We start from the raw sequence: 56,985 nt of genomic DNA on the forward strand, positions 1-56,985 counted from the left end.
GCGGCACCACGGGTACGGGCAATGACCAGCACCCCGGACGTATCGCGGTCGAGACGATGGACGAGACGCGGCTTCTCACCCTTAGGGCTGATCCACGCTTCGAGCATCTGATCGATATGGCGTGTGACGCCGGAGCCGCCCTGCACGGCGAGACCCGCTGGCTTGTTCAGAACGATAACCTTGTCGTCCTCATGCAGGACCATGCGCTGCAGCAGCTCGTAATCGCCGGCATGCTTCAGATCCTTGCCGGCGATCGGGCCTTTCTTGGCATCCGTATCGATAGGCGGCACGCGTACGGTCTGGCCGGGCTCGACACGGCTGTCGGATTTCACCCGTCCGCCATCGACACGCACCTGTCCAGAACGCAGTAATTTCTGCAATGGGCCGAAGCCAAGTCCCGGATAGTGGATCTTGAACCAGCGGTCGAGGCGCATGCCTGCCTCGTCCGCCTCGACACGGATATGCTCGATGCCTGCCATCAACGCTCTTTCTTATATCTTCTTGAGGGCCGCTCTTTAGAGCATTGCCCGCCCGAGCGCCAGCCCGGCAAACACGGCGGCAAACGAGATGACAAGGCTGCCGATCACATAGGCTGCAGCAGCGGCCGTGGCACCGCGTTCGAACAGCACCATCGTATCGAGCGAAAACGACGACCAGGTGGTGAAGCCGCCGATGATGCCGGTAACGATGAAGACGCGCAGCTCGGTCGACGCATTGAAACGGCGCGCGATCATTTCCACGGACAAACCGATGATGAAGGAACCGACGACGTTCACGGTCAGCGTGCCCCAGGGGAAGGCTGGCCCGAACCAGCGAACCGTAAAGACGCCCACCAGATAACGGAGCACGGAGCCGATGGCGCCACCGAGTGCGGCGAGCAGAATGTTCGTCATGACTTCAACCCTTGACTGCGTAACCAAAAGCCCACATCGTTAAAAAGCAGTGGTTCCGTTTAAGCATCGAAAAACACCCATTCTCGTAAAGGTGGAAGATCGAAGGTGAGACAAATGACCCAGATCGTGACCATTTCTGCAAATACGGCCGCTTTGAACATCGAGGCGCTCCGCACGCCACGCCGGGTTTCCGTGAAGGACCAGGTGGCCGATGTCAAGGCAGATGCCGACAGGAATGCAAAAGCCCGCGAAAACGTCGGCGATCCCGAAGCCGTCGATGCCATGATCCCTGCAATCAAGGTCGCCATCGATGTGCTGACGACCGGCAAACAACCTCAGCAGCACTATACGTTGCGGCAGGTCGAGGCAGCTTACCGCGACTTCGAGGACTGACCACGGTCTCAAAGAAGAGCAGGCACGCGGCAAAGCATGCCCGCGTTTATTCCCTAAGAGCTATTCGTGCTGGCCGGCTGGCGCCATCGAATTGACGGGCAGGCGGATATCGACGTTTCCGGCCTTCTCGAAGGTGAGCGTGAGAGGAACGCTGTCTCCCTGTTTGAACGGCGTTTTCACCTTCGTGAACATAAGATGCAGGCCACCGGGCTTCAGTTCCACGGTTTCGCCCGCCGGAATGGCAATACCGTCGCCGAGCTTGCGCATCTTCATCGTCTCGCCCTGCATCGCCATCTCGTGAATTTCCACCGCACCGGCAGCAGGGGACGTTGCCAAAACCAGCCGATCGCCGGCAGCACCTGCGTTACTGATGACGAGATACCCGCCACCGACGGGCTGCCCCGGCAGCATGGCTTTGGCGTAAGCGCCCGTCACTGTCAGATCACCGACCTTGAATGCCTCCGTCTGGTCAGGCTTGGCCGCGCCGTTTTCACCTCCGCCCATATGCATCGCGGCATGATCGTGACCACCCTGCCCGCTCGACTCGCCGGCCGTCACCAGCAATGTCGGCGCCGGGTTTTTCAGCGAATGCGGCTCGACGCCGTCCCTGGCCACGTCCGTCCATGATGCGGTCTTGTCACCGCAGACCTGAACCGTCGCAAAAGCAAGCCGCTGGCCGGGCTCGACGCCCGAGACTTTGCCCTGAACATTGAACGTGCCGTAAAAGGCATCGGGAAGATCACCACCTTTCCAGCGGATTTCAACCGGACCGGAGGTTACCTTGGTACCATGGTCGTCATAGGCCTTGGCGTAATCGCCCTTGATGATCTCGAGCTGCCAGCCTGCCTTCGGCTGCGGTTTCGCAAAAACAAACCCTTCAGGCAGCGACACGCGCACTTCGTTGGTCGACTGCCCGTCGCATCCATGCGGCACCTGCAGTGAGATGATGGTCGTCGTTTCGGCGACGACATTCGAGGTCGCGAAGGATACATGCGCCTCGGCCTGCTGCCAGCCGACGGTGACACATACTGCTGCAACCGCGCCCAATTTCGTGATTCTCATTCTTGTCTCCACTCGGTGATGGCACCATGGCCATTCGCCCGCTAACGTCAGTCTCAGATTGTCGAAAATCCCGATGAGACTGCGAAGGGCGGCCCGCGTGACGTGGCGCGGTCGATGGACAGCATTTCGGCAAGCTGCGATCGAACGACCGGTTCCAAGCCGATGTGCCAGACGAGATCCGGAAGCACCATATCATCGACGGGCGAAGCAAGGGCGACGGGACCTGCGGTAACGCATTGATCGCAGTGGCGATCGCCGGTTTGCTTTTCATGCTGCCCGCTTTCCGAACAGATGACGGCAAACGTACCATCCGGGAGGCGGTAAGCCTCGGCAAAGGCGCCGGAAGATAGTCCGGCAGACGGCATTGCATAAGCGGTCGAGCCTGCCCAGTCGATCAGGGACAGGATCAGGATGCAGACGAACTGCGCCATGATGCCGGACTTCCGCCGCATGCCTCTCCCCGTCCATCTCCACCCGGTCGACATCAATAGCCGAAAACGTGGGCGCATACAAAGGCCCATCGCGAGTAGCCGGTCGATACCGGCTGTCATTGAACCAGATCAAATCCATGCCGGCGATGCGACAGAAATCGTGCTGGTTTCGACATGCAGCCCTTGCCAAACCGCATGCCGCAACGATAATGAGCGACACCCGTAGGGAGAAGCCGCTTCAGTGCGGTGCCGAAGGAGCAACCGCCCCGGAAACTCTCAGGCAAAAGGACCACGGGAAGACTGCAGGAACTCTGGAGAGAAGCAACCGTTATGGGGGCTCGCCGAAGGGATAACAATCTCAGGCGAAAAGGACAGAGGGGGCTCGAAACCGACGCGGACCCGCGTCCTAATCTGAGCCGGCGTGCGACCTGTTTTCAGGCGTGCCCAAACCTGGAGGCGTCTTTTTGGACGATCACGCAGTTCTGAAAACCACCCCGCTCAACGCATTGCACATTTCGCTCGGCGCGAAAATGGTGCCGTTTGCCGGTTACGACATGCCCGTCCAGTACCCGCTCGGCGTGATGAAGGAACACCTTCACACCCGCGCCGCCGCCGGCCTGTTCGATGTCTCCCACATGGGGCAGGTCATCGTGAAGGCGAAGTCGGGTGAATATACCGACGCGGCCCTCGCTCTGGAAAAGCTGGTGCCCGTCGATATTCTGGGCCTCAAGGAAGGCCGCCAGCGTTACGGCTTTTTCACCGATGAAAACGGCGGCATTCTCGATGACCTGATGATCACCAATCGCGGCGACCATCTCCTCGTCGTCGTCAACGCTGCCTGCAAGGAGCAGGATGTCGCCCATATGAAGGCGAATCTTGAAGGCTGCGACGTCACCCTTCTGGAAGACCGCGCGCTGATTGCTCTTCAGGGACCACGCGCGCAGGCGGTTTTGGCCGAACTCTGGGCCGGCGTCTCAGACATGAAGTTCATGGATGTGCGCGAAGTACCGCTGCATGACGTGCCCTGCATCATCTCCCGCTCCGGTTATTCCGGCGAGGACGGTTTTGAAATTTCCGTACCGGAAGCCCATGCTGTGGACGTCGCCAAGGCGCTGCTCGAACACCCGGACTGCGAAGCCATCGGGCTGGGCGCGCGCGATTCACTACGCCTCGAAGCCGGCTTGTGTCTTTACGGAAACGACATCGACACCACCACCTCGCCGATCGAAGCATCGCTCGAATGGGCGCTGCAGAAGGCCCGCAAGGCCGGCGGCGACCGCGAAGGCGGCTTTCCGGGTGCAGACCGCATCCTGAGTGAACTCGCCAACGGCACAACCCGCCGCCGCGTCGGCCTGAAGCCCGAAGGCAAGGCGCCGGTGCGCTCGCATGCCAAACTGTTCGCCGATGCGGATGGCGCGACCGAGCTTGGCGAAGTCACCTCCGGCACATTCGGCCCGACGGTCGAAGGCCCGGTAGCCATGGGTTACCTGCCGGTTTCGCATGCCACTGCCGGTACCCAGGTTTTCGCTGAAGTGCGCGGCAAATATCTGCCGATGACGGTTGCGGCCCTTCCTTTCATCACCCCCACCTACAAACGCTAAAAAATCCTCCGGAGAGAACAAAAATGCTGAAATTTACCGCCGAACACGAATGGCTGAAACTCGAAGATGGCGTTGCCACCGTCGGCATCACCGCCCATGCCGCTGAACAGCTCGGCGATCTCGTTTTCGTCGAACTCCCGGAAGTCGGTGCCGAACTGACCAAAGACGGCAATGCCGCCACCGTCGAAAGCGTCAAGGCCGCCTCCGACGTTTATTCCCCGCTCGATGGCGAAGTCACCGAAATCAACCAGGCGATCGTCGATGACCCGTCGCTGGTCAACTCCGACCCGCAGGCCGCCGGCTGGTTCTTCAAGCTCAAGCTCAAGAACGCGGCAGATGCTGACAGCCTGATGGACGAAGCTGCCTATAAGGAGCTGATTGCCTGATGACCGACAGCACCGATTTCCACTTTACGGATTATGATCCGTACGATTTCGCCAATCGCCGCCATATCGGTCCCTCGCCCTCCGAAATGGCCGACATGCTGAAGGTCATCGGCTACAAGTCGCTTGACGGCCTGATCGACGCCACGGTTCCGGCCTCCATCCGCCAGCAGATGCCGCTGGCCTGGGGTGCGGCGCTGACCGAGCGCGAAGCGCTCGACAAGCTGCGCGAGACCGCCAACAAGAACCAGGTCCTCACCTCGCTGATCGGCCAGGGCTATTACGGCACCGTCACGCCCCCGGTCATCCAGCGCAACATCCTGGAAAACCCCGCCTGGTACACCGCCTACACGCCCTACCAGCCGGAAATTTCGCAAGGCCGTCTCGAAGCGCTGTTGAACTTCCAGACGATGATCTCGGACCTGACCGGCCTCGACGTCGCCAATGCCTCGCTGCTCGATGAAGCAACCGCCGCCGCCGAAGCCATGGCGCTCTGCCAGCGTCAGGCCAAGACCAAGGTGACCGCCTTCTTCGTCGACAAGGCCTGCCATCCGCAGACCATCGCGCTGATCGAAACCCGCGCCGCCCCGCTCGGCTGGTCGATCGTCATCGGCGACCCGATGACCGATCTCGACCCGGTCGATGTGTTCGGCGCGATCTTCCAGTATCCGGGCACCAACGGCGAAGTGCGCGACTTCACCGGCCTCATCTCCCGCCTGCACCAGACGGGTGCGGTGGCAGCCGTCGCCGCCGACCTTCTGGCGCTGACGTTGCTCAAGTCTCCGGGCGAAATGGGTGCTGATATCGCCATCGGTTCGTCGCAGCGCTTCGGCGTTCCGGTCGGTTACGGTGGCCCACACGCCGCCTATATGGCCGTCAAGGATGCCCATAAGCGCGCCATGCCCGGCCGCCTCGTCGGCGTCTCGGTCGATTCCCGGGGCAACCGCGCCTATCGCCTGTCGCTGCAGACCCGCGAACAGCATATCCGCCGCGAAAAGGCGACGTCGAACATCTGCACCGCGCAGGTCCTGCTCGCCGTCATGGCCTCGATGTATGGCGTCTTCCACGGCCCGGACGGTCTCAAAGCCATTGCCCAGCAGGTCCACAAGAAGGCCGTGCTGATGGCGAAGGGCCTCGAAAAGCTCGGCTACATCATCGAACCGGAAACCTTCTTCGACACAATCACCGTAGACGTCGGCCACATGCAGGGCCTGATCCTGCGGGCCGCCGTTGCCGAAGGCGTCAACCTGCGCAAGATCGGCGAGACCAGGATCGGCATGTCGCTCGACGAGCGTACTCGCCCGGTCACGCTCGAAGCCGTCTGGCGCGCCTTTGGCGGTGATTTCAAGGTTTCCGACTTCCCGGTCGAATACCGCCTGCCATCCGCGCTTCTGCGGAAATCGGATTACATGACCCATCCGATCTTCCACATGAACCGCGCCGAAAGCGAGATGACCCGCTACATCCGCCGCCTGTCGGACCGCGACCTGGCACTCGACCGGGCGATGATTCCGCTCGGCTCCTGCACGATGAAGCTGAACGCCACGGCGGAAATGTTGCCGATCACCTGGCCGGAATTTTCCGATATCCATCCCTTCGTTCCGCAGGATCAGGCGCTGGGCTACAAGGAAATGATCGACGATCTGTCGCAGAAGCTCTGCCAGGTCACCGGTTATGACGCCTTCTCCATGCAGCCGAATTCCGGCGCGCAGGGCGAATATGCGGGCCTGCTCACCATCCGCAACTACCACATCGCCAATGGCAATGCCCATCGCGACGTCTGCCTCATCCCGACCTCCGCGCACGGTACCAACCCGGCCTCCGCCCAGATGGTCGGCATGAAGGTCGTGGTCGTCAAGGTGCGTGAAAACGGCGATATCGATCTGGAAGATTTCCACGCCAAGGCCGAGCAATATGCAGCCAATCTCTCGGCCTGCATGATCACCTATCCGTCCACGCATGGCGTGTTCGAGGAAACGGTGAAGGAAATCTGCGACATCACCCACAAGCATGGTGGTCAGGTCTATCTCGACGGTGCCAACATGAACGCCATGGTCGGCCTGTCCCGCCCCGGCGACATCGGCTCCGACGTGTCGCACTTGAACCTGCACAAGACCTTCTGCATCCCGCATGGCGGCGGCGGTCCAGGCATGGGCCCGATCGGCGTCAAGGCCCATCTGGCGGCCTATCTGCCGGGTCACCCTCAGTCGGATGGTCGTGACGGTGCGGTGTCTGCCGCTCCGTTCGGCTCGCCGTCGATCCTGCCGATCTCCTGGTCCTACTGCCTGATGATGGGCGGCGAAGGCCTGACGCAGGCGACCAAGGTGGCGATTCTCAACGCCAACTATATCGCGGCCCGCCTCAAGGGTGCCTTCGACGTGCTCTACAAGTCGGAAGCCGGCCGCGTGGCACATGAATGCATCATCGACACCCGCCCGCTCAACGCCTCTGCTGGCGTCACGGTGGACGACGTTGCAAAACGCCTGATCGACTGCGGTTTCCACGCCCCGACCATGAGCTGGCCGGTTGCCGGCACGCTGATGATCGAGCCGACCGAATCGGAAACCAAGGCCGAACTCGACCGTTTCTGCGATGCGATGCTGGCGATCCGCGAGGAAGCCCGCGACATCGAGGAAGGCCGCATGGACAAGCTCAACAACCCGCTGAAGAACGCACCGCACACGGTGGAAGACCTGGTCGGGGAATGGGATCGTCCCTATTCCCGCGAACAGGCCTGCTATCCGCCCGGCGCCTTCCGGGTGGACAAGTACTGGTCCTCGGTCAACCGCGTCGATAACGTCTATGGCGACCGCAACCTGCTCTGCACCTGCCCGCCGCTGGAAGATTACGCGGAAGCTGCCGAGTAATCGGGCGGCCTGACCATCTCGCAGGAGAGAAATCTCCAAAAAAACAGAAGGGCGGCACTGCCGCCCTTTTCCGTATCCACAGATTGCCGCCACACAACGCGATCCTTGCATTGTTTTAATTGCACAAAACCGTATACCGGAGCAGTCGATACCGGTTTTCAGATCATGTATCGGATATAATCTCGGCACTGCTCGAGGCCAAACGGGGCGTTTGAGCAAAGGCATTTAAGAATGCTGACCGTACCCTCCGTAGCCTTGCATTTTCGGTCGGTGTGCCGGCGTTTCGATTTTCAGAAATAAAAGGAATAGCAGAGTGAACGGTAGCATCTTCAATAACCGGCGCGCCCTTCTCGGCGGTGTGTTTGTCGCCATCGTTGTCGTTGGCGCGGTCCAACTCGTCTTGGCCGTTCGTGGTCCGCAATATGCCACGCAGTCCGATCCCGGCACGATCATCGTCCGTCCGATCGTCAAGGACGACGCGACCAAGAACCTGACCATGTCGGTCGTTGTCGGCCTCGCCGGTGGCGTCATCGCGGCCCGTGCGATCCATCGCCGCCGCCGCAAGAGCTGAGCGATACATGGCGTAGGTCGCTATCGCGGCCGTCCCACCCACCGGCTCTCGCTTATCCCGTTGAACTTTTTCGCCTCTTCCGCGTTATAGCCGCATGTTTGACTGACATCGCAAACGCGATGACGAACATGGGACGCATGTGAGGACGCAATGCTTCGGGAAAACAATTCAACCAATGTTGCACTGGGTTCGGACGATCTGGAACTGCTCGAGCGGTTCCTTGAGGCCTGGTGCGAAGAGAACGGCGTCGACAAGACGAGCCCGAAAGCCCAGAATATAGCATCCAGCCTTTTCGACTGGTATCAGTTCGATCTTGCCGATCGCACCAACCTGAAATCGGGGCCACCGACGCCGCTTCCCGAATCGAAGGAGTTGGACAGCCTTCTCAAGAGGTTAAAGGCAGCTTGAACTGAAGGTTCAGGCCTGTTCAGCCCTCGGCGTTGACCAAACCATCAGCATTTTAACGAAAGATGCGATCCTCGCCTGGAACCATTTAATCACTAAGGCCAGCGTTCCACCGCGTCGCACTTCCCGGTCGAACAGATAACTCAGCCCAGTAATGACAATGCTGATCAAAACGGCCTGAAGGACGGCAGATCCTAAGGCGGCTGGTGTCTCCGGCCAAGCGTAAAGGATCATGTTGCCGAAAGCGAAGGTGAACAGGCTGGTGCGTCCGAAGAAGACCGGTTTCTCCAGTCGCTGCTTGACCTCCGGAGACAAGCGTTGGGTGGCAAGGACGGCAAGGCTGGTGATGGCAATCGCGCCGCAAATACCAGCAGCGAAATAGAGCGGATCGCTATCCATCCGCAACGACATGTTGCCGAGTTCCGCCAGCGACTTTTCATCATAAAAAACAGCACCGAGCAACAATGCCAGTGCCGAGACGGCCAGCAGATATGACGCTCTCTTGACGATATTGCCCGCCGCTTCTTCAGAACGGACGATTTGGTCACCCGCGATGAGCCGTCCGAACACCATTCCGCCGATAATCAGGCTGGTACCGTGCAGGATCGATGGACCGCCGAGCTTGGCGTCACCGACGCCGAACAGGAAGGTGACCACCCTTTCGGCATACATGCTCATGTGGAAATCGAGAGGACCCGGCAGTCCCCGAAGGATCGGATGGGCAACATGGACCGCGATCGCTATGGCGACGAGCGGCAGCAGCCCGACCCTGTTGCGGATCCACAGCAGGATGGGCGCGAGGAAAAGAACGACGGCGTAGAATTTCAGGATATCGGTGAAGGGCGTGACCCCCAGAAGCATCATCGTGGCGATCGAGAACTTCAGCGAATATCCGTCAGCCACGAGATACAGCACGACGATCGACAGGCAGTATAGCAGCCAGCATTGGATCGCACGGGAAAACAGCCGCATGGCAACCCGCCCCTGTTCACCCGCAACGAATCTGGGCCGATAGACGATTTCCAGCATCGTACCGAAAAGCAGGATGAAGGTTGGTGTCGCCAGCGCCATCAGCGCGCGCAGAAAATCCGCGGACGGTCCGCTCCAGAAGTCATCCATATTGGTGACGACCCAGACATGACTGAGCATTGCGAAAAAGATAGCGACCGACCGGGTGAGGTCTATTCCGATAATTCTCGGAATCGCTGCGTTACCCGCCATGAATAGCTCCTTCAGCCGGCATCAGGAATATTGCACTGCAATATCGACATAGGCCCGGACGATATTAGGGCAATCCCTAAATCTGACACTCTTCCCGATTTCTCATCGATATGGGGACTCGATCGGATCGGCATGTTTTTGCTATCTGGAATAAGATTGCGTCCTTTATGCGGACCCCGATGCCAGTTCACCTCCACACCACGGATCGAACCACTGTTCCTGATTGGCACACGGAACTCGGTCATTGATACCGAGCCTTAAGCGCGTCCATTCACGCTTCCTTGGTTGCTGCCCGGTTATGTCGGTAGACAAATCACGAAGGGCGAAGCCATGACAATCTCGGCTGCAATGGGCATTTCGGTTGCCGGCATGCAGACACAATCCCAGCGACTGAACACGGCTGCCCATAACATCGCCAACAGCACCACGCCCGGATACGAGTCCGATACGGCACAAGAGATGATCGATGTGCTGACAGCCGAACAGGGTTTTGCGGCAAATGCCGCAGTATTCGAAACCGGCGCGGACATGTGGGACATGCTGATGACGATCAAGCGCGACTGAAACTCGTAGCCAGGTCTGCCTGAACCTTGCCGCGATCAAAATCGCGTCAGCCGGTTGAGTTTGACAGAGAACTCGCAGAAGAGAGGCTTCCGATCCCGAGCCTCAGAGCGCCCCTCCCTTGTTTCATCTCTTTAAAGCCCTCCTCTGCCTCTATGTCGTCGCCCGTTTCATCTATCCCTTGCCCTGGCCGAATTGGTTGAAAGGTTTTCTCGCCGTCATCCTGATGGTGGTTTTCCAGCACAGCCTGATCAGTCTTCTCGTCTTCGGCACGATGTTCTCGCCGGAAGTTCCACGGGTTGCGATGATCACGGCGAACTGGATTTCCGGTTTCGTGCTGCTGACCGCCGTATGCCAGCTGATCCTCGATATCGGAGCGCTGGTGGCCGCAACCCTGAAGCGCCGGCGCGTGGCAATCGCACCATGGCTGCGTTATGGCGTCGGCGTCGTCACCATGTCGCTGGCAGCCTTTGCCGTTTCCCAGGCAATCCGCGTTCCGTCGGTCAAGGAAGTCGAGATCAGGATCCGCAACCTGCCGGCGCAATTCGACGGCTACCGGATGATCCAGCTCACCGACCTGCATATCAGCCGCCTGTTCCAGGCGCCCTGGGTGGAGGAGACGGTCGCCAAAGCCAATGCCCAGAATGCCGATCTGATCGTCATCACCGGTGACCTGATAGACGGCGACCTGCAGGCCCGCGAGACTGACGTTGCGCCGCTTGCAAAGCTGAGGGCGACGGATGGCGTCTACACCATTCCGGGCAATCACGAATATTACTTCGGCCACGACGGCTGGATGGCGAAATACCAGGAACTGGGCCTCAAAACCATCTCCAACAGCCATGTTGTGCTGTCGCGCGGTGATGCCAGGCTGACGCTTGCCGGCGTCAACGATGTCAACGCAACGCGTTTTGGCCTCGAAGGACCGGATGTAACAAAGGCCTTGACCGGTGCGCCAGCGGAAGCGCCCGTGATCCTGCTGGACCACCAGCCTCGCAATGCACGTGTTTCAGCGGAGGCCGGTGCCGACCTGCAGCTTTCCGGCCATACCCATGGCGGCATGATCCTTGGCATGGATCGTCTCGTCGCCCGTTTCAACAACGGCTTCGTTTCGGGCCGCTACGACGTCGGCGACATGCAGCTCTACGTCAACAACGGCACGGCTTTGTGGATCGGTTTTGCACTGCGGCTCGGCGTTCCTTAGGAACTGACCGTCATCACACTGCGTCCAGCCTAAGCGCCGTAGAAATCCTCAAGCCCGATCCGTTCGATCGGGCTGAGAAAATCGCCGGTGACCAGTCGGCTGACGAGCTGCCGTACCAGCGGCATGCGCGTCGTGGGGCCGATTGCGATATCGCGCATGGCAGGCAGGATGCGGCTGTCGGACTGGTAGAACGGCGTCAGCACCAGGCTGAGCATCTGGTAGAGCCAGACATGCGGTGCCCGATGGCGAAGATGCAGTGCAAATGCCTCATCGATTGACGGCGCGCGGGCAAGAGCCGAGAGCAGCGAGGCGGCATCGATCATCGCCATGTTGGCGCCCTGCCCCAGCTGCGGGCTGGTCGCATGCCAGGCATCGCCGATACGGATGACCCCGCGCCCGGCAATCGGTTTTCGTGTGTGGTGGCGATAACGGGCATGCACCGGCTCGGCAATTTCGGCAAGCGGCGCGGCTTCCGGCCAGAGCGCGGCCACCTGTTCTATCCAGGCCGCTCGTCCATCGCGGTGCCATTGGTCGATATCGCGATTTCGCAGGCTCCAGAAGAACGTCGCCATAGGCGGTGCGCCATCCTTTGCGGTCCCGACCGGCAGGACGCCTGCCATGCGGCTTGCCCGCTCGTAACGCTGCTCCAGTTCGAACCGATGAAACGGCCCGTTCTCGGGCCAGGGAACCGTCGCCCAGAGCGCACCGTAACCCAGCTCCTTCGCCGGATCGTGCCCGATCGGTGAGCTGGCGCCCATGGCATCGACGACGATATCCGCCGATGGCGTCGCCCTGCTGCCGTCGAGTGCCAGAGCGGGCCGGCTGCCTTCGATGATCCCCGTCGTCCTCGCATTCGTCTTGAAACGGACGCCGGCAGAGATCGCTTCGGACAAGAGGAGGTCGAACAAGGCCACACGCTGCACCGCAATGCCGTGGCCGTTGCCCGGATAGCTGATCTCCAGAACCGTCTTGCCGGGCATGGACGAGCCACCCGTTGCCAGAGCCCCATGCATGCGGGTAATCACCTGCCCGCGCGCGGCGATCGCCTCCCGCAGTCCCATCCTCTCCAGGATCGCCAGACCTGTCGGCTGCAGCACGAAACCCGAACCGATCGGCTGCGGGGCCGCCATCTGGTCATAAACCACGACCTTCGCACCACGCCGCGCTAGCATCGTCGCGAGCGACAGCCCGCCGATACCCGCGCCGGCGATCGCGACTTCGAGACCCTCGATCTTCATGGCATGATCCTGCAGGCGTCGATCATGTGCTCAATCCAGCTGCCGTTCAATCGCCTTGGCCGCCTGCCAGAGATCTTCCATCCGCTCCAGCGTTGCAGCCTCCAAGGTCTCGCCTGACTTCTCAAGTTCCGTCTCGATATGGTTGAACCGCCTTCGGAATTTCGTATTCGTTCCGCGCAGCGCGTTTTCCGGATTCGTGTTGACGTGGCGGCCGATATTGACCATGGCGAAGATCAGGTCGCCAAGCTCGTCAGCCACCTTTTCGGGATGTCCGCTCTGCAGTGCCTCGCGCAATTCCCGCACCTCTTCCTCGATCTTGTCGAGGATCGGCTCGGCTTCGGACCAGTCGAAACCGACCTTGGCGGCACGCTCCTGAAGCTTCAGCGCTTCGGTCAATGCCGGCTGGCTGCGATGGACGGAGCCGAGGAAACCGGCTCTGAAATCCTCGGTTAGACCCCGCGCAGCGCGGCGTTCGGCCCGCTCGCGTTTCTCTTCCTGTTTGATCTCGTCCCACTGGATTTTGACCGCACCGGGCGTATCGGCATCGGAGCGTGCGAACACATGCGGATGCCGACGGATCATCTTGCGGGTCACGGCTTCGACCACGTCGCCGAAGGCAAAATCGCCTGCCTCTTCCGCCATGCGGGCATGGAAGACCACCTGCAGCAGAAGGTCGCCGAGTTCCTCGCAGAGATCGTCCATGTCGTTGCGCTCGATCGCATCGGCGACCTCATAGGCCTCCTCGATCGTATAAGGCTTGATCGATGCGAAATTCTGCTCGAGATCCCAGGGGCAACCGGTCACCGGTGTACGCAGCGCCGCCATGATTTCGATCAGGCGCGAAATATCCTTTGAAGATTCCATCGTGAAATGTTCCTGGCGCTCAGTTGAGCGGTATGTCGTTGTCGCCCTTGCCGGACTGGTAATTATCCGAAAGCCGTTGATAAGCCTGCTTGATCCGGGCCGTTTGCGCCCTCAGCGTGTCGCGCAACGGATTGTCTTCGGTCTCGACGAGATCGGCGATGAAGAAGGAATTCCAGAATGCATTCGACCGCCGATAGCCGCCGGGCTCCAGCCCGAACACCTCTTTCAGGATCTTCAGGTCATGCGGAATGGCAAAGGCATCGCGCGAATCCTCGTGGCTGAAGAAGGAATAGAAATTGTCGAATCCGGCCCAGGTGATCGCCGACATGCACATCGTGCACGGTTCGTGAGTTGACAGGAAAATCAGATCTTTGGTGGAAAGTCCTGAAGCTTTCTCATAAAATCGTTTCAGCGTATGGACCTCGCCATGCCAAAGCGGGTTTTCAAGCTCGTTATTGGTCTCGGCAATCACCAGAGACAGATCGGATTTCTTCAGGATTGCCGCCCCGAAAACCTTGTTGCCGGCAGCGACACCAGCTTCTGTGAGCGGCAGAATGTCGTGTTCGATGACGTCGAGAAGACGTGGGGTGAGAGTGGCGGCAATGGTCATGGAGGCTCTTTGTGGCTGGTTTGTCTAGGCAAGTTATAACGCGGATCGACCCGATCGGGGTAAAAACCCGATAATCTACAGAAAAACTGGAGAAATATCCTCCGCGGTGGCTTTTGCTCAAGAACAGGTTGATCGCGAAACAGAAATACCCGCGGTCAATTCACTTTGCATATCCATTTCTTCAAATCCCGCGCCAGATTGTGGATAGTCCTGTCATATGTTTCAGGATAACCGCATGTCTCTCAGCCATCAACGCCTGTCGGCCTTCCCGGCCTTTTTCCGTGTGCATGGAAAAACCGTGGCAATCTTCGGCAATGGCGACGAAGCTTATGCCAAGGCCCGTCTTCTGCGAAACACCGAGGCCGAGATCGTCGCTTATGCCGACAAGCCGGAAGTGGACTATGCCGCATGGCTCGTCGCCCAAGGCATTCAGGTTGTTCATGCTGAATTCTCGGTAGCACAGGTAAAGGGCGCAACGCTGGTTTTTGCGGCCACCGGTGAGGCGGAGCAGGATCAGGCGATCGTCACTGCAGCCCGTGCGGAAAAAATTCCGGCAAACGCCGTCGACCAGCCCGACTATTGCGACTTCTTCACGCCGGCCCTCGTCAACCGCGCGCCTGTCGCTATCGCGATCGGCACGGAAGGTGCCGGCCCGGTTCTGGCGCAGATGATCCGTGCCCGCATCGACCAGATGCTATCGCCGTCGCTCGGTCGTCTGGCAGGCCTTGCCGCCGATTACCGCGATGCAGCCGAACGGCTTGTGCCGCGTGGCGTATCGCGCCGCATCTTCTGGCGCCGCTTCTTCTCGGGCGATGTCGCCGACGCAATCGATGCCAATGACCCTGTTTCCGCCCGCCGTGCAGCCAATGCGCTTTTGTCGACCACCGGTCGTGCCGAAGGCAAGATTTGGCTGGTCGGTGCCGGCCCCGGCGCGGAAGACCTGCTGACGCTGCGCGCACAACGCGTGCTGATGGAAGCCGATGCGGTCGTTTATGACGCGCTCGTGCCGCAGGCGATCGTCGATATGGGCCGCCGCGACGCCGAGCGGCTGTCGGTCGGCAAGCGCAAGAACTGTCATTCCAAGAGCCAGGACGAGATCAACCGTCTTCTGGTGGACCTTGGCCGTCAGGGCAAGCGCGTGGTGCGGCTGAAATCCGGCGATCCGCTGGTTTATGGCCGCGCTGGCGAAGAGATGGCAGCGCTGCGCGAAGCAGACATCGCCTATGAGATCGTGCCAGGCATTACCTCCGCCTTTGCAGCCGCCGCCGATTTCGATCTGCCGTTGACACTCCGCGGTGTCGCCTCCTCGCTGATCTTCACCACCGGCCATGATCTGACCGGCGATGTGCTGCCGGACTGGGCGAGCCTTGCGATTTCCGGCGCGACGATTGCCGTCTATATGGGCCGCACGGTCGCAGCCTCGGTATCCGAGCGCCTGATGGATGCCGGTCTCAGCCGCGACACGACCGTTGCCGTGATCGAAAATGCCAGCCGCGCGGATCGCAAGCTATTTCATGGCGTGTTGAGCGAACTGCCGTCACTGGAAGCGCGAGACGATCTCGACGGTCCGGTCATGGTGATCATCGGCGAAGCTGTCGCCGGCGCCAACTTCAGCAAATCAGAACCGCTCTCCGCCTTTAGAAAATCTGTCCGCAATCAGGAAGACCTGGGTCCGCAACAAAGCCAGGAACAAGGGATGCAGCAATGACCGACAAGGTTCTCACCGCCAACCGCCTTTCCGATGGCATCGCCGTCTGGCTGGATGCCGCCGGCCACTGGACGGAAAACCTGCAGGATGCGCTGGTGGCGCGCCACGCGGAAGCCATCGCCTCGCTGGAAGCGATCGGCAACCAGGATTTCGCCGACAACAAGGTGGTGGACGTCAACGTGATCGATGTCGAGGAGACCAACGGCATCCTCTGGCCGACGCGTCTGCGCGAGCGCATCCGCGCCGCCGGCCCCACAATGGATTATGCGACCGGCTACAGCAAAGCCGACGCCGCCTTCATCGCAGTCTGACACCGAAAGTTCTGGGATCCCATGTATCGTTACGATGAATTCGACCACGCCTTTGTTTCGGGTCGCGTGGAGCAGTTTCGCGATCAGGTGGAGCGCCGCCTGTCCGGCGAGCTCGCCGAGGACGCGTTCAAGCCGCTGCGCCTGATGAACGGAGTCTATCTGCAGCTGCATGCCTATATGCTGCGTGTCGCGATCCCTTACGGCACGCTCAATTCGAAGCAGATGCGGATGCTGGCGCATATCGGCCGCAAATACGACCGCGGTTACGGGCATTTCACCACCCGCCAGAACATCCAGTACAACTGGCCGAAACTGTCGGACACACCGGACATTCTGGCCGAACTCGCCAGCGTCGAGATGCACGCGCTGCAGACCTCGGGCAACTGCATTCGCAACGTCACCGCCGACCATTTTGCCGGCGCTGCAGCGGACGAAGTGGCCGATCCCCGCCCCTATGCGGAAATCCTGCGCCAGTGGTCCTCGGTTCATCCCGAGTTTTCCTTCCTGCCACGCAAGTTCAAGATTGCGGTGACCGGCGCCGAGCGCGACCGCGCCGCGATCCAGGTCCACGATATCGGCCTGCATCTGAAGAAGAACGACAAGGGTGAGATCGGTTTTGCGGTTTATGTCGGTGGCGGCCAGGGCCGCACGCCGCTGATCGCCAAGAAGATCAAGGATTTCCTGCCCGAGCAGGATCTATTATCCTACATCACCGCGATCATGCGCGTGTATAATCTGCATGGCCGTCGCGACAACAAATACAAGGCGCGCATCAAGATCCTCGTCCACGAGACCGGCGTCGAGGAACTGACCCGTCAGGTAGACGAAGAATTCGCTCATCTGCAGGAAACCGAGCTAAAACTGCCGGAATCCGACGTTGCCGCCATTACCGCCTATTTCGCTCCGCCGGCCCTGCCCGCGCGGGCCGAAGGCTGGGCTGAGCTTGCCGGCTGGAAGAAACAGGACAAGGCCTTTGCCCGCTGGGTGAACCAGAACGTCCAGCCGCACAAGCACCCCGACTACGGCATGGTGACGATCTCGCTCAAACCCATCGGCGGCATTCCCGGCGACGCCTCGGATGTGCAGATGGACGTGATCGCCGATCTGGCGGAGGAATTCGGCAACGACGAAATCCGCATCAGCCACGAGCAGAACGTCATCTTCCCGCATGTGGCGCTGGCCGATCTCGAGCCGCTCTATCGTGCTTTGACGGCGCATGGGCTGGAAACGGCCAATTCCAACCTGATCACCGATATCATTGCCTGTCCCGGCCTGGACTACTGCGCGCTCGCGAACGCCCGTTCGATCCCGGTAGCCCAGGAGATTTCCACCCGTTTCGGCGCGCCGGAACGGCAGGCCGAGATCGGCGAACTGAAGATCAAGATTTCCGGCTGCATCAATGCCTGTGGCCATCACCATGTCGGCCATATCGGCCTGCTGGGTGTGGAGAAGAAGGGCGCCGAACTCTACCAGATCACGCTCGGCGGTTCCGGCGACGAACATACGTCGATCGGCGAAATCATCGGTCGCGGTTTCGAACCATCCAAGGTGACGGACGCAATCGAAACCATCGTCGATACCTATCTCGGCCTGCGCCAGAGCAAGGACGAAAAATTCCTCGATGCCTATCGCCGTGTCGGGCCGCAACCTTTCAAGGAAGCGCTCTATGGTGATGCCAAGGCGGAGGCTGCGTGATGGCGAAGATCTGGAGAGAGACCGGTTTTGTTGAGAACGATCCGTGGATCATCGAGACGGATGAGGTGAAGGCCGAGGGCGAGCAGAAACCGCTTCTGCCGCTTGCAGACTTCATCGAAAAGGCGGAAGCCAGCAACGATGTCGGCCTCGGCGTATTGATCAGGCCTGCCGACGATGTGCGTCAGCTGGAACCCTATCTCTACCGCATCGAAATCATCGCCGTGGATTTCCCGGCGTTCAGCGATGGCCGCGCCTTCAGTCACGCCTCGCTGCTGCGTGATCGTCTGGCCTACAAGAACGAATTGCGCGCCGTTGGCGATGTCCTGATCGACCAGGTGCCGCTGATGCTCCGTTGCGGTGTCGACAGTTTCGCGGTGAGCAATGCGACGGCGCTGAAACGGCTGGCCGAAGGACGTTTGCCCGGCATTGCCGTGCATTATCAGCCGACAGCCCGCCATGCCGAACCCGGCGAAGGTTACAGCTGGCGACGCCGGTCGGTGCCGGCTTGAACTTAGCTATCTCGCGGAAACAGGTGTCTTAAAGGTGACTTTCGGACACATATTTTCTATGCTTTCCGCGACAATGGGCGTGGATGCCTTCAAATGCGCGGCTTGATAGTATATCTCGCTGTCAAAACGTTGAGACCGAAAGACCGAACGCGATGAACGCTCCTGCGAAAAACGAAGAATTTGCGGTAAAAATCCCGGATGGCGTTTACGCCGAGACGGTGCTGGACGTGCAGCACTATACCGACCGGCTGTTCCGTTTCCGCATGACGCGCCCGGCAGGTTTCCGTTTCCGCTCGGGCGAGTTCGCCATGATCGGCCTGATGGTCGGCGAAAAGCCGGTCTACCGCGCCTATTCGATCGCAAGCCCCGCCTGGGACGAAGAGCTGGAATTCTTCTCTATCAAGGTGCCGGATGGTCCGCTGACCTCGCACCTGCAGAAGATCAAGCCGGGCGATACGGTACTGATGCGCAAGAAGCCGACCGGCACGCTCGTTCTCGATGCGCTCACCCCCGGCAAGCGTCTCTACATGTTTTCGACCGGCACCGGAATCGCTCCGTTCGCCAGCCTGATCCGCGATCCGGAAACCTACGAAAAGTTCGAGGAAGTCATCCTTACCCATACGTGCCGCGAAGTGTCGGAACTGAAATACGGCCAGGATCTGATCGAAGAGATTAGAAACCACGAGTTTCTGTCCGAATTGGTTGGCGATAAGCTGAAGCTCTATTCGACCGTCACCCGCGAAGATTACCCCTATCAGGGTCGCATCACCGATCTGATCGAGAACGGCAAGATGTTCACCGATCTCGGCGTACCGCCGCTGGATCCGGCAGTCGACCGCGGCATGATCTGCGGCTCGGCCGCCATGCTGAAGGACACCAAGGAGCTGCTGGAAAAGGCAGGCCTGACCGAAGGCGCCAACAACAAGCCGAGCGAGTTCGTGATCGAACGGGCGTTTGTGGGGTAAAGGCAGGATGGAGCAGTCTGTCCGATGATCGATTGGACGGACTGCCACTACCTGCTGTCAGCCTGAACTTCCCTTGCGCTTGGCGCAATCTCGTTCCGGTAGATCACGAAGACCACGAGCGCTATCACCGCGACGCCGCCGCCGACAAGATGCGAGAGCGTATAGCCGCCCTCGCTGACCAGCCATCCGGCAACGACATTGCTGAGCGATGCGCCGATCCCCTGGACCGTCATCAGGCTGGCGAAACCGACATTGAACCGGCCGCTGCCCTTGAGGATACGTTCCACCGCGACCGGCGTGACGATACCGAGCAGTCCGGCGCCGACGCCATCGAGGATCTGTACCGGCCAGACCACCCAGAACCCCTCGAAACTGCCGGCGATCAACCCGCGTATCGGCAGCGCCGCCAGACCGATCGCAAGCGTTGTCCCGAGCCCGATGCGACGGATGAGAAACGGCGTGGCAACCGCCACGGCGACCATGGAAAGCTGCGCGATACCGGTGATGATCGCCGTGGTGCGGAACGGCGTACCGAGTTCGATCGCGAATTGCTGGGCGATCAGCCGGCTCATCGGCGCATTGCCGAAATGGAAGATCAAAAGGATCAGCGCGAGAAGGATCAGGCCGCGGCTCTTGAGCAGCACGTCGAAGCCCGAGGGTGACGTCTTGTCCCCTGCCTCTGCCGCACTCGTCTTCGATTCAAGACCGCGCGCCACCTTGTGGTCGATCCTGGCAGGATCGATCATCGCAATGGCAGCCAATGCGCCGAAGGCTGTCGCGACCATCAGCCAGATCATGCCGGTCAGTCCGAACAGCGAGATAATCACGTAGACGGCAAACAGCGAAGCGACATTGCCTGTGTGGTTCCAGAACTCGTTGCGCGCGATCTGTTGGGAGAAGAGCTTTTCGCCGACCAGTCCGAGCGTCAGGCCCGCCAGTGCCGGACCGATGACGGCCCCGACCACGGCCGTGCCAATTTGCCCGATCCAGACGATCGACGTGTCGGGAGAAATGAGGGTGATCAGAGCCGCCGCAGTGACAAGCACGACCGGCCCGGCGATCAGCGCCCGCTTCCATCGCGTACCGTCCACCAGCGCTCCGCAGAGCGGCGTGGCGGCAAGCCCGATCAGGCCGCCGAGGGTGGCGATCAGGCCAAGCGATAAAGACGACCAGCCGCGCGTGGCAAGAAACGCATCGAGGAAAGGACCGAGCCCGTCCCGCGCATCGGCAAGAAAGAAGTTGAGGACACAGAGCGCGGCCAGCGAACGATCGGAAACGATCCGCGGCGGCATCTTGCCGACAGGTTGCCCCATCGGCGAAGGGCGAGAAGAAACATCGGTAATGGACATGGGGCGTGGGTCCGGCGCGAAAATGCGCTGCCACAATGCGCAAACCGGATTTTGGTTGCAGAAGCTTCGCCGCCAGTCACAGACTCTATAAACGAAGCTTTCGTGGAGAAGTGAAAGGCCGCTCTCGCATAAGCTCCCGACAACGGCGTCAAACGCGCGGCTATGTGAGGAATGATTGAGAGCGGCGCTTACCGCTCCCAGTCTTCCTTGTCGGCCTTGGGGCCGTTGCCGAGCTTGCGTTCGAGCTCGTTGGCCTCGGCTTCGGACATGCGCACTTCAAGTGTCACAGAACCGTCCTCGTTGTCCTCGCGACCATCGACGACCGTGTTGCCATAAACCCAGGAGACGACCGAGAGCTTGTCGGCGGGAATGGTCACGCTTGTCTCGGTGAGTACACCAGAAAGCCGCTTGGCGATCTCGTCCATCAGGGCATCGAGCCCCTCGCCGGTCACGGCCGAAAGCGCCATGATATTGTCGCGGCCCTTGGCACGCTCGAACAATGCATCATGCGTTTCCGGGTCGAGACGGTCGATCTTGTTCCAGACCTCGATGAGGCGCTCGGAGCTTTCCTTCTCGTCGATACCGAGATCGGAGAGGATGCGCAGCACATCGTGCGACTGGGCGGCATTGTCCGGGTCGGACATGTCGCGCACATGCAGGATCAGATCGGCTTCCAGCACCTCTTCCAGCGTCGCACGGAAGGCAGCGACGAGGTGGGTCGGAAGATCGGAGATGAAACCGACGGTGTCGGAAAGAATGACGGTGCGGCCATGCGGCAGCTTCATCCGACGCAGCGTCGGATCGAGCGTTGCAAACAGCATGTCTTCGGCCAGAACACCGGCACCGGTAATGCGGTTGAACAATGTCGATTTGCCGGCATTGGTATAACCGACGAGTGCCACGATCGGATGCGGCACCTTGCGGCGTTTGGCGCGATGTAGCTGGCGGGTCCGAACGACCTGCTCCAGCTCGCGCTCGAGCTTGATGATCTTGTCCTGCAGCTGCCGCCGGTCGGCTTCGATCTGGGTTTCACCCGGACCGCCCATAAAGCCTGCGCCACCGCGCTGGCGTTCAAGGTGGGTCCAGGACCGGACCAGTCGGCCCTTCTGGTAATTGAGATGCGCAAGATCGACCTGCAGCGTGCCTTCCTTGGTGGAGGCGCGGCGGCCGAAGATTTCCAGGATGAGGCCGGTACGGTCGATGACCTTGGCACCCCATTCCTTTTCCAGATTGCGCTGCTGCACGGGCGTCAGCGGGTGATCGACGATCACCAGGCCGGCGTCCTTCTCGTCGAGAAGCGCCTTGATTTCCTCGATCTTGCCGGTCCCCATCAGGGTCGCAGGCCGCGGCTGGTTGACCGTGACGATCAGTCCCTCGGCGATTTCGAGATCGATGGCGCGGGCAAGTCCCGCGGCTTCTTCCAGACGTGCTTCATTGGACCGCTGCGGAGCGGCAGTGATCTGGCTATCGCCCGGCGCTGTTCGTGGCCGGGACTGCTTGACCACCGGAACCACCACCACGGCACGCATATCGTCCCGGTGCTTTTCGGCTTCCGGGACGAGCGATTCGTTAGACGTATCTCGATTTGAAATCTGTCTGTGTCCTTAAGCTGCGTTTTCTTCGGTCTCGAACATCTGCATGGGCTGGCCCGGCATGATGGTGGAGATCGCGTGCTTATACACGAGCTGCGAGTGCCCGTCACGGCGAAGAAGAACGCAGAAATTATCGAACGAGGTTACGACTCCCGTGAGCTTTACCCCGTTGATGAGGAATATAGTCAGGGAAATCTTCTGCTTACGGACTGTATTGAGAAATAAATCCTGCAGGTTCTGAGAACGTTCCGCCATAGCGCCGCTTCTTTCTTTCTTGCCGGCAAAAGCCGGGAAAATGATCTCGTTGATATGAGATGATCAGGAAACGCCCCGTGTTTCCCTTCCCCCAAAACTCTGGTTATCAAATCGCCGTCTTTTCCGCAATCTCGAAAAAGGCGTCTCGGATATTCGGTGCGACACTGCCCGAATGCCCGCTGGCGATGGTCTTTGTATCGATTGAAACGATTGGTAGTGCAGATACCAGTCGCGGAGGTCGAGAGGACCTTAATCGATCGCGATATTCGGGACCGCACGGATGCGATCCCCGTATTCGTTTGGACGGATCAGACGCCGAGCGATTTCAGCTTCCGGTGCAACGCCGAGCGTTCCATGCCGACGAACTCGGCAGTGCGGGAAATATTGCCGCCAAAACGATTGATCTGGGCAATCAGGTAATCACGCTCGAACATTTCGCGCGCCTCTCTCAAAGGAAGCGTCATGATGTGGACGTCACCCTTGGAAGAGACCTTGGGCAGCATGTCGCCGAGATCCGTCGGCAGCATGTCGGCCGAGATTGCCGTGTCAGGACCATCCGTGCGGGCAAGGATCATCAGACGTTCGATATTGTTGCGCAGCTGGCGGATGTTGCCCGGCCAGTCATGCGCCTGCAGCACCGCCATCGCGTCATCGCCGATCTTGCGCGGGCGGATACCTGCCTGCTCAGACACCTGCCGCATGAACATGTCGACGAGGAAAGGAATGTCCTCCCGGCGTTCGGCCAGCGCGGGTACCTTGACCGGAACCACAGCCAGGCGATGGTAGAGATCCTCGCGGAAAGCTCCCTCGGAGATCAGGCTCTCGAGATTATAGGCGGTCGACGAAATGATTCGGACATCGACCTTCACCCGCTTTGATCCGCCGACCCGCTCGAACTGCTGGTCGACAAGCACACGAAGGATCTTGTTCTGAGTCTCGCGCGGCATTTCGCCGATCTCGTCGAGATAGAGAATGCCGCGATGTGCTTCTTCCAGCGCGCCGATCTTGCGGGCCTGGCCGGGCGTTCCCTCGGTACCAAAAAGTGCCACTTCCATCCGGTCGGGCGTGATCGTCGCCGCATTAAGAGCGACGAACGGGCCTGTTGCACGCGAGGACTTGCGGTGGATCATCCGGGCGACAAGTTCCTTGCCGGAGCCGGAAGGGCCAAGGATCATGATGCGGCTGTTGGTCGGCGCCACTTTTTCGATCGTCTGGCGAAGCTGGGATACAGCAACCGAGGTTCCGACCAATTCGGCCGCGTCACCGGTGCGTTTCTTCAGCTCGGTGACCTCGCGCTTGAGTTTGGAGTTTTCCAGCGCCCGTTCAGCGATCAAGATCAGCCGGTCCGCCTTGAATGGCTTTTCGATAAAATCGAAGGCGCCGCGCTTGATCGCGGAGACGGCCGTCTCGACATTGCCGTGACCGGAGATCATCACGACAGGCAGATCGGGATGACGGCTCTTGACCTCGTCCAGCAATGCCAGACCGTCGAGCTTCGAACCCTGCATCCAGATATCGAGGAAAATCAGCCGCGGCACGCGGTCGGAAATCGCCGCCAATGCACTGTCGCTGTCATGCGCCATCCGCGTCTCGTGCCCCTCGTCGGAGAGAATACCCGAAACGATTTCGCGGATATCCGCCTCGTCATCGACGACCAGAATGTCAGACGCCATAAGCCATTTCCTTGTCTTTATCCGTCACGGGTGAAGCAGCTGCCTCGATATGCGGCAGGAGCACCCTGATCATGGCGCCTTTGCCATGGTCGAAATCGGCGGGGGCATCGTGCAGTTCGAGCTGCCCCCCATGTTCTTCAATGATTTTCTTGACGATGGCGAGGCCGAGGCCTGTGCCCTTTTCGCGCATCGTCATATAGGGTTCGAGAATTCGGTGGCGGTTCTCGGTCGGCAGGCCGCTGCCGTTGTCGATCACATCCACGACGAAAAGATCCCGGGCCTTGTCGTAGCTCGAACGGACCAGCACCTTGCGCCCGTCGCGCTCCTCGTCAGCTGGCACCATCTCGATCGCTTCCACCGCATTCTTGACGAGGTTGCCGAAAGCCTGACCGAGCATGCGCCCGTCGAACAACCCGTTCAGCGGCTCATCGCCAAGCTCGCGAATGAAATCGACATGCGTCGTGCCCATTTCGCGCAGGAAAATCGAATCCTTCAGGATACCCCTGAGATCCGTGATTTCCTTGGACGGTTTCGGCATGCGGGCAAAGGACGAAAATTCATCGACCATCCGGCCGATATCGCCGACCTGTCGAACGATCGTATCCGTGCACTGGTCAAAGACCGCCCGGTCGTTCTCATCGATCTGCTTGCCGTAACGGCGCTTCAAACGTTCCGCCGAGAGCTGGATCGGTGTCAGCGGGTTCTTGATCTCATGGGCGATGCGGCGTGCAACGTCTGCCCAGGCGGTCGAGCGCTGCGCGATGACGAGGTCCGTGATGTCGTCGAGCGTGATCACGTAGGAATCGCTTGAGGTTCTCTGTTCTTCACGGGTGACCTGAACCGACAAGGTACGTTCCTTGCCGTTGCGCATCAGGTTCACTTCCTTGCGGAATTCGCCACGAGAGCGCGTCGTTGCCTCGGTCAGCACGTGATCGATTTCGGGCGCTATCTCCTGCAGCGTCTTGCCGATCAGACCATCTTGATCGGTTCCGAGCATTTCCTCGACCGAAGGATTGACGATGCTGATCCGTCGGTCATCCACCCCGATAACGGCGGCCGTCACGCCGGAAAGCACCGCTTCGATGAAGCGGCGGCGATCATCCACTTCATCCTTGGCTTCAAGGATTTCATCCTGCTGCGTCCGGATTTCGGAGATCATCTTGTTGAACGTGCGCGACAGGCTGCCGACGTCACCGTCCGCGGCGCGAACGGGAACCACGACATTGAGATTGCCGCTGCCGACGGCATCCGCAGCGCTGATCAGAAGACGAATTGGCCGTACGATACGGTCGGCCACCGCGATTGCCGCCCAGATGGCTGCCAGAAGAACGATCAGCGCAAATCCGAGATAGAGCACCGCAAAAGCGAACTGAAGCGACGAGCGGCCTGCTTCCATCGCCTTGTATTCGGCGGTGTTCTCTTCCATCAGGCGCATGGCATTCATGACCTTGGGATCGACAGCGCGGATCGTGTAGAGGAACGTTCCGGTTATGGCATCCGTCTTCATCACCGCCCCGACAAGGTTGGTGATTCCAGGCGGAATGAGCGTCGGCTGGCCGCCAGCGGCGGACTTGAGCGCATCGGCGGGAATGGCCGGCAGCGGACGTTCAGTCTTGATATCGGCCTGCGCGATCGCCTGACCGTCCTCCTGCACGAGGAAGGCACCCAGCATGCCACGCCCGCGGGCCTGCCTTGTCATCAGATCGAGAAACCCGGTGCGATCGAGATAGAACATCGCCCGGTTACGTTCGAGGTCGTTGGACATCGAAACGGTCTGGCCCTGCAGATAGCTCGCATTCTCCATCATATAGGCGCGGGCGATGTCCTGCGACGACTGCACGATCGATTGCGTGCGCAGCGAGAACCAGCGATCGAGACCGACATTCAACGTCAGACTTGCAAAAATCGCCACAAGCACCGCCGGTGTAATGGCGACGATGGAAAACAGAACGACGATGCGAACATGAAGGCGTGCAGCCGCTCTGCCCCGATTTCTGGCGCGCACAAGCCGCGTGACCTCGCGCCCGATGAGATACATCAGGCCGATGATGAACAGCGAGTTGATGACGGCTGACGCGATGACGACATTGCCGGTCGGCGCAATCGGCGTCAGTCCGAGAAGCACGAGCAGCGTGAGGATGGCGCAGACGAGTGCGCCGCCAGCCAGAAGAATGCCCGGCAAAGCGAAGGACGCGCGACGATCCTGGATAAAGGTCGCAGATTGAGCGTCGGCAAGGGGTGCCGTCCCGCCGTCCACCATCATTTTCCTCCCGCTGTGGGACCAAACACTTTGTCGCCTGACCACATTTGGAAAGACGCTTCAAAATTACCGAAATAGGATGTCCGTCGCTCTGACCGCAAAACGCCGCCGGTCCAACTAGGGCACCTGCGTGACCTCTAAGCAACGCATTGTGGCGAAAATGCAACGATGATCCTCAACTGTCAAGCAGGCGACGAAGTCGTCATGCGAGAACCCCGCCTATTCACGCAATTATAAGTGAACAGGCCGGGTGTTCTGCGGATGAGAGAAAACCGTCATGTCCGACGGCTTTTCACCAATCTTATGCGGAGCGTGAACTGCGATAGACCGAGACGCCCAGTTCGCGGATCTTTTTGCGAAGCGTATTGCGGTTGAGGCCGAGCAGGTCGGCCGCCTTGATCTGGTTTCCTCGTGTTGCCGTCAGTGCGGCAAGGATAAGCGGATATTCCATCTCCGTCAGCACGCGATCGTAGAGGCCAGGCGGCGGCAGGTTTTCCCCGAACCCCGCAAAATAGCTGCGCATGTTCTCTTCCACGGCCTGCGCGATGGTCAGCGAACCGCCACGCGGGTTCACCTTGTCGATCGGGCTGTCGGGAACGTCCGACCGCAATTCGCTATCGATGATTTCGCGGGTGATCACTTCCTGTGGATAAAGCGCCATCAGGCGCCGCACCAGGTTTTCCAGCTCGCGCACGTTACCCGGCCAGGCATAGGACTTCATCACGTCGAGCGCTTCGCTGTCGAAACGCTTGGCGTCGAGGCCTTCCTTCTCCGCCATCTGCATGAAGTGGCGAACGAGGTCTGCAATATCCTCGGCACGATCGCGCAGCGGCGGCAGGCGAAGCGGCACGACGTTGAGACGGTAATAGAGATCTTCGCGGAACAGGCCCTGATTGATCAGGTGCTTCAGATCCTTGTTGGTGGCAGCGACGATGCGCACATCGGTGCGGATCGGAGTACGCCCGCCCACAGTCGTGTATTCGCCCTGCTGCAGCACGCGCAGAAGACGCGTCTGCGCATCCATCGGCATGTCGCCGATTTCGTCGAGGAACAGCGTGCCGCCCTCGGCCTGTTCAAAACGACCGGTGGAGCGGTTCTGCGCGCCGGTAAAGGCGCCCTTCTCGTGACCGAACAGTTCTGATTCGATCAGGTCGCGCGGAATGGCGGCCATGTTGATCGCCACGAACGGACCATTGCGACGCTTGCCATAATCATGCAGCGCGCGGGCGACCAGTTCCTTGCCGGTACCCGACTCGCCGGTGATCATCAGCGTCAGGTCGGTCTGCATCAAACGGGCGAGAACGCGGTAGATTTCCTGCATTGCGGCCGATCGGCCGACCAGCGGCATGCCGTCCTGCATGTCGTCGTCGAGACGCGCAGGTTTGCGCTTCGGCTCGGCCAGAGCCCTGCCGATTATGGCGATCAGCTCGGTCAGGTCAAAAGGCTTCGGCAGATAGTCGTAGGCGCCTTTTTCCGACGCGCGGATGGCGGTCATGAACGTGTTCTGCGCGCTCATTACCAGCACGGGCAGATCGGGCCGTGCCTTCTTGATACGTGGCAGAAGGTCGAAGGCGTTTTCATCCGGCATCACCACATCGGTCACGACGAGGTCGCCCTCGCCGGCCGAAATCCAGCGCCACAAGGTGGCAGCATTCGAGGTGATGCGTACCTCGTAACCGGCCCGGGTCAGGGCCTGGTTCAGGACGGTACGGATGGCCGCGTCGTCGTCGGCGACAAGGATCGTGGCAGTCATGTTTCGCTTCCTGTGGAGTTCAAGGCGCGGCCGTCCCCAGCCTCTTCCTTGTGCATGGGCATCAGAACACGGAATATGGTTCGGTGGGCCTGGCTGTCGCATTCGACAATGCCGCCATGGCCACCAATGATCTTGGCGACCAGCGCGAGCCCGAGCCCGGACCCGTTGGTCTTTGTGGTGATGAATGGATCGAAGAGATGCGGCACGAGGTCGGACGGCACGCCGGGACCATTGTCGATGACGCAGAATTCCAAGGGCAACGAGATCTTTTCGCGCGTGCCGGCGACCGAAAGACGAATGCCGGGACGATAGGCCGTCGTCAGCATGATTTCGGCATCCGATTGCCCGTCCACGGCCTCGGCCGCATTCTTGATGAGGTTGAGAAACACCTGCACCAGCTGGTCGCGATTGGCGTAGACCGGCGGCAGAGACGGATCGTACATCTCGGAAATCTTGATCTCGCGGCCGAACCCCGCCTTGGCGACGGCTTTCACATGGTCGAGGACCGAATGGATGTTGAGCGGAACCCGATCGACCGGGCGCTCATCGGAAAACACTTCCATGCGATCGACGAGCGAGACAATCCGATCGGTCTCATCGCAGATCAGGCGGGTGAGCGGCCGGTCCTCGTCGGGAACGACCGTCTCGAGAAGCTGCGCTGCGCCACGAATGCCAGACAGCGGGTTCTTGATCTCGTGCGCCAGCATCGAGGCAAGCCCCGTTACCGAGCGCGCAGCGGCGCGATGCGTGAGCTGGCGGTCGATCTTGTCCGCCATCGAGCGTTCCTGAAACACGACGACGATCGAACCGGGTTCGCTGACGACAGGCGCGACGTAGAGATCGACGAGCTTCTCCTGCCCCAACTTCGGGGAAGACAGATCGACGCGGTATTCGTTGACCGGCGCCTTGCGCTCCCGCACCTGCTCGATCAGCGCCAGAAGCGGGCTGCCAAAGGGAATGAAGCTGGAAATCTTGTATTTTGCGAGATGCGCAGCACTTGCCCCGAAGAAGGACTCCGCTTCCCAGTTGGCAAACGCGATCTTTCCGGCCTGATCGACCAGAATGACCGGGTTCTGCACGGAATTGAGGACGGCCATGGCGAGCGCCTGCCCATGGGCAGCGTCCTGAACAGCGGACTTTGTCATGCAGCCTCCTTGCGGGCCGGTGAGGATACGCCGTCTGCGAAAACGGATGAAAGGCGTCGGATAACGTCAGCAGGGTCACGAGATATCATGATCGCCGCCTTGTCCTCTGCCGCGATGTCGCAATCCTGACGTTCGATATACCAGCCAAGATGTTTGCGGGCATGCCTGAGCCCGGCTTCGACGCCGTAAAACTCCAGCATTGCCTCATAGTGTTCGATAACGATGGCACCGATTTCATTGCGTGCCGGTACCGCATGTCCCGCAAGCCAGCCGACATGCCAGGGCCTGCCCTGCGCTCCGCGACCGACCATGACGGCATCGGCACCCGACCGCTGCAGGATCTCTGCGGCATCTTCCGGCGTCTGCACATCGCCATTGGCGATCAGCGGAATGGAGAGCACGTCGCGAACCGCGCGGATCGCATCCCAGTCCGCCTTGCCTTCGTAGAACTGCATGCGGGTGCGTCCATGCACGGTGACAAGCTGGACACCGGCCTCTTGCGCCCGGCGTGCGATCAGCGGGGCATTGAGACTGTCATGATCCCAGCCGAGCCGCATCTTGACGGTTACCGGGACGGAAACGGCTTTCACCGTCGCCTCGATCAGCGCTAGCGCATGATCAGGGTCACGCATCAAGGCCGAGCCGGAATAACCACCGGTCACCTTTTTCGCCGGACAGCCCATATTGATGTCGATGACATCCGCACCATTGTCAGCAGAAATCTTCGCCGCCTCGGCCATCCAATAGGCTTCACGTCCGGCAAGCTGCACCATATGCGGCGTCATCCCGGCGTTTTTCAGCCGCGCCCAGGATTCGCCCTTGTTCATCGCCAGCTCGCGGCTTGCCACCATTTCGGTCACGACCAGCCCGGCACCGAAGCGCCACGCAAGCTTACGGAAAGCCAGATCCGTCACACCCGACATTGGCGCAAGCACGGCCCGATTGCGGACAGTGACCGATCCGATCTGAAATGGTCTGGCAAGGTCGCTGCGCTGCAATTGATGATCTTTCAGGCAAGTCTTTAGTGTGCATTATTTTTATTCAGGTCTTCAGCATTTGCCAAGAGCAATTCCGGAATTGCGTTATTTTTAAGCGACGTGCTGGAAATACGGCTTTTGAGGCTATAGTTCTCGGCCTGTCAATCCAAATCGATAGTGACCAATTCCACTACAGGACGGGAACAGCAACTCCATGACAATCGGCATCGTCATCGTCGCGGCAGGACGAGGGGAAAGAGCTGGCTCGCCGGACGAGGGGCCGAAGCAATACCGCCCGATCGGCGGCCGGCCAGTCATCGCCCATACGCTGGACACGTTCCTTCGCTGGCAAAGGCGCGGGCCGATCGTGGTCGTCATCCACCCGGACGACGAAGAGCTTTACGAGGGTGCAACAGCCGCGCTGTCCGCAAGTGGCGTGATCCTCACCTTCGGCGGCGACACGCGTCAACGCTCCGTCTACGAGGGCCTGAAGGCCCTTTCCGCAACCGAAGCGACGCATGTAATGATCCATGATGCCGCCCGCCCCTTCGTCGATCACGCCCTGCTCGACCGGATCGCCGCGGCCTTCGACGAAGGCATCGATGCCGTCCTGCCTGCAGTCGGCGTGACCGATACCCTGAAGCGCGGCGGCACCGACGGTCGCGTTCATGAGACGGTGCCGCGCGCTGGCCTCTATGCCGCCCAGACACCGCAGAGTTTCCTCCTGTCCGAAATCCGCTCCGCCCACGAAAAGGCTGCGGCGCTTCGTCGCGACGATTTTACCGACGACGCTGCCATTGCCGAATGGGCCGGAATGCCGGTCTCGATCGTCGAAGGCTCCGTCGACAATATCAAGCTTACCGTGAAACGGGACATGACCATGGCCGACGAGAGACTGACAGCAAATGCCCTCCCCGACGTTCGCACCGGCAATGGTTATGACGTGCATCAGCTGGTGCCGGGCGACGGCGTGACGCTTTGCGGCGTCTTCATTCCGCACGACCAGAAGCTCAGCGGCCATTCGGATGCGGACGTCGCGCTGCACGCGCTGACGGACGCGCTGCTCGCCACCTGTGGCGCTGGCGATATCGGCGACCATTTCCCGCCGTCCGACATGCAGTGGAAGGGCGCATCCTCGAAGATCTTTCTCGACCACGCGGCAAAGATCGTGCGGGAAAAAGGCGGCACTATCATGAATGCCGACGTGTCGCTGATTGCGGAAGCACCGAAAGTCGGCCCGCACCGCGACAAGATGCGGGAAAACATGGCTACGATTCTGGGCATTTCGATCGATCGCTGTTCGGTCAAGGCAACGACCAACGAGACGATCGGTTTTGTCGGCCGCCGAGAAGGTATCGCCGCCATAGCAACGGCCACCGTCGTTTACCGCGGATCGCCGGCATGAGCCTCTTCCCGGCCGATATCGAAGCGGAAGCGCGCAGGATCATCACGGAATTCGCTGCCCGCAAGCTGATGATCTCCGCCGCGGAATCCTGCACGGGCGGTCTGATCGCAGGTGCTCTGACCGAGATTGCCGGCTCCTCCGCAGTCGTCGATCGCGGTTTTGTCACCTATACGAACGAAGCCAAGATGGATCTGCTGGGCGTCAATGCGGCAACGTTGAAGGCCTATGGCGCCGTATCACAGCAGACGGCGCTGCAGATGGTGCAGGGCGCGCTATTCCGTTCGCGTGCCGATATCGCAGTGGCGGTGACGGGCATTGCCGGGCCTGGCGGCGGCTCGGCCGAAAAACCTGTCGGGCTCGTGCATGTCGCTGCACGCAACCGGTCAGGCACGATTCTGCACAGGGAGATGCGCTACGGCGATATCGGCCGCAGCGAAGTCCGCCTCGCCACCTTGCGCACGGCTTTTGAAATGCTGATCGAAGTGGCGGTGACGCAGTAGCACTCAGCTCGCGGCATAGACCTTGTCGGCGCGTGTCTCGAAGGCATCAGTGAACATCCGGAAGGCACGATCGAACATCGAGCCCATCAGGGCGCCGAGAATCATGCTCTTGAACTCGTAGTCGATGTAGAAATGCACGATGCAACCCTGCCCGCCATCCGTAGGTGGCTCGAAACGCCAGCGATTGTCGAGATATTTGAACGGTCCCTCGATATACTTGACGTCGATCGCCTGCTCGGCGGGATTGAGAAGCACCTGGGTGGTGAAGGTTTCCTTGATCGCCTTGTAACCGACCGTCATGTCTGCGAGCAGCAAGGTCTTGCCGTCGCGCTCCTTGGTGGAGCGAATGACAAGCGCTTCGCAAAGCGGCAGGAATTCCGGATAACGCTGGACGTCCGCGACGAGGGCGTACATCTGTTCGGGACTGTGCTTGACCGGGCGGCGAATTTCGAACTTTGGCATGACGTGGAGTTAATCTGCGCCCCGGGGAAGATCAAGCCCCGAGACGATCGAGAAGCTGCCGCATTTCGGCACGCGATCTCAGTGTCAGAACCGGGCAGTCGGGATTGAAACGGCGGATCCCGTCCACGATCCTCGGTGAGGTCTGCCGTTCGAAATTCCAGATGAAGGACAGGAACTCGCGATCGAAAAGCCTCTCCGGGCATCCGGGAGCCATGTCCGGTCTTGATCGCCCCAGATGGCGGACACCTCGCGAAAAGACGCCCCATAGACAAAGCTAGAGCGGCATCCGCACCCAGATGATGAACCCTGCCCGCGGCATTCTGAGATCGAAGCTCGAGGATCCCGTCCCGTCCATCAGCCAGCGATCCCCGGCCACTGCGTCCGCGATCATGCCTCGCGTTTCGGACCGGCCCCTTTTCACCCATCCCGGAAACCAGTAGAAGTCCCGGTCCATGGAGATGTAAGGCAGATCAAGTCTGGCGCAGATCTGCTGCGAAAGCGTCGATTTACCGCCTCCAGAACAACCGATGACGAGGATGCGATCAGCCTCGTGGAGCGCCTTTGCGCACGCTTCCATATCCGTGGAGAGCATATAATTCACCTCACTGGAATGGTGATCACGGCCATTTTGTCGCAGTGCACACTTCCCGTTTGAGGAATTTCAAGTTAAAGAAATTTAATGTGACGCGAGGCGGTTGTAGTATTCCAAGTCCGCAATCAGCCCTATATTGGTGCGTTGCAATATTGATAAGCTCTATCTATCCGAAAGACGCATACCCATGGACGATTTCGCACAGATGATAAAGCTGCTCGAATCAGCAAAGCAGCTTGCAGATATGAATGGCATGCCCGTTCTCGCCTATTTCATCGAAATGGCAAAGGGCGAGACACGCGGCCACAAGGCTACGCTCCGCGAGCGCAGGCACGGCCAGGACAAGCCCCGCAAGATCGAAGCCGCGGAATAACAACAGACAGGTTGCCGCCTATTCGGCGGCAGCCAGGAACTTCTTTTCGCGCGCCGCCCGCAGGCGGGCAAAATCGTCACCGGCATGGTGCGACGAACGCGTAAGCGGGCTGGATGCAACCATTAGGAAGCCCTTCGTATAGGCCACGGTCTCGTAAGACTTGAACTCTTCCGGCGTGACGAATTTCTCGACCTTGTGGTGCTTGCGCGTCGGCTGCAGATACTGGCCAATCGTCAGGAAGTCGACATCCGCCGTCCTCAGATCATCCATCAACTGAAGCACTTCATTGCGCTCCTCACCGAGGCCGACCATGATGCCGGACTTGGTGAACATCGTCGGATCGAGTTCCTTGACCCGCTGCAGAAGGCGGATCGAGTGGAAGTACCGCGCGCCGGGACGAACCGTCAGATAGTTGCCGGGAACAGTTTCCATATTGTGGTTGAACACGTCCGGCTTGGCGGCCACGACCCGCTCCAGTGCACCCGGCTTCTTCAGGAAGTCCGGCGTCAGGATCTCGATCGTCGTCAGGGGTGACGCGGCCCGGATCGCCCAGATCACCTTTTCGAAATGCTCGGCGCCGCCATCATCCAGGTCGTCGCGATCGACGGAGGTGATGACGACGTGCTGTAGTCCCATTTCCTTGACAGCCTTGGCGACGTTTTCCGGCTCGGCCATGTCGAGGGCATTCGGCTTGCCGGTTGCGACGTTGCAGAAGGCGCAGGCGCGGGTACAGATCTCGCCCATGATCATGAAGGTGGCGTGCTTTTTATCCCAGCACTCACCGATGTTGGGACAGCCCGCCTCTTCGCAGACCGTGACGAGCTTATGCTCCTTCACGATCGACCGGGTTTCCTGGTAGCCCTTGGAAACCGGTGCACGCACGCGAATCCAGTCCGGCTTGCGCATCACCTCGGTATCGGGACGATGCGCCTTTTCCGGATGGCGGACGCGCTTCTCTTCAGAGAGATTGGTCCTGTCGAGAATGGTGACCATGAAATCCTGCTTTCAGCCCCGCATTCATATGGGAGCACGTTGTCCGTTCGGAAAATCTCTATGCATGAACCGCGGCAAATGTTTGCGCGGCATAACTTGCCCGCCCGCTACATTAGCGCCTGACGATTTTGGCGACGAATAGCAAAAGGCTCGCGCCAAGGAAAGCCGTCACGAAATAACCGAGCCGGCTGTCTTTCACCGGCACGTCGAACGTACCCAGCACCGCAATGGCGACGACCGAGCCGACGATCCCCAGAATGATATTCATGAAGATGCCGAAACGCATGTCCATGAGCTTGCCGGCAAGCCAGCCGGCCAGTCCGCCGATGATGATCGCCCCGATCCAGCCAACACTTTCCATCATTCCTCCTCCAAGGGCTCAGATAGTCATTCGGCGCTCCCCAAGCACAAATGGGAAGCGCCTATATCTTGTGAAGATATGGATATCAGGCGTTCAGCACGCGACCATAGGCATCCAGCACGCTTTCCTTCATCGATTCCGAGATGGTCGGATGCGGGAAGATCGTGTGCATCAGGTCTTCTTCGGTCGTCTCGAGGTTCATCGCGACGACAAAGCCCTGGATAAGTTCGGTGACTTCCGCGCCGACCATGTGGGCGCCGAGCAGTTCGCCGGTCTTCTTGTCGAAGATCGTCTTGACCATGCCCTGATCTTCGCCGAGTGCCACGGCCTTGCCGTTGGCCGCAAAGGAAAAGCGGCCGACGCGGATATCGCGGCCCTGTTCCTTGGCCTTGGCTTCCGTTAGACCAACCGAGGCGACCTGTGGGTTGCAATAGGTGCAGCCCGGGATCTTGCTCTTGTCGGTGGCATGAACGTTCGGCAGACCTGCGATCTTTTCGACGCAGACGACGGCTTCGTGTTCAGCCTTGTGAGCCAGCAGCGGACCACCGGCAACGTCGCCGATCGCGTAGATGCCGGCAACGTTGGTCTTGCCGTAGCCGTCGATGACGATGAAACCGCGATCAGTCTTCACGCCGGCAGCTTCGAGACCGATGTTTTCGATGTTGGCTTGAACGCCGACAGCCGAGATCATCCGGTCGGCCGTAATCTTTTCAGATGTGCCGTCCTTCTTCTCGATCGTGGCGGTGACCGAGTTGGCGCCCTTCTCGACCTTGGCGACCTTGGCCTCCAGATGGATCTTGATGCCCTGCTTTTCGAACTGTTTCTTGGCGAAGGCGGAGATTTCCGCATCTTCGACCGGCATGACCTGGCTCATGATCTCGACGACAGTCACATCGACGCCCATGGTGCGGTAGAAGGAAGCGAATTCGATGCCGATGGCGCCCGAGCCCATGACGAGCAGCGACTTCGGCAGTTCTTCCGGCTTCATCGCTTCGAAATAGGTCCAGATCAGCTTGCCATCCGGCTCGATGCCGGGAAGCGCGCGCGGACGGGCGCCGGTTGCGACGATGATGTGCTTGGCGGTGTAGGTGCCCTCGCCCAGCGTGTTTTTCGGAACAGGACCCTGCGGCTGAACAACCGGCTTGGTCGATTTGCCGACGACGATCTCACCCGGCTTGGTGAGCTTGGCTTCGCCCCAGATGATATCGACCTTGTTCTTCTTGAACAGGAAACCGACGCCGTTGTTCATCCGCGCGGCAATGCCACGCGAACGCGCAACGATCGCCTTGACGTCGGGCTTGATCGAGCCTTCGAGCGTCAGGCCGTAATCCTTGGCGTGGGTGGCGGTGTGCAGCACGTCGGCGGTGCGCAGCAGCGCCTTGGTCGGGATGCAGCCCCAGTTGGAGCAAATGCCGGCAAGGTGCTCGCGTTCGACGACGGCGACCTTCATGCCGAGCTGGCTGGCCCGAATGGCGGCGATATAGCCGCCAGGGCCGGAGCCGATTACGATAACGTCATAAGCGTTGGACATGAGCGCTTCCAATCCTCGTTTGTCGAGACCCGGGCGAGTGCCTTGAGGTCTTGTACGGGATGGAAGCGCCTGACGTCATACCGCCAGCTTGATCGCTTCAGCTTCCGGTTCAGGTTGAACCAGCATCCCGTAGATTTCTTCCTTGAGCTGCCGGCGCTGCTTGCACATGTCGATGAGCATGGCATCGCCTGCGGGCTCGTTGCGTCTCTCGGCCATGTGAACCCTCCGGCTCAGATCTTCATAGCTCCTGCAAAGTCGGGCAAAGTGCCCATCCGTCTGCTGGAGATGGCGCACAAGCGCCCTGAAATCCGGAAATTCTGCGGCCAATTCATGCAGCGTACCAGACATGGTCCAAGTCCTTTTTAGCTTCGGAAAGGCCCAGGTTAGGTCCGCCTAAAATTACCTCCGTTGATCCAAATCAAAGGCCAAGCATCATTCGAACGATCGGTTCGAGACCGCGACCAATTGCCCGAGTTCCCTCCGCTGTCAGATGGACCCCGTCGATCGAACTTGTACGAGCGACCGATCCTGCGTCGAAGAATCCGCAGCCGAGATCGTCTGCAAGATCCCGATAGAGCGAGGCAAGCATCGCGGATTCCTCGATGCTGTCGCGGAAAATCGCGGAGAATATTGGATCGGCCGTTTCGCAAAGAGACGGCGGCGATACGATCAGCACGTCAGGCGCATCGTAACCGAACGAATACTCGTGATGACGGATCAACCCGACCAGCCGCTGGATGCCGGCACGCGCCGCATGGGCGGTCCCGGCAATCACCGGCTTCATGTCATTGGTCCCGAGCATGATGACAACGAGATCGAGCGGCATATGGGTGTGAAGCACCGTTGGCAGGTTCTTCACACCATTACGATCGCAGTCGGCCAGGTTATCATCATAACCGGTGGTGCGGCCGTTCAGTCCTTCGGCAATCACGCTGACACCGGGACCAAGGGCGGCCCCGAGGACGCTTGGCCAGCGATCCTCGAAAGCATGTCTTCCCGGTCCTTCGGGATTATATCCCCAGGTCAGCGAATCGCCGAAGCAGAGAACGGTCCTCATCCCTCCGTCCTCCAGCGACTACACCAGCATCGACATCGGGTTTTCAATGTAGCGCTTGAAGGCGGACGCGAGTTCCGCACCGAGCGCACCATCGATGACACGGTGGTCGAAGGCAAACGTCGCCGTCATCACCGTACCGACTTCGATCTTGCCGCCACGAACGACCGGCTTTTCGACGCCGGCGCCAATCGATACGATCGAGGCCTGAGGCAGGTTGACGATCGAGGTGAAGCTGGAAACACCGAACATGCCGAGGTTGGACACCGACGTGGTGCCGCCCTGGTATTCTTCCGGCTTAAGCTTCTTGTCGCGGGCGCGCTTGGCCAGATCCTTCACCTCGCTGGAGATGACAGACAGGGCCTTCGCTTCGGCATTGCGGACGATCGGAGTGATCAGACCATCCGGGATCGACACGGCAACGCCGACGTCGGAATGCTTGTGCAGAACGCGGGCCGTCGAAGTCCAGGAGGCGTTTGCCATCGGGACATCGCGCAGCGCCAGTGCCAGCGCCTTGATGATGAAGTCGTTGACCGAAAGCTTGAAGGCCGGAACCTCGCCCTTCTCGGTTTTCTTCACCGGTGCCGAAGCATTGATCTCGCCGCGCAGCTTGAGCATCGCGTCGAGTTCGCATTCCATCGAGACGGTATAGGCCGGAACGGTCTGGCTCGATTCGGTCAGGCGCGAGGCGATCGTCTTGCGCATGCCGTCATGCGGAAGAAGCTCGTAGGAGCCTTCGGCAAACAGTTTGAGCACGTTGTCGTCCGACGGACCCTTCGCAGCGGCCGGAGCCGGAGCGGCCTGTGCAGCAGCAGGCGCCGCCTTGGCACCGCCGGCCGAAGCCTTCTCGATATCCGCCTTGACGACACGGCCATGCGGACCGGTGCCGGTAACGGCGGACAGGTCGAGGCCGGCTTCCTTGGCCAGACGCCTTGCGAGCGGCGAGGAGAACACACGCTTGCCATCGGCAACCGGTGCAGGCGTCGATGGTGCCGGAGCAGCGTCGGTGACCGGAGCGACAGCCTTCGGGGCTTCAGAAGCGGTTTCAGCCTTTGCAGCTTCGGCCTTGGGAGCCTCAGCCTTAGGGGCGGAACCCGCACCGGCAGCAGCAGCCGCAACGTCTTCGCCTTCTTCGGCAATGATTGCGATCAGGGCGTTGACCTTGACCGCTTCCGTGCCAGCCGGGACGACGAGCTTGGCAATCGTGCCCTCGTCGATGGCTTCGACTTCCATCGTCGCCTTGTCGGTTTCAATCTCGGCGATCACATCGCCGGACTTGACCTTGTCGCCTTCCTTGACCAGCCACTTTGAGAGGTTGCCCTCTTCCATGGTCGGAGAAAGAGCAGGCATGGTGATGTTGATAGGCATCGTATCACCCTTCCCTTACTTGTAGCAGACGGTTTTGACCGCCTGGACGACTTCGCCGACATTCGGCAGCGCCAGTTTTTCGAGGTTCGCGGCGTAGGGCATAGGAACGTCCTTGCCGGCAATCGTCAGCACCGGTGCATCGAGATAGTCGAAAGCCTGCTGCATGACGCGGGTGGCGATTTCGGCGCCGACCGAGTTCTGCGGGTAACCTTCTTCGACCGTCACGAGGCGGCCGGTCTTCTTGACCGATTCGATAACGGTCGGCAGGTCCATCGGGCGGATCGTGCGAAGATCGATCAGTTCGACGTCAATACCTTCCTTGGAAAGCTCTTCGACAGCCTTGACCGCATAGGTCATGCCGATACCGAAGGAGACGATCGTGGCGTCCGTACCCTTCTTGTGGATACGGGCCTTGCCGATCGGCAGAACGAAATCATCGAGCTTCGGCACATCGAAATGCTGACCGTAGAGGATTTCGTTTTCCAGGAAGACGACCGGGTTCGGATCGCGGATCGCAGCCTTGAGCAGGCCCTTGGCGTCGGCAGCCGTATACGGCATGACAACCTTGAGGCCTGGGATCTGGCTGTACCAGGACGCATAGTCCTGGCTGTGCTGCGCGCCAACGCGGGCGGCCGCACCGTTCGGGCCACGGAACACGATCGGAGCGCCCATCTGGCCGCCCGACATATAGAGCGTCTTGGCAGCCGAGTTGATGATCTGGTCGATCGCCTGCATGGCGAAGTTGAAGGTCATGAACTCGACGATCGGCTTGAGACCCGCCATCGCAGCGCCGACACCGACGCCGGCAAAGCCGTGTTCGGTGATCGGGGTATCGATGACGCGGCGTGCGCCGAATTCCTGCAGCAATCCCTGCGTGATCTTGTAGGCGCCCTGGTATTCGGCGACTTCTTCACCCATGACGAAGACGTCTTCGTCACGGCGCATTTCTTCGGCCATCGCGTCGCGCAGGGCTTCGCGAACGGTCGTGGAGACCATTTCCGTGCCGGCCGGAATATCCGGATCGGCAGCAACGTCGACCTTCGGCTGGGCAGGAACCTTGGCCGCGACCGGCGTTTCCTCGGAAGCTTCGCGGGCCTTTCCGCCAGCAGCGTCGGACGACGCAGCCGGGGCATCGGCCTTCGGTGCTTCAGCGGAAATCGCATCGGCGCTTTCGCCTTCGGCGAGCAGCACGGCGATCTTTGTATTGACCTTGACGTTTTCGGTGCCGGCGGCGACCAGCAGCCTGCCGATCACGCCTTCATCGACGGCTTCCACTTCCATGGTCGCCTTGTCGGTCTCGATCTCGGCGAGCACATCGCCGGACTTGACGGTGTCACCTTCCTTTTTGAGCCACTTGGAAAGCGTTCCTTCCTCCATGGTCGGGGAAAGCGCAGGCATCAGAATATCGATAGGCATAGGATTTTTCCTCCCCGCGCTTAGAGCAGGATGTCAGTGTAGAGCTCGGATACATCCGGCTCCGGATCGTTCTGGGCGAAATCGGCACTATCCGTAACGATGTCACGGATATCCTTGTCGATCGCCTTCAACTCGTCCTCGCTCGCCCAGCCCTTTTCCAGCAAGCGCGCACGCACCTGCTCGATCGGGTCCTGCTCGGAGCGCATCTTCTGCACTTCTTCCTTGGAGCGATACTTGGCCGGGTCGGACATCGAGTGACCACGGTAACGGTAGGTCAGCATTTCGAGGATGATCGGGCCCTTGCCGGCGCGGCAATGGGCAAGCGCCTCATCACCGGCAGCCTTGACGGCGCGAACATCCATGCCGTCCACCTGGATACCCGGAATGCCGAAGCCGACGCCACGCATCGAATAGTTCGACTGCGCTGTCGCACGGGCGGTCGAGGTGCCCATGGCGTAACGGTTGTTCTCGACGATATAGATGATCGGCAGTTTCCACAGAGCAGCCATGTTGAAGCTCTCGTAGACCTGACCCTGGTTGGCAGCGCCGTCACCGAAATAGGCGACCGAAACGCTGTCATTGTTTCGGTAGGAATTCGCAAACGCAAGGCCGGTGCCGAGCGACACCTGAGCGCCGACGATACCGTGACCGCCGTAGAAATGCTTCTCCTTGGAGAACATGTGCATCGAGCCGCCCTTGCCCTTGGACAAGCCGCCCTGACGCCCGGTCAGTTCCGCCATGACGCCGCGGGCGCTCATGCCGGTTGCCAGCATGTGACCGTGGTCGCGATAGGCGGTGATGACCTGATCACCTTCCTGCTGCGCCATCTGCATGCCGACGACGACGGCTTCCTGGCCGATATAGAGGTGGCAGAAACCGCCGATGAAGCCCATGCCATAGAGCTGGCCGGCCTTCTCTTCGAAACGACGGATCAGCAGCATCTCGCGATACGCGTGCAGATCATCGTCCTTGCCGAATTCCGGCGTGTTCTTGCCGGTGAATTCCTTCGAAACTGTTTTGCTGGCAGATTTTGCCGCTGGCTTGCGGCCGGATGCAGACGCGGATTTGGTTTGCGCCATCGATCCCTCCCTATGTGCTGCATTGAAAGAGCGGCATCATGGCGAACGGATGTACGCCGCAACCCACTCCGGGTTTCTGCAGCTAACATAGGGAAGAAACCGTCCCCCAGCAATGACATATTTGCATGGCTATCATTCCACACAAGCCACTGAAATTTATTGCATAAAGTTATATTAACCGAAATTCGGTTAATTCAGAAATAGTTGTTAAATATGACTATTTCATCCCTGCGCGAGACATTTAATTGATAACGCGCAATTTCATCGAGCATGTCTTTGTCGAGCGACCCGTCGCTCATCAGATGCACCTGCCGCTCCAAGGCTTCTCTTTTTACGGTGAGCGCCGCAAGCTCGCCGCTACGCGCCACGCGCTGCTTCTCGAATTCCTCAGTCGCGATCAGGCCGAGATCACCGTGGATCGAATGATAGCCGAAATAGGAAAGAAACGCGATGGTGATTGCAGGCAGGATGAAACGGCCAAACTTTCTCTGTTTGTGATGTCTTGTCCACATGCCTGTTCTTAACACCTTGAGCTCACGCGACGGGAGCGATTCATCGCCCGCAGGATAATGAATAGAAAATCGCAGAACTTGCTTAAGCATTCGTTTCGCATATCGCGATGCAGCACACCGATACGAAAAAAGCCCGCGTGCAAAACGCGGGCTTTTTCAATCGTCGAGAAAGGCTGGATCCCAGCCGGTCTTTTAGGACTTCAGGATCGAGCGGCCGGCATAAGCAGCCTGCGGGCCAAGCATTTCCTCGATACGGATCAGCTGGTTGTACTTGGCGAGACGATCCGAACGCGACAGCGAGCCGGTCTTGATCTGTCCGCAATTGGTGGCAACGGCGAGATCGGCAATCGTCGAATCTTCCGTTTCACCCGAGCGGTGCGACATAACGGCGGTGTAGGCTGCCTTGTGGGCGGTTTCGACGGCGTCGAGCGTTTCCGTCAGCGAACCGATCTGGTTGACCTTGACGAGGATCGAGTTGGCAACACCCATCTTGATGCCGTCGCGCAGGCGGGCCGAATTGGTGACGAACAGATCGTCGCCGACCAGCTGAACCTTGGAGCCGATCTTGTCGGTCAGGTACTTCCAGCCTTCCCAGTCGTCTTCGGCCATGCCGTCTTCGATCGAGATGATCGGATATTTGCCGGCCAGTTCGGCGAGATAATCAGCCATGGCTTCCGGCTCGAGCGTGCGGCCCTCACCTTCCATCTCGTACTTGCCGTTCTTGAAGAACTCGGTAGAGGCGCAATCGAGACCGAGGAACACCTCTTCACCCGGCTTGTAACCGGCCTTTTCGATCGACTTCACGATGAAATCGAGGGCTTCAGGCGCACTCTTCAGGCCCGGGGCAAAACCGCCTTCGTCGCCGACATTGGTGTTATGACCCTGTGCACCCAGTTCTTTTTTCAGAACATGGAAGATTTCCGCACCGATCCGCACAGCATCCTTCAGCGTTTCGGCGCCGACCGGCATGATCATGAATTCCTGGAAATCGATCGGGTTGTCGGCATGGGCGCCGCCGTTGATGATGTTCATCATCGGAACGGGCAGGAGATGGGCACCAGCGCCACCGACATAACGATAGAGCGGCAGGCCGGCCGATTCGGCGGCAGCCTTAGCAACGGCAAGCGAGACGCCGAGAATGGCGTTTGCACCGAGACGCGACTTGTTCGGCGTACCGTCAAGCGCGATCAGCGTCTTGTCGATATGGATCTGGCTTTCGGCATCGAAACCGCCGATGGCATCGAAGATCTCGGTATTGACCGCTTCAACGGCCTTTTCGACGCCTTTGCCACCGTAGCGCTTGCCACCGTCGCGCAGCTCGACCGCTTCGTGAGCGCCCGTCGATGCGCCCGACGGAACGGCGGCGCGGCCCATCGAGCCGTCTTCCAGGTGAACGTCGACTTCGACGGTCGGATTGCCACGGCTATCGAGGATTTCGCGAGCAATGATATCGGTAATAGCAGTCAAGGGTCTCTCCTCAGAGTTATTATCCACGCGGTCATTGAAAATGTCTCACATTCAATGACACCCGAATTACAATATGAGCGCTACACACACTTTGATTGCGCTCAAGTGGATTTGCAGATCAAGCCGCCTTGGCGACGGCGTCGAAAGCGAGAAGCTTTTCCAAAAGCCGCGGCATGTCCTTCAGATGAACCATGTTCGGTCCGTCCGACGGCGCATTGTCCGGATCCTCATGCGTCTCGACAAAAACCCCGGCAACACCGACGGCGACCGCTGCGCGGGCCAAGGTCTCGACGAATTCGCGCTGGCCACCCGACGATCCGCCCTGCCCGCCCGGCTGCTGTACCGAATGGGTGGCATCGAAAACGACCGGCGAACCGAGCGAGGCCATGATCGGCAGAGAGCGCATGTCGGACACCAGCGTGTTATAGCCGAAAGATGCACCGCGTTCGCACAGCATCACGTTCGGATTACCGCTTTCGGTTAGCTTCGTCTGGACGTTCTTCATATCCCAGGGCGCCAGGAACTGACCCTTCTTGACGTTGATCGCCCGCCCCGTCTTGGCGGCGGCAACCAGCAGGTCCGTCTGGCGCGACAGGAAGGCCGGGATCTGCAGGATATCGACGGTCGGCGCGACAAGCGCGCACTGCTCTTCCGTGTGGATGTCGGTCAGAACCGGAAAGCCGAATTCCTTTTTCAGATCGGCAAAGACTTCCATCGCGGTTTCGAGCCCGATACCACGCTTGCCCGAAATCGACGTGCGGTTGGCCTTGTCGTAGGACGATTTGTAGACGAGGCCGAGGCCGAGCTTGCCGCAAAGTTCATTGAGTGTGCCGGCGATCATGAAAGCATGGTCACGGCTTTCCATCTGGCAGGGACCCGCGATCAGCGAAAGCCGACCCGTATTGGAAAAGGCGACCTTTTTTTCACCTTCACCGACGGTAACCACAGGATTGGGGGACACTGCCATTCTCTTATTCCTCGAAGCCGAACAGAACGCCTTGGCCGGGCGAAGGCAACACGAGCACGCGGCCATCCCGGCGGATGAATGCGACGTCATTAGCAGCAAGGATGATCTCTGTCACGGCCAGATCAAGACTGCGAAAGATCACAGCCTGTCCGGTAAGCCCGCCAATCGCCGCATCTCCCGAGACACCGAACTCATGTGCAATCTGCTCGCCGCCGAGAACGCGCACACGCCCGGCCTCCGTCTGGAACGCCAGGCCTCCCTCAACCTCGTTGCCCGATGTCCCCAGCAGATTTTCGAAAAAGGACGACGAAGCATGCGGATCGTCGCTTGCCAAAACGACTTCCTTCAAACCACTGACCGCATTCTCATGCGTGCGCAAGCCACCCATGTCCTGCGGAAAGGAGACGACTCGCTGACAGGCGAAAGCGAAGAAGTCGGGCGCCCCATTCATCGCCGCGAAGGCAAGCCTGAAACGCCCCTCGGTCTCCTCACCATCCGGTGACTTTACTGCTCTGGCGAACTCGAGCGGTTCACCGCCGGAAATTCCGCTTGCAATATAGTGCTGGTGGTCGCTGGCCGCGTCGTCGCTGGACACCACAATCGCGGAAAGCCCCTGACGCCCTCGTCGTCCGCGATATGCCAGGTCGCGCTCGATGAAGACATTGCCTCGCTTTACAGCCGCACCCGCCTTGCGCCTATCCGTCAGCGCAAGAGGCTCGAGATAGGTTCCGTCTTCGAGAAAGATGCAGGCATTGGCAGTGCCGAATGGATGATGGCCATCGGGCGCCACGGTGAAGCCCAGTGACGAGAGCCGCTCGCGTGCCCTGGCGAGATCCCCGACAGGCAGAACGAGATGGTCGATTTTCCTAGCAGTCACGCATGTCCCCCAGACTTCTGATCCGCCGCGACTAGATTGGTCACACAGCCGGAGAGCGCAAGTAGATTCCGATCGAGAACGTCACTGGTCATCTAAGAAACTGATTATGTTTTCACGAAAATTTAGGGACTTGCGGAACACATATGGAACATATAGTGTTCGTTCTGCATTTGTTTCAAATCTGAGGGTGCGCCAGACATGCTGACTCGCAAGCAACAGGAACTGCTTCTGTTCATTCACGAACGGATGAGGGAGTCCGGCGTGCCACCCTCTTTCGATGAAATGAAGGACGCTCTCGATCTTGCGTCGAAGTCGGGTATCCACCGGCTGATCACCGCTCTCGAAGAGCGCGGCTTCATCCGCCGCCTTCCCAACAGAGCACGTGCACTTGAAGTCATCAAGCTTCCTGAATCCTATGTCCCGACGCTGCAGCCGAAACGCGGTTTCTCGCCGAGCGTGATCGAGGGAAGTCTCGGCAAGAAGCCGCCGGTCAATACCGCGCCGGTTTCCGCAAATGACAGCGCGTCTGCAAGCGTGCCCGTCATGGGCCGCATCGCGGCCGGCGTGCCGATCTCGGCGATCCAGAACAATACGCACGATATTTCCGTGCCTGTCGAAATGCTGGGCTCCGGCGAACATTATGCTCTTGAGGTGAAGGGCGACTCGATGATCGAGGCCGGTATTCTCGACGGCGATACAGTCATCATCCGCAACAGCAACACGGCCAATCCGGGCGACATCGTCGTAGCACTCGTCGACGACGAGGAAGCGACGCTGAAGCGCTTCCGGCGCAAGGGCGGATCGATCGCGCTTGAGGCAGCAAACCCGGCATACGAAACTCGTATTTTCCCACCGGATCGCGTCAAGGTTCAAGGCAAGCTTGTCGGCCTCATTCGCCGTTATCACTGACTGCAGGATAGCCGCCAAAAATGGGTGGCAGTTCCAAAAGGCCACTGGTCTCTGCATCAAATATAACGCGGGGCGTTTCATCGAGGCGACCCGTTGTCTGCTGGGACGTAAGCCACGCCGGCAAACTACGGTCATAGATATTGCGCCGCCAATCGTAACTGCGATGAATGCTCCAGGGTCGAACCGTATCATCCATTGCAGTCGTGATATGCCAGCCTTCGACTTTCGCTGATCCGGAAAAATCGATTTCGATCGAGCCGGTCTTGCGCAGGCTGGCGCTATTCAGCATCGGGGTGCCAGACCGGCAGTGATCGAAGCGTGCCCGCGGCGCAATGACGAGACCGGCAACGTCGCAGGCAGCCCCCGCGTAACGACCATCATCAACGACAACGACAACGACACCTTCCGGTGACATGAATGTACACCAGGCTTTAGCCAGGCAGGAGAACTGACCGATCCTTGCCGCCCGCATCTGCCTGCGCGCATCGGCCAGGACCGGTTCCGCCAACCTCTCTTTGGAAGAAGCCGGTTTATTCACGGCAACGGGGCTGTCCAGCATTTCCGGGATCGATAACGTCGGAAGCTTCCGTGCATGCATCCATTGCCCGAAGATGAACTCCGAGGGACGCTTTCTGTTGACGGCAACATGCTCGGCATTTCGATAAGCCACAAGACTCCCATCTTCCGTGATGATCAGGCTGAAGGCAGGTTGCTCCACACCTATCCAGAAAAAGACGGATGCAGCGGCAAGGAAGGGCAGACCGAAATATCGAAGCCGCGTCCTCAGAAGCGTCAGCAGCAAAAACCCGCAGATCCCGAGCGGAAGAAACCACGGGTGCTGCTGGCCGACGACGACATCACCTCCCCATCCCGCCACATGTTTGGCAATCGCGATAACCCATTCGAGGCTCTTGGCCATGATCGCAATAAACGGGCCATCGAGGCCGAAGGGCATGAGCAGCATGGCGATGAGCCCTGCCGGCATCACAAGAAAGCTGATGATCGGCATCGCCGCAAGGTTCGCCGCGAGCCCGTAGGTCGCGATACGGTGGAAATGCTCGACGGAAAACATCGTCGTCGCCAGACTGCCGATCAGCGATGTGGCGATGATGCCGGCAATGAAATGCCCGACAGACGTTATCCATGTCACAACAGGGTGACGAATGGGGAACGGCTCCCGGTTTTCCGTTTGCGCGCGCCGTGCCCAGATCGCATAACCGGCGACCAGCGCGACAGTCGCGGCAAACGACATCTGAAAACTGGGTCCGAGAATCTCCGATGGGGTCCAGACGAGAATGATCAGCGCCGACAGTGCCACATTGCGCAGGCTTATCGAGGGTCTGTCCAGAAGCACGGCAACCAGTATCACGGCCATCATGATATAAGCGCGCTGGGCGGATACGCCGAAACCGGAGATCAGGTAATAGCTGGTTACCATGGCCAGCGCTCCGCCGGCCGCGATCTTCTTGATCGGCCAAGCCTGCGCAACACTGGGAAAAACAGCAAACGCGCTGCGCAGCCCGACGAAGAAAATCCCGGCGGCCAGCGCCATGTTCAACCCGGAAATCGCCACGATATGAGCGAGCCCCGAGATTCGCAGCGCCTCGACCGTATCGTTGGAAATTGCGCGTCTCTCGTCGGTGACAATCGCAGCTGCGAAGGCGCCTGCATCTCCGGGCGCCGCGGAGCGGATGCGATTACCAATCTGCCTTCGTAGATCGAACAGCCATCGCAGAGCCAGTTCCGACCACCCGGTCTCAATTTCGGCATCTCCTGCCTTTTGCGGAGCGCTATAGAAATATCCCACCGCACCGACACCGTCGAAATAAGCGGAGAACGAAAAATCATGCAGACCCGGAAGCGCCGGTCCGGACGGAGGGGATAGCCTCGCTCGGCCCGAAATGGCGTCACCGTTTCCAAAAGGTTCATGCTGGGCTCTTGCCAGCAGCGAGACCCGGGCCGGTGGTCGCCGTAAAGTGGGGCTCGTGGTCTGCCGGATGGCAATGATATAGCGCACCCGCCCCGGACCGGCAGCTTCGCTGCGCTCAACCACGCCCGCAACCTCGGTGGTCACCGGCGAATCGAGAATGACCGTCGAGCGGCGCCACGTCTCGATCCCGGCCAGGGCCATACCACCGAACACAAGACACGCGAATGTGAGCGCAATGCGTGTCCAGCCAGACCTCATGATTAGAGCCATCAGCGCCAGGACTGCAAAAACAATGATCGAAGCCCAAAGCGACGGGTCAATTGGGCTGAGAAACCAGAAAGCGGATCCGATCCCGAGCGCAACTGGCAGAAACAGGAAACCGTGGCCGTGGAGCCGCTCCTCTCTGATAGAGGCTGAAACGAACCTTCCGGCTTGAGAAGCTTGAGCGGCAAGCGAATGTCGGCGCCAGATGGGCGTCTTCGCCACGATCTGCCGTCTGGTTACCGTTTCCAGGGCTGCGGTTTCCGACGCCGATCGGGAATAAGAAGACAGTCCGGCAACCAGATCCGGGCGCCGGTTCAAGGTTTTGGTATCTATCTTCTCGAAACCTTCAGACCGCATGAAACCAGCCCGCCCCACCCAGAGAATACAACCTGAGCGTTCTTTTTTTAGTGCGTCAACCTGACGCAGCAAGCTATGCCGCCTGACCCGGATTCCGGATTGCAACAAGGGGTTGGCCGCAGGGCTAAATGGCGGTGCCCATTATCGTGCCGCGCTGCACAATTTGCCGTCAGAACAGCTTGGCATACGCCAAAGGATCATATAGCTAAACGTGGAACGCTTAATGCTTATGGCGCTTTTGAGGCGTCATGCCGCCAACCGGTTGGAGGATCAGAATGACGGAAACTAGCGCAAATCTCGCTCTCGGTGACAAGACAGTTGAGCTGTCGGTGAAGTCCGGCACGATTGGTCCTGATGTCATCGATATCGGCGCGCTCTACAAGCAAACCGGAGCCTTCACTTACGACCCGGGGTTTACCTCGACGGCTTCCTGTGAATCGAAGATCACCTATATCGACGGCGACGAAGGTGTGCTGCTTCACCGCGGCTACCCGATCGAGCAACTGGCCGAACAGGGCGACTTCCTCGAAACCTGCTACCTGCTCCTCTACGGCGAACTGCCGACCGCAGCGCAGAAGAAGGATTTCGACTATCGCGTAACCAATCACACGATGGTTCATGAGCAGATGAGCCGCTTCTTCACCGGCTTCCGCCGTGATGCCCATCCGATGGCCGTCATGGTCGGCACGGTTGGCGCATTGTCGGCTTTCTATCATGACTCGACCGATATCACCGACCCGCATCAGCGCATGGTCGCATCGCTGCGTATGATCGCAAAGATGCCGACGATCGCGGCCATGGCCTATAAATACCACATCGGCCAGCCATTCGTATATCCGCAGAACCATCTCGACTATTCATCGAACTTCCTGCGCATGTGCTTTGCCGTGCCTTGCGAAGAATACAAGGTGAACCCGGTTCTGGCCCGCGCCATGGATCGCATCTTCATCCTGCATGCGGACCACGAGCAAAACGCATCGACCTCGACCGTTCGCCTTGCCGGTTCGTCGGGTGCCAACCCGTTTGCCTGTATCGCCGCCGGCATCGCCTGCCTCTGGGGTCCGGCTCACGGTGGTGCAAACGAAGCAGCGCTCAACATGCTGCAGGAGATCGGTTCCGTAGACAAGATCCCGGAATATATCGCCCGCGCCAAGGACAAGAACGATCCGTTCCGCCTGATGGGCTTCGGTCACCGTGTCTACAAGAACTACGACCCGCGCGCCAAGATCATGCAGAAGACCACGCATGAAGTTCTGGCCGAACTCGGTCACAAGGACGACCCGCTGTTGCAGGTTGCCATGGAACTTGAGAAAATCGCCCTTACCGACGAATATTTCGTCGAAAAGAAGCTCTACCCGAACATCGATTTCTATTCGGGTATCACGCTGAAGGCGATGGGTTTCCCAACGACCATGTTCACCGTGCTCTTCGCGCTCGCCCGCACCGTCGGCTGGATTGCCCAGTGGGCCGAGATGATCGAAGATCCGCAGCAGCGCATCGGCCGTCCGCGTCAGCTCTATACGGGCGAAGCCAAGCGCGACTACGTGCCGGTTTCCAAGCGCTAAGCGCGAGACAATCCGCAAAAAACAAAACCCGGTCAGCGATGACCGGGTTTTTTATTGTCCTGTGATGCCCCCGCAGGAGGACAGTGCCCGCGAGGATGATGTGAAGATTTTTAAGAGCGTTTCAGCAGGTCGAGCACTGCAGCAGCCGCAGCCTCACCCGGCGGAACCGGAACCTGCAGCCGCTGCCAGGTGAGATCGAATCCCTCCAGCATGGCGCGGCGCTGCAACGTGTCACTGGACAGGCGTTCGGCCCAACGGCACAGGCTGGCTGGGCGAACGACTTCGTTGACATATTCCGGCACGACAGCATAGTCCACGATCAGATTGGGCAGCGCTCCTGTCCAGGTCTTGATCTTGCCGGCAAGAAGCTTGATCAGCCAGTCGGTCTTGTAGGCCGAAACGACCGGCACGGTGGCAAGGCCGAGCTCGAGGATGACGGTACCGGAGGCTGCCATAGCCGCATCCGCCTCCGTAAATGCGCTCCACTTCCCCTCGACATCCGACGTTACCTCGACCGGTACAGGAAGCTTTTCCGCCATCTCCCGTACAAGCGCTTCACGGCGCGGAACAGTCGGCAGCAGAAAGCGCGCTTTGCCGTTTCGCTCCAAAAACTCTTTCGCCGCATCTCCGAAGATAGGCAGAAGGCTTTTGATCTCAGCCGAACGGGAGCCGGAGAGAAGCAGGATCGTCTTTTCTTCTTCGACGGATTTGAGGGGGCGGGCGGCGCGCAGGCCTCTCACCCTGAGAAGATCCGGATCGTTCGTCAGACGGTGCCCGACAAAAATCGTCTCCGGACCTCCAAGCCGTTTCATCGCCTCGGGTTCGAACGGCAGGACAGCCAGAACGCGGTCCACATAGGCGAGCATCGCCTTGGCTCGATATTCCTTCCACGCCCACACACTCGGGCAGACATAGTTGACGATCGGCAGCCGGGGCAACGCCGCCCGCACCTTCTTCGCCACACGATGGGTGAAGTCCGGGCTGTCGATGATGATCAGCACATCCGGCTGTGCCGCGATGATGGCGCGTGCTGTCTGGTTGATACGCTTGATCAGGTTCGGCAGCCGCGACAGGACCTGGGTCAGGCCCATGATCGACAGTTCGGAAAAGTCGAAAAGGGAATGCAGCCCTTGCGCCGTCAGTGCATCACCACCCACGCCGATGAGCTCGACCGGCCCGTCGTGAGCGGCTTTGAGCGCCGCTATCAGATCACCGCCCAGCAGATCGCCGGATACTTCTCCCGCGATAACTGCCACCTTCAGTGTACGGCTCATTGAAGCCCTCCATGATCCAGGCTCGGCTCGATCCCGCATACGAAAATGCCAGCCGCATCCGCCGCAGCGATCATTGCCTGCTCCTCGAGCACCAGCGCCCTGCCCGCTTCCACGGCAATACCGGCAAGACCAGCTTTTACCGCACTCTCCACGGTAGACGGACCGATTGTCGGCAGGTCTGCGCGCATATCCTGTTGCGGCTTGCAAAGCTTGACAAGCACGCCACGGCGACGCGCCGAGATCCGGCCGGATTGCCGAAGCTCTGCAACGCGCTGAAGCATCGCATCGGTACCTTCGACACCTTCCATGGCGACAACGCGGCCACCGACGGAAACGGCGCCTTGCCCGATATCCAGCTGGCCCAGCGCTAGCGCAGCTTCCGTTCCTTTTTCGATATCGCGCAGATCGTCACCGGTCGGAGACACCTGCCCCAAAGGACCCAGTCTTGCAAGCAGAGCCGGGGCAATCTCGTGGGCGCCTATTACAGTGCAGCCCATCGCCTCGATAAGCTTGATCACCATTTGCAGGACGGTGTCATCGCCGTGCGACATCAGCGTGCGCACCACGGACGGCATTTTGAGAATGGTTTTGAACGTCGGCCGGATATCGCGCCATTCGGGTCGCCGGGCGACGCCGCCCGACATGACAACGCGGCCGATCTTCAAGTCTCGGAAGGATTTTTCAATCGCCGCAAGATTGCCGACTCCGACCGAAATACTCTCGAAATCGTCGAAACGGTGGTCGACCTCGTCCTTCAAAGCGACGATGAAGGGATCTTCCCCTTCAGCCCTTGCGGCTCGTGCTAGGTGGAGCGGCAAAAGCCCTCGGCCCGCAATGATGGCCAGGCGGCCGTCAGAATAGCCCTGTCGCGCCATGCCGGACGCGCCTGGCATGGGCCTCATCCCTTCCTGCGGAAGGGAGAGGAAATTGCGCGATCACTGTCGGCGGTGATGAAGTCGATAACCTCCATCGCCTCGGCACAATCGATATAGGCGTCGCGAACAGCCGCCGCATTCGCGCGGATATTACCTTCGCCTTCGAAAATGTCTTTGTAGGCGCGGCGTACACGATGGATCGTCTGCTTGTCCATGCCCGCACGCGTCATGCCCACGACATTCAGGCCACCGAGAATGCCCGGATTACCGTTCAGCATGCCGTAGGGAATAACATCGTAGTTGACGGCAGAAAGACCACCGATAAATGCCTGCCGGCCAATGCGCGAAAATTGATGCACGGCGCAGCCGCCGCCCAGAATGGCGCGATCGGCCACATGCACATGCCCGGCCAGCATCACATTGTTGGACATGATGATGCCGCTGCCAAGCTGGCAGTCATGCGCCACGTGGCTATTGGCGAGAAACAGGCAATCATTGCCGACGACAGTCTTGCCGCCACCGCCAACCGTTCCGGTGTTCATCGTCACACCTTCACGCATGACGCAATTGTCGCCGACCGTCAGTGACGAAGTTTCACCGGCTTCGTGCAGGCTTTGAGAAACCCCGCCGATAACGGCCATTGAGAAGATACGGCAGCCTTTGCCGATTTCCGTATTCCCGGTCACCACGACATGCGAGGCAATTTCAACGTCGTCCTTGAGAACAACGCGAGGGCCAATATGGCTGAAAGGTCCGACGACGACATTCTCACCGACGACGGCACCGTCCTCGATAACCGCAAGCGGATGAATGCGTGCGCTGGCTGATATCGTGCTCATTCGCCTTCCTTACGGACGATCATCGCACCGATATCGGCCTCGGCGACGAGTACGCCCTCCACCTTGGCGTCGCAATGGAACTTCCAGATATTGCCGCGCTGCTTCTGCTTCACGACATGGAATTCCACCCGATCGCCCGGCACGACCGGCTTGCGGAAACGGGCATTGTCGATGGTCATGAAGTAGACGAGGTTGCCGCCTTCGCCTTCCTTGCGCGCACAGATCGCACCCGCAGTCTGCGCCATCGCTTCGACAAGAAGGACACCCGGCATGATCGGGCGCTCTGGGAAGTGCCCCTGGAACTGTGGTTCGTTGGCAGTTACGTTCTTGATGCCGATGGCCGAGTTGTCACCATCAATAGCGATGATTTTGTCCACCAGCAGAAAAGGATAGCGATGAGGCAGCAGCTTCATGATTTCCTGAATGTCGGCCGCGCCGAGTTCCGGCTTGGTCTCATCAGTCATTGTTTTTCTCTCCTCTGCGTTTTGCCCTGTCGTCCACCTGAGTCATTTTTTCCGCCATCTCGCGGAGAAAGTCCTTCATCGGCCGTGCCGGTATTCCACCATATGTAACGCCCGGCGGAACGTTAGCCACCACGCCGCTCATCGCAGCGATCTGAACGCCGTCTCCGATCGAAATATGCCCATTTATGCCGGATGCGCCGCCGATCAAGACGCCGTTGCCGATCGTTGTCGATCCGGCGATACCGGCACCCGAGGCGATGCCGCAATGGCGTCCGATACGGACGTTATGGGCAATCTGAACCTGATTGTCGATTTTCGTACCTTCGCCGATCACGGTGTCATCCATGGCGCCGCGATCGATCGTCGTATTCGCGCCGATCTCAACATTGTCCTGGATGATCACACGACCGATCTGCACGATCTTCAACATACCACGCGGTCCCGGCGCGAAGCCGAATCCGTCCTGGCCGATACGGGCACCGTTGTGGATGATAACGTTATTGCCGATAAGAGCTGCCACCACGCTTGCGCCGGCGGCTATGCTGCAATTGCGCCCGATCTGAACGTCGGCTCCAACGACAGAGCCGGCGCCAATGCGTGTGCCTGAACCGATATGCGCACGCGCGCCGACGACCGCCATAGGTTCGACCGTCACACCGTCCTCCAGCTTTGCCGTCGGATCGACATAGGCAGCTGGAGATACGCCCTCGCCTTCCGACGTTACCGGGCTTGGACGCATCGCGATCGGGTGCAGCAACGCTCCGGCCATGGCAAAGGCCGAGTGCGGTGTTTTTGTTTGCAGGATTGCGATATGCGCGGGAATTATGTTGGCGAGACCTGGATCGCATAGGATCGCAGAAGCCTTACATGTCTCAAGCTCCTGGCGGCTTTTACGCGACAGAATATAGCAGACCTGCCCTTCCTGGGCACGCGCAACGGGCGACACCGAGGAAATCATGCGATCTCCAACAGAATCGTCCAAAAGCTCAGCCCCAAGATGGACCGCCAGCTCGCGCAGGCTTACGCCATCATGGGGCGGAAAGAAATTGTTTTGATCCATAAAGCTAAGCTCCAGAACAGGTTTCCGGCCGCTTTCGCGGCCGGAAACGATCAGAACTGGTTCGCCATGCTGAAGCGGAATTCCTGGGTTTCGTCGAAGTCTTCTTTGACGACCGGGATCGCATAATCCATCCGGATGTTGCCGAACGGAGAAGCCCACATGACACCCACACCAACGGATGCGCGCCAGGACATGCCCGTGCCTTCAACGTCCGCCTTGTTGGCCTTGACATCGTTACCATAGAGTGTGCCGGCGTCTGCAAAAGCAGCCAGACGAAGGCCGATATCTTCAGGAACAGCCGGGAACGGCATGGACGCATCAGCAGAAACGGTAAAGTAGGTCGTGCCGCCAAGCGCGTCGCCATCGGCCTTCGTGCGCGGGCCGATACCGTTATTGTCGAAGCCGCGAACCTGACGTCCACCGAGTGTGAACTGGTCGAAGACGTTCAGATTGTCGCCTGTGGCGATAACGTGACCGGCGCCGACCGACAGCGAACCGATAAGATCAGCTTCGGTGGAAAGCGTCTGGAAGTAACGGGCGCGACCGGAGAGCTTGTAGAACTCAGAATCGCCACCAAGGCCGGCGAATTCATGCGTGAAGGTTGCATAGATCCCTTCGCGCGGAAGCGTCTGGCTATCCAGCGTGTTGTAGGTCAGCGTCTGAGCGACCGACGACTGCGTATATTTGCCGTGATCGACGAGATCCTGATAGACCGGCGAGAGGTCGGCATATTCGGAGTCGCTGGCCTCGTATTCGATCTGCTTGTATGTATAGCGGAAGGTCGTCGCCAGATCTTCGGTGATCGGTGCCGTCACGCGAAGCGTGAAACCCGTTTCCGAATAGTCGTAATTATCGTTCGACGACGTCTCGCTGCGGAATACGTCAAAGCCGGCGGCCAGACGATAACCGAGGAAATAGGGCTCCGTGAACGACAGCGTATAGGTACGCGAATCATTCAGACCACCACCGGCGGCAATACGAACATACTGACCGCGGCCGAGGAAGTTCTTCTCTTCGACCGAAGCTTCGAGAATGAACCCGTCGCCACCGGCCGAGTAACCGGCGCCGATACCGAACGAACCGGTCGACTGGTCTTCGACATCCACGACAACGACAACACGGTCTGCTGCGCTACCCTGTGTGGTCGAGATATTGACCGAGGTGAAATAGCCGAGCGCTTCAAGACGGCGCTTGGCGCGCGAAATCATTTCCTGGTTGAAGGCATCGCCTTCACTGAAATCGAATTCGCGACGAATGACGTAATCACGCGTACGGGTGTTACCGCGGATCTCAATACGCTCGACATAGGCGCGCTCGCCCTGATCGACCATGTAGGAGACGCCGATCGTGTTGGTCTGCAGATTGCGATCACCACGCGGAGTTACGCGGGCGAAAGGATACCCCTTCGACGCAACCTGCTTGGAAATAGCTTCCATCGACTTCTGGATTTCACGGGCATCGTAGACGGAGCCCGGCTTGGTCTCGACGAGACCCTTGAGGTCATCACCGCTGACGCCTTCGACGCTCGATTCGACATTGACGTCGCCGAACTGGTAACGCGCACCTTCTTCAACCGTGAAGTTGATCGTGTACTTGTTCGTCGTCGTATCAAGCTGCGCATCGGAAGAAACGATGCGGAAATCCGGATAACCGTGATTGTAGTAGAACTGGCGCAGCGCATCTTCGTCGGCGCGCAGCTTGTCCTGGCTGTAAACGTCCTTACGGGTAAGGAACGACAGCGGACCGGATTCCTTTGTCGCGATCACAGCCTTCAGGCGCCCATCGCCATAAGCCTGATTACCGACGAAATTGATGTCGGCGATCTTCGTGCGGTCACCTTCGTTGATCACGAAAGCGATATTGACGCGACCTTGACCGACATTGACCGTCTGGGTCGTGATCTCGACGTCGCTGCGACCGATCTGCGAATAGGCAGTGCGAAGTCGCTCGATGTCGGCATTGACCATTGCCTGGCTGTAAGGACCGAGCGGCTGC

54 protein-coding genes, 1 pseudogene and 2 riboswitches (2 of these 57 running past the window's edge) are annotated in these 56,985 nt (G+C 59.5%); of the genes and pseudogenes, 18 read left to right on the plus strand and 37 right to left on the minus strand.

Annotation, left to right across the window (positions count from 1 at the left end; genetic code table 11):
• A protein-coding gene (locus tag FHP24_RS18760; RefSeq protein WP_139677764.1) for an RluA family pseudouridine synthase crosses the window boundary here: on the minus strand, positions 1-479 show its beginning. It extends 511 nt beyond the left edge of the window; only the first 479 of its 990 coding nucleotides appear in the window; it begins with the start codon at positions 477-479; the stop codon falls past the left edge of the window.
• Between the two features lie 36 nt (positions 480-515).
• Entirely contained in the window at positions 516-893 is a 378-nt protein-coding gene (gene crcB, locus FHP24_RS18765) for a fluoride efflux transporter CrcB (RefSeq protein ID WP_139677765.1), read from the minus strand.
• A 114-nt stretch (positions 894-1,007) separates the two neighbouring features.
• Between crcB and FHP24_RS18770 the strand changes: the two genes are divergently transcribed.
• The gene (locus FHP24_RS18770; RefSeq protein ID WP_139677766.1) at positions 1,008-1,286 is read left to right on the plus strand and encodes a hypothetical protein; all 279 of its coding nucleotides are present in this window, start codon (positions 1,008-1,010) and stop codon (positions 1,284-1,286) included.
• A 60-nt stretch (positions 1,287-1,346) separates the two neighbouring features.
• Here FHP24_RS18770 and FHP24_RS18775 read toward each other — a convergent pair whose 3' ends face one another.
• The gene (locus FHP24_RS18775; RefSeq protein WP_394344645.1) at positions 1,347-2,360 is read right to left on the minus strand and encodes a copper chaperone PCu(A)C; all 1,014 of its coding nucleotides are present in this window, start codon (positions 2,358-2,360) and stop codon (positions 1,347-1,349) included.
• 41 nt (positions 2,361-2,401) lie between these two features.
• Positions 2,402-2,800 carry a hypothetical protein gene (locus tag FHP24_RS18780; protein ID WP_139677768.1) on the minus strand — a complete coding sequence of 133 codons (399 nt, stop codon included), beginning with the start codon at positions 2,798-2,800 and terminating at the stop codon, positions 2,402-2,404.
• 193 nt (positions 2,801-2,993) lie between these two features.
• A riboswitch (glycine riboswitch) is annotated at positions 2,994-3,080 on the plus strand.
• A riboswitch (glycine riboswitch) is annotated at positions 3,081-3,164 on the plus strand. It abuts the riboswitch before it with no gap.
• A 79-nt stretch (positions 3,165-3,243) separates the two neighbouring features.
• Here FHP24_RS18780 and gcvT point away from each other — a divergent pair.
• The 5 genes from gcvT (at position 3,244) to FHP24_RS18805 (ending at position 8,609) form a co-directional block, all read left to right on the plus strand.
• Entirely contained in the window at positions 3,244-4,380 is a 1,137-nt protein-coding gene (gene gcvT, locus FHP24_RS18785; RefSeq protein WP_139677769.1) for a glycine cleavage system aminomethyltransferase GcvT, read from the plus strand.
• 23 nt (positions 4,381-4,403) lie between these two features.
• Positions 4,404-4,766: a glycine cleavage system protein GcvH gene (gene gcvH / locus FHP24_RS18790; RefSeq protein ID WP_139677770.1), complete on the plus strand. Its 363-nt coding sequence runs from the start codon at positions 4,404-4,406 to the stop codon at positions 4,764-4,766.
• The gene (gene gcvP, locus FHP24_RS18795) at positions 4,766-7,630 is read left to right on the plus strand and encodes an aminomethyl-transferring glycine dehydrogenase (RefSeq protein ID WP_139677771.1); all 2,865 of its coding nucleotides are present in this window, start codon (positions 4,766-4,768) and stop codon (positions 7,628-7,630) included. The genes gcvH and gcvP overlap by 1 nt, the downstream gene beginning before the upstream one ends.
• A gap of 313 nt (positions 7,631-7,943) precedes the next feature.
• Positions 7,944-8,201 carry a hypothetical protein gene (locus FHP24_RS18800; protein ID WP_139677772.1) on the plus strand — a complete coding sequence of 86 codons (258 nt, stop codon included), beginning with the start codon at positions 7,944-7,946 and terminating at the stop codon, positions 8,199-8,201.
• Between the two features lie 150 nt (positions 8,202-8,351).
• Complete coding sequence (locus FHP24_RS18805; RefSeq protein WP_139677773.1) at positions 8,352-8,609, plus strand: hypothetical protein; 258 nt, start codon at positions 8,352-8,354, stop codon at positions 8,607-8,609.
• A 9-nt stretch (positions 8,610-8,618) separates the two neighbouring features.
• Here the strand turns inward: FHP24_RS18805 and FHP24_RS18810 are convergent, their stop codons facing one another.
• On the minus strand, positions 8,619-9,827 hold the full coding sequence (locus FHP24_RS18810) for an OpgC domain-containing protein (RefSeq protein ID WP_139677774.1): 1,209 nt from the start codon (positions 9,825-9,827) through the stop codon (positions 8,619-8,621).
• Between the two features lie 330 nt (positions 9,828-10,157).
• On the opposite strand from FHP24_RS18810, the gene FHP24_RS18815 reads away from it, so the two are divergent.
• Together FHP24_RS18815 and FHP24_RS18820 are read left to right on the plus strand one after the other, a co-directional pair.
• The gene (locus FHP24_RS18815) at positions 10,158-10,391 is read left to right on the plus strand and encodes a flagellar basal body protein (RefSeq protein ID WP_139677775.1); all 234 of its coding nucleotides are present in this window, start codon (positions 10,158-10,160) and stop codon (positions 10,389-10,391) included.
• A 118-nt stretch (positions 10,392-10,509) separates the two neighbouring features.
• Positions 10,510-11,592 (plus strand): metallophosphoesterase, encoded by a 1,083-nt coding sequence (locus FHP24_RS18820; RefSeq protein WP_139677776.1) that lies wholly within the window; start codon positions 10,510-10,512, stop codon positions 11,590-11,592.
• A gap of 29 nt (positions 11,593-11,621) precedes the next feature.
• Here the strand turns inward: FHP24_RS18820 and FHP24_RS18825 are convergent, their stop codons facing one another.
• Genes FHP24_RS18825 through FHP24_RS18835 form a run of 3 tightly spaced genes read right to left on the minus strand, consistent with a single transcriptional unit; the run spans position 11,622 to position 14,304 of the window.
• Positions 11,622-12,830, minus strand: a complete 1,209-nt coding sequence (locus FHP24_RS18825; RefSeq protein WP_139677777.1) for an FAD-dependent oxidoreductase — start codon at positions 12,828-12,830, stop codon at positions 11,622-11,624.
• A 30-nt stretch (positions 12,831-12,860) separates the two neighbouring features.
• A complete protein-coding gene (gene mazG / locus FHP24_RS18830) occupies positions 12,861-13,694 on the minus strand; it encodes a nucleoside triphosphate pyrophosphohydrolase (protein WP_139677778.1) in 834 nt (277 codons plus the stop codon).
• Positions 13,695-13,713: 19 nt separating this feature from the next.
• Positions 13,714-14,304: a deaminase gene (locus FHP24_RS18835; RefSeq protein WP_139677779.1), complete on the minus strand. Its 591-nt coding sequence runs from the start codon at positions 14,302-14,304 to the stop codon at positions 13,714-13,716.
• Between the two features lie 235 nt (positions 14,305-14,539).
• On the opposite strand from FHP24_RS18835, the gene cysG reads away from it, so the two are divergent.
• The 5 genes from cysG (at position 14,540) to FHP24_RS18860 (ending at position 19,492) form a co-directional block, all read left to right on the plus strand.
• Entirely contained in the window at positions 14,540-16,012 is a 1,473-nt protein-coding gene (cysG, locus tag FHP24_RS18840) for a siroheme synthase CysG (RefSeq protein ID WP_139677780.1), read from the plus strand.
• Positions 16,009-16,323: a DUF2849 domain-containing protein gene (locus FHP24_RS18845; RefSeq protein ID WP_139677781.1), complete on the plus strand. Its 315-nt coding sequence runs from the start codon at positions 16,009-16,011 to the stop codon at positions 16,321-16,323. The genes cysG and FHP24_RS18845 overlap by 4 nt, the downstream gene beginning before the upstream one ends.
• A gap of 21 nt (positions 16,324-16,344) precedes the next feature.
• The gene (locus FHP24_RS18850; RefSeq protein WP_139677782.1) at positions 16,345-18,018 is read left to right on the plus strand and encodes a nitrite/sulfite reductase; all 1,674 of its coding nucleotides are present in this window, start codon (positions 16,345-16,347) and stop codon (positions 18,016-18,018) included.
• Positions 18,018-18,527 carry a DUF934 domain-containing protein gene (locus FHP24_RS18855; protein ID WP_139677783.1) on the plus strand — a complete coding sequence of 170 codons (510 nt, stop codon included), beginning with the start codon at positions 18,018-18,020 and terminating at the stop codon, positions 18,525-18,527. Before FHP24_RS18850 ends, FHP24_RS18855 begins: the two co-directional genes overlap by 1 nt.
• A gap of 152 nt (positions 18,528-18,679) precedes the next feature.
• Positions 18,680-19,492 (plus strand): ferredoxin--NADP reductase, encoded by an 813-nt coding sequence (locus FHP24_RS18860; protein ID WP_139677784.1) that lies wholly within the window; start codon positions 18,680-18,682, stop codon positions 19,490-19,492.
• Positions 19,493-19,539: 47 nt separating this feature from the next.
• Here FHP24_RS18860 and FHP24_RS18865 read toward each other — a convergent pair whose 3' ends face one another.
• From FHP24_RS18865 to dusB, 8 genes are all read right to left on the minus strand, one after another.
• Positions 19,540-20,784 (minus strand): MFS transporter, encoded by a 1,245-nt coding sequence (locus FHP24_RS18865; protein ID WP_394344650.1) that lies wholly within the window; start codon positions 20,782-20,784, stop codon positions 19,540-19,542.
• Between the two features lie 245 nt (positions 20,785-21,029).
• The gene (hflX, locus tag FHP24_RS18870; protein WP_139677785.1) at positions 21,030-22,370 is read right to left on the minus strand and encodes a GTPase HflX; all 1,341 of its coding nucleotides are present in this window, start codon (positions 22,368-22,370) and stop codon (positions 21,030-21,032) included.
• A 75-nt stretch (positions 22,371-22,445) separates the two neighbouring features.
• Positions 22,446-22,688, minus strand: coding sequence for an RNA chaperone Hfq (gene hfq, locus FHP24_RS18875; RefSeq protein ID WP_007757453.1), 243 nt, complete (start codon positions 22,686-22,688; stop codon positions 22,446-22,448).
• A gap of 308 nt (positions 22,689-22,996) precedes the next feature.
• On the minus strand, positions 22,997-24,361 hold the full coding sequence (ntrX, locus tag FHP24_RS18880) for a nitrogen assimilation response regulator NtrX (protein ID WP_112459154.1): 1,365 nt from the start codon (positions 24,359-24,361) through the stop codon (positions 22,997-22,999).
• On the minus strand, positions 24,351-26,621 hold the full coding sequence (locus FHP24_RS18885) for a sensor histidine kinase NtrY-like (RefSeq protein ID WP_139677980.1): 2,271 nt from the start codon (positions 26,619-26,621) through the stop codon (positions 24,351-24,353). Before FHP24_RS18885 ends, ntrX begins: the two co-directional genes overlap by 11 nt.
• A 301-nt stretch (positions 26,622-26,922) precedes the next feature.
• Positions 26,923-28,374 carry a nitrogen regulation protein NR(I) gene (ntrC, locus tag FHP24_RS18890; RefSeq protein WP_139677786.1) on the minus strand — a complete coding sequence of 484 codons (1,452 nt, stop codon included), beginning with the start codon at positions 28,372-28,374 and terminating at the stop codon, positions 26,923-26,925.
• Positions 28,371-29,519 carry a two-component system sensor histidine kinase NtrB gene (locus FHP24_RS18895; RefSeq protein WP_139677787.1) on the minus strand — a complete coding sequence of 383 codons (1,149 nt, stop codon included), beginning with the start codon at positions 29,517-29,519 and terminating at the stop codon, positions 28,371-28,373. Before FHP24_RS18895 ends, ntrC begins: the two co-directional genes overlap by 4 nt.
• Positions 29,516-30,532, minus strand: coding sequence for a tRNA dihydrouridine synthase DusB (gene dusB, locus FHP24_RS18900; RefSeq protein WP_139677788.1), 1,017 nt, complete (start codon positions 30,530-30,532; stop codon positions 29,516-29,518). Before dusB ends, FHP24_RS18895 begins: the two co-directional genes overlap by 4 nt.
• Positions 30,533-30,710: 178 nt before the next feature.
• On the opposite strand from dusB, the gene FHP24_RS18905 reads away from it, so the two are divergent.
• Both FHP24_RS18905 and FHP24_RS18910 read left to right on the plus strand, forming a co-directional pair.
• Positions 30,711-31,901, plus strand: coding sequence for a bifunctional 2-C-methyl-D-erythritol 4-phosphate cytidylyltransferase/2-C-methyl-D-erythritol 2,4-cyclodiphosphate synthase (locus FHP24_RS18905; RefSeq protein WP_139677789.1), 1,191 nt, complete (start codon positions 30,711-30,713; stop codon positions 31,899-31,901).
• Positions 31,898-32,401 carry a CinA family protein gene (locus FHP24_RS18910; protein WP_139677790.1) on the plus strand — a complete coding sequence of 168 codons (504 nt, stop codon included), beginning with the start codon at positions 31,898-31,900 and terminating at the stop codon, positions 32,399-32,401. The genes FHP24_RS18905 and FHP24_RS18910 overlap by 4 nt, the downstream gene beginning before the upstream one ends.
• Before the next feature lie 3 nt (positions 32,402-32,404).
• On the opposite strand, the gene FHP24_RS18915 is transcribed toward FHP24_RS18910, so the two are convergent.
• Together FHP24_RS18915 and FHP24_RS18920 are read right to left on the minus strand one after the other, a co-directional pair.
• Positions 32,405-32,863: a type II toxin-antitoxin system RatA family toxin gene (locus FHP24_RS18915; RefSeq protein WP_139677791.1), complete on the minus strand. Its 459-nt coding sequence runs from the start codon at positions 32,861-32,863 to the stop codon at positions 32,405-32,407.
• 31 nt (positions 32,864-32,894) lie between these two features.
• A pseudogene (locus FHP24_RS18920) lies at positions 32,895-33,455 on the minus strand (AAA family ATPase).
• 187 nt (positions 33,456-33,642) lie between these two features.
• Here FHP24_RS18920 and FHP24_RS18925 point away from each other — a divergent pair.
• Complete coding sequence (locus FHP24_RS18925; protein WP_139677792.1) at positions 33,643-33,828, plus strand: hypothetical protein; 186 nt, start codon at positions 33,643-33,645, stop codon at positions 33,826-33,828.
• Positions 33,829-33,846: 18 nt separating this feature from the next.
• On the opposite strand, the gene lipA is transcribed toward FHP24_RS18925, so the two are convergent.
• From lipA to FHP24_RS18985, 12 genes are all read right to left on the minus strand, one after another.
• The gene (gene lipA / locus FHP24_RS18930; protein ID WP_139677793.1) at positions 33,847-34,821 is read right to left on the minus strand and encodes a lipoyl synthase; all 975 of its coding nucleotides are present in this window, start codon (positions 34,819-34,821) and stop codon (positions 33,847-33,849) included.
• A 112-nt stretch (positions 34,822-34,933) separates the two neighbouring features.
• Complete coding sequence (locus FHP24_RS18935; protein WP_139677981.1) at positions 34,934-35,182, minus strand: GlsB/YeaQ/YmgE family stress response membrane protein; 249 nt, start codon at positions 35,180-35,182, stop codon at positions 34,934-34,936.
• Between the two features lie 85 nt (positions 35,183-35,267).
• The gene (lpdA, locus tag FHP24_RS18940; RefSeq protein ID WP_139677794.1) at positions 35,268-36,713 is read right to left on the minus strand and encodes a dihydrolipoyl dehydrogenase; all 1,446 of its coding nucleotides are present in this window, start codon (positions 36,711-36,713) and stop codon (positions 35,268-35,270) included.
• A gap of 75 nt (positions 36,714-36,788) precedes the next feature.
• Positions 36,789-37,061, minus strand: a complete 273-nt coding sequence (locus FHP24_RS29245) for a YdcH family protein (protein ID WP_139677795.1) — start codon at positions 37,059-37,061, stop codon at positions 36,789-36,791.
• Between the two features lie 70 nt (positions 37,062-37,131).
• The gene (locus FHP24_RS18950; protein ID WP_139677796.1) at positions 37,132-37,770 is read right to left on the minus strand and encodes an SGNH/GDSL hydrolase family protein; all 639 of its coding nucleotides are present in this window, start codon (positions 37,768-37,770) and stop codon (positions 37,132-37,134) included.
• Positions 37,771-37,788: 18 nt separating this feature from the next.
• Complete coding sequence (locus FHP24_RS18955; protein ID WP_139677797.1) at positions 37,789-39,135, minus strand: pyruvate dehydrogenase complex dihydrolipoamide acetyltransferase; 1,347 nt, start codon at positions 39,133-39,135, stop codon at positions 37,789-37,791.
• A gap of 15 nt (positions 39,136-39,150) precedes the next feature.
• The gene (locus FHP24_RS18960) at positions 39,151-40,551 is read right to left on the minus strand and encodes a pyruvate dehydrogenase complex E1 component subunit beta (protein ID WP_139677798.1); all 1,401 of its coding nucleotides are present in this window, start codon (positions 40,549-40,551) and stop codon (positions 39,151-39,153) included.
• A gap of 20 nt (positions 40,552-40,571) precedes the next feature.
• Positions 40,572-41,630 carry a pyruvate dehydrogenase (acetyl-transferring) E1 component subunit alpha gene (gene pdhA / locus FHP24_RS18965; RefSeq protein ID WP_139677799.1) on the minus strand — a complete coding sequence of 353 codons (1,059 nt, stop codon included), beginning with the start codon at positions 41,628-41,630 and terminating at the stop codon, positions 40,572-40,574.
• Between the two features lie 194 nt (positions 41,631-41,824).
• Positions 41,825-42,142 carry an FtsB family cell division protein gene (locus FHP24_RS18970; RefSeq protein ID WP_139677982.1) on the minus strand — a complete coding sequence of 106 codons (318 nt, stop codon included), beginning with the start codon at positions 42,140-42,142 and terminating at the stop codon, positions 41,825-41,827.
• Positions 42,143-42,334: 192 nt separating this feature from the next.
• The gene (eno, locus tag FHP24_RS18975) at positions 42,335-43,609 is read right to left on the minus strand and encodes a phosphopyruvate hydratase (protein ID WP_139677800.1); all 1,275 of its coding nucleotides are present in this window, start codon (positions 43,607-43,609) and stop codon (positions 42,335-42,337) included.
• 118 nt (positions 43,610-43,727) lie between these two features.
• Complete coding sequence (gene kdsA / locus FHP24_RS18980) at positions 43,728-44,576, minus strand: 3-deoxy-8-phosphooctulonate synthase (protein WP_139677801.1); 849 nt, start codon at positions 44,574-44,576, stop codon at positions 43,728-43,730.
• A 4-nt stretch (positions 44,577-44,580) separates the two neighbouring features.
• Positions 44,581-45,453 carry a VOC family protein gene (locus FHP24_RS18985; protein WP_139677802.1) on the minus strand — a complete coding sequence of 291 codons (873 nt, stop codon included), beginning with the start codon at positions 45,451-45,453 and terminating at the stop codon, positions 44,581-44,583.
• A gap of 198 nt (positions 45,454-45,651) precedes the next feature.
• Here FHP24_RS18985 and lexA point away from each other — a divergent pair, with 198 nt between their 5' ends.
• A complete protein-coding gene (gene lexA / locus FHP24_RS18990; protein WP_139677803.1) occupies positions 45,652-46,362 on the plus strand; it encodes a transcriptional repressor LexA in 711 nt (236 codons plus the stop codon).
• Here the strand turns inward: lexA and FHP24_RS18995 are convergent.
• A complete protein-coding gene (locus FHP24_RS18995; protein WP_139677804.1) occupies positions 46,343-48,913 on the minus strand; it encodes a ComEC/Rec2 family competence protein in 2,571 nt (856 codons plus the stop codon). The two genes, lexA and FHP24_RS18995, sit on opposite strands and share 20 nt — an antisense overlap.
• 275 nt (positions 48,914-49,188) lie before the next feature.
• Here FHP24_RS18995 and gltA point away from each other — a divergent pair, with 275 nt between their 5' ends.
• On the plus strand, positions 49,189-50,478 hold the full coding sequence (gene gltA, locus FHP24_RS19000; protein WP_139677805.1) for a citrate synthase: 1,290 nt from the start codon (positions 49,189-49,191) through the stop codon (positions 50,476-50,478).
• A 110-nt stretch (positions 50,479-50,588) separates the two neighbouring features.
• Here the strand turns inward: gltA and lpxB are convergent, their stop codons facing one another.
• The 6 genes in view from lpxB to bamA are tightly spaced (at most 50 nt apart) and all read right to left on the minus strand, a layout consistent with a single transcriptional unit that may run on beyond the window.
• On the minus strand, positions 50,589-51,752 hold the full coding sequence (gene lpxB / locus FHP24_RS19005) for a lipid-A-disaccharide synthase (protein ID WP_139677806.1): 1,164 nt from the start codon (positions 51,750-51,752) through the stop codon (positions 50,589-50,591).
• Entirely contained in the window at positions 51,749-52,645 is an 897-nt protein-coding gene (locus tag FHP24_RS19010; RefSeq protein ID WP_394344646.1) for an LpxI family protein, read from the minus strand. Before FHP24_RS19010 ends, lpxB begins: the two co-directional genes overlap by 4 nt.
• Before the next feature lie 5 nt (positions 52,646-52,650).
• Positions 52,651-53,466, minus strand: coding sequence for an acyl-ACP--UDP-N-acetylglucosamine O-acyltransferase (gene lpxA / locus FHP24_RS19015; protein ID WP_139677807.1), 816 nt, complete (start codon positions 53,464-53,466; stop codon positions 52,651-52,653).
• On the minus strand, positions 53,463-53,930 hold the full coding sequence (gene fabZ / locus FHP24_RS19020; protein WP_139677808.1) for a 3-hydroxyacyl-ACP dehydratase FabZ: 468 nt from the start codon (positions 53,928-53,930) through the stop codon (positions 53,463-53,465). The genes lpxA and fabZ overlap by 4 nt, the downstream gene beginning before the upstream one ends.
• A complete protein-coding gene (gene lpxD / locus FHP24_RS19025; RefSeq protein ID WP_139677809.1) occupies positions 53,923-54,990 on the minus strand; it encodes a UDP-3-O-(3-hydroxymyristoyl)glucosamine N-acyltransferase in 1,068 nt (355 codons plus the stop codon). The genes fabZ and lpxD overlap by 8 nt, the downstream gene beginning before the upstream one ends.
• Positions 54,991-55,040: 50 nt before the next feature.
• On the minus strand, positions 55,041-56,985 hold the 3' portion of the coding sequence (gene bamA / locus FHP24_RS19030; RefSeq protein WP_139677810.1) for an outer membrane protein assembly factor BamA. Its footprint extends 392 nt past the window's final position; only the last 1,945 of its 2,337 coding nucleotides appear in the window; its start codon lies off the right edge, out of view; its stop codon occupies positions 55,041-55,043.

Origin of the sequence: Aliirhizobium smilacinae (genome assembly GCF_006335145.1) — a bacterium.
GTDB classification, from domain to species: domain Bacteria; phylum Pseudomonadota; class Alphaproteobacteria; order Rhizobiales; family Rhizobiaceae; genus Neorhizobium; species Neorhizobium smilacinae.

What these genes read in the sequence shown, in the direction of transcription:
- gcvP (WP_139677771.1), top strand. Translation starts at nt 4,766, where the DNA reads ATGACCGACAGCACCGATTTCCACTTTACGGATTATGATCCGTACGAT.
- gltA (WP_139677805.1), top strand. Translation starts at nt 49,189, where the DNA reads ATGACGGAAACTAGCGCAAATCTCGCTCTCGGTGACAAGACAGTTGAG.
- FHP24_RS18865 (WP_394344650.1), bottom strand. Translation starts at nt 20,784, where the DNA reads ATGCCGCCGCGGATCGTTTCCGATCGTTCGCTGGCCGCGCTCTGTGTC.
- ntrC (WP_139677786.1), bottom strand. Translation starts at nt 28,374, where the DNA reads ATGACTGCCACGATCCTTGTCGCCGACGACGACGCGGCCATCCGTACC.
- FHP24_RS18780 (WP_139677768.1), bottom strand. Translation starts at nt 2,800, where the DNA reads ATGCGGCGGAAGTCCGGCATCATGGCGCAGTTCGTCTGCATCCTGATC.
- FHP24_RS18835 (WP_139677779.1), bottom strand. Translation starts at nt 14,304, where the DNA reads ATGACCATTGCCGCCACTCTCACCCCACGTCTTCTCGACGTCATCGAA.
- FHP24_RS18770 (WP_139677766.1), top strand. Translation starts at nt 1,008, where the DNA reads ATGACCCAGATCGTGACCATTTCTGCAAATACGGCCGCTTTGAACATC.
- FHP24_RS19010 (WP_394344646.1), bottom strand. Translation starts at nt 52,645, where the DNA reads ATGCCAGGCGCGTCCGGCATGGCGCGACAGGGCTATTCTGACGGCCGC.
- FHP24_RS18915 (WP_139677791.1), bottom strand. Translation starts at nt 32,863, where the DNA reads ATGCCAAAGTTCGAAATTCGCCGCCCGGTCAAGCACAGTCCCGAACAG.
- FHP24_RS29245 (WP_139677795.1), bottom strand. Translation starts at nt 37,061, where the DNA reads ATGTCTGGTACGCTGCATGAATTGGCCGCAGAATTTCCGGATTTCAGG.
- FHP24_RS18950 (WP_139677796.1), bottom strand. Translation starts at nt 37,770, where the DNA reads ATGAGGACCGTTCTCTGCTTCGGCGATTCGCTGACCTGGGGATATAAT.
- lpxA (WP_139677807.1), bottom strand. Translation starts at nt 53,466, where the DNA reads ATGAGCACGATATCAGCCAGCGCACGCATTCATCCGCTTGCGGTTATC.
- hfq (WP_007757453.1), bottom strand. Translation starts at nt 22,688, where the DNA reads ATGGCGGAACGTTCTCAGAACCTGCAGGATTTATTTCTCAATACAGTC.
- FHP24_RS18810 (WP_139677774.1), bottom strand. Translation starts at nt 9,827, where the DNA reads ATGGCGGGTAACGCAGCGATTCCGAGAATTATCGGAATAGACCTCACC.
- cysG (WP_139677780.1), top strand. Translation starts at nt 14,540, where the DNA reads ATGTCTCTCAGCCATCAACGCCTGTCGGCCTTCCCGGCCTTTTTCCGT.
- FHP24_RS18805 (WP_139677773.1), top strand. Translation starts at nt 8,352, where the DNA reads ATGCTTCGGGAAAACAATTCAACCAATGTTGCACTGGGTTCGGACGAT.
- FHP24_RS18955 (WP_139677797.1), bottom strand. Translation starts at nt 39,135, where the DNA reads ATGCCTATCAACATCACCATGCCTGCTCTTTCTCCGACCATGGAAGAG.
- lpdA (WP_139677794.1), bottom strand. Translation starts at nt 36,713, where the DNA reads ATGTCCAACGCTTATGACGTTATCGTAATCGGCTCCGGCCCTGGCGGC.
- FHP24_RS18850 (WP_139677782.1), top strand. Translation starts at nt 16,345, where the DNA reads ATGTATCGTTACGATGAATTCGACCACGCCTTTGTTTCGGGTCGCGTG.
- FHP24_RS18815 (WP_139677775.1), top strand. Translation starts at nt 10,158, where the DNA reads ATGACAATCTCGGCTGCAATGGGCATTTCGGTTGCCGGCATGCAGACA.
- pdhA (WP_139677799.1), bottom strand. Translation starts at nt 41,630, where the DNA reads ATGGCGCAAACCAAATCCGCGTCTGCATCCGGCCGCAAGCCAGCGGCA.
- fabZ (WP_139677808.1), bottom strand. Translation starts at nt 53,930, where the DNA reads ATGACTGATGAGACCAAGCCGGAACTCGGCGCGGCCGACATTCAGGAA.
- FHP24_RS18855 (WP_139677783.1), top strand. Translation starts at nt 18,018, where the DNA reads ATGGCGAAGATCTGGAGAGAGACCGGTTTTGTTGAGAACGATCCGTGG.
- lpxB (WP_139677806.1), bottom strand. Translation starts at nt 51,752, where the DNA reads ATGAGCCGTACACTGAAGGTGGCAGTTATCGCGGGAGAAGTATCCGGC.
- FHP24_RS18910 (WP_139677790.1), top strand. Translation starts at nt 31,898, where the DNA reads ATGAGCCTCTTCCCGGCCGATATCGAAGCGGAAGCGCGCAGGATCATC.
- FHP24_RS18935 (WP_139677981.1), bottom strand. Translation starts at nt 35,182, where the DNA reads ATGGAAAGTGTTGGCTGGATCGGGGCGATCATCATCGGCGGACTGGCC.
- FHP24_RS18995 (WP_139677804.1), bottom strand. Translation starts at nt 48,913, where the DNA reads ATGCGGTCTGAAGGTTTCGAGAAGATAGATACCAAAACCTTGAACCGG.
- lpxD (WP_139677809.1), bottom strand. Translation starts at nt 54,990, where the DNA reads ATGGATCAAAACAATTTCTTTCCGCCCCATGATGGCGTAAGCCTGCGC.
- mazG (WP_139677778.1), bottom strand. Translation starts at nt 13,694, where the DNA reads ATGGAATCTTCAAAGGATATTTCGCGCCTGATCGAAATCATGGCGGCG.
- lexA (WP_139677803.1), top strand. Translation starts at nt 45,652, where the DNA reads ATGCTGACTCGCAAGCAACAGGAACTGCTTCTGTTCATTCACGAACGG.
- FHP24_RS18860 (WP_139677784.1), top strand. Translation starts at nt 18,680, where the DNA reads ATGAACGCTCCTGCGAAAAACGAAGAATTTGCGGTAAAAATCCCGGAT.
- FHP24_RS18845 (WP_139677781.1), top strand. Translation starts at nt 16,009, where the DNA reads ATGACCGACAAGGTTCTCACCGCCAACCGCCTTTCCGATGGCATCGCC.
- lipA (WP_139677793.1), bottom strand. Translation starts at nt 34,821, where the DNA reads ATGGTCACCATTCTCGACAGGACCAATCTCTCTGAAGAGAAGCGCGTC.
- FHP24_RS18925 (WP_139677792.1), top strand. Translation starts at nt 33,643, where the DNA reads ATGGACGATTTCGCACAGATGATAAAGCTGCTCGAATCAGCAAAGCAG.
- FHP24_RS18885 (WP_139677980.1), bottom strand. Translation starts at nt 26,621, where the DNA reads ATGGTGGACGGCGGGACGGCACCCCTTGCCGACGCTCAATCTGCGACC.
- ntrX (WP_112459154.1), bottom strand. Translation starts at nt 24,361, where the DNA reads ATGGCGTCTGACATTCTGGTCGTCGATGACGAGGCGGATATCCGCGAA.
- FHP24_RS18960 (WP_139677798.1), bottom strand. Translation starts at nt 40,551, where the DNA reads ATGCCTATCGATATTCTGATGCCTGCGCTTTCCCCGACCATGGAGGAA.
- FHP24_RS18970 (WP_139677982.1), bottom strand. Translation starts at nt 42,142, where the DNA reads ATGTGGACAAGACATCACAAACAGAGAAAGTTTGGCCGTTTCATCCTG.
- FHP24_RS18825 (WP_139677777.1), bottom strand. Translation starts at nt 12,830, where the DNA reads ATGAAGATCGAGGGTCTCGAAGTCGCGATCGCCGGCGCGGGTATCGGC.
- FHP24_RS18905 (WP_139677789.1), top strand. Translation starts at nt 30,711, where the DNA reads ATGACAATCGGCATCGTCATCGTCGCGGCAGGACGAGGGGAAAGAGCT.
- gcvH (WP_139677770.1), top strand. Translation starts at nt 4,404, where the DNA reads ATGCTGAAATTTACCGCCGAACACGAATGGCTGAAACTCGAAGATGGC.
- hflX (WP_139677785.1), bottom strand. Translation starts at nt 22,370, where the DNA reads ATGCGTGCCGTGGTGGTGGTTCCGGTGGTCAAGCAGTCCCGGCCACGA.
- crcB (WP_139677765.1), bottom strand. Translation starts at nt 893, where the DNA reads ATGACGAACATTCTGCTCGCCGCACTCGGTGGCGCCATCGGCTCCGTG.
- FHP24_RS18895 (WP_139677787.1), bottom strand. Translation starts at nt 29,519, where the DNA reads ATGACAAAGTCCGCTGTTCAGGACGCTGCCCATGGGCAGGCGCTCGCC.
- kdsA (WP_139677801.1), bottom strand. Translation starts at nt 44,576, where the DNA reads ATGGCAGTGTCCCCCAATCCTGTGGTTACCGTCGGTGAAGGTGAAAAA.